Here is a 57,671-nt window from a genome sequence, read left to right as displayed (position 1 = left end):
AGGCATGGACAAGTTTCGAGTCGGCGGCAGCATTGCCGGCTTCGTGGCGACCGAGGCGCAGAAGACGGTCTTCGTTGGGCTCTACCGCGTCGAAAGCGTCGACAGATGCCCACCGGGCAGCACCGACGCCCTGCTCAAACACGACACCTCCGGCCACTTCCGGTATCAACTCGCTCTTCGGGAGGAGCTGAGCCAGTACATCGACCGACTCGTCATTGAATGGGGTGCTGGAACGCGCAGCTGGGTCCAGCTGGCGACAAATCAGCCCAAGGCGATCCTTGAGATCGCGGATCAGTTCGAGCCCCGCTTCCCTGGCTTCCGCGACTTCGTCCGACCGCTCGAAGACATCCCGATGCTGCCGAACGGTTGGCAGCAAGTTCTGCGCAGCGTCAAGGGGATCTACCTCTTGGTCGATCTCGAGTCAGGCGATCAGTACGTCGGGTCGGCCAAAGGCGCGGAGAGCCTGTTCGGGCGCTGGATGGAGTACGCGATCAATGGCCACGGCGGCAACCTCGGCCTCCGAAGGGCCGCCTCCCGCGGTGCCCGGCGGTACCAAGTGTCAGTCCTCGAAGTCGTCGACGAAAACACACCAGATGCCACGATCGAGCAGATCGAGTCCCACTGGAAGAACAAGTTGCTGTCCCGAAAGTTCGGCCTCAACGCGAACTAGTTAGCCAAGCCACGCTCGAAGCGCAGCCTTGGAGCGATGCCTTTGCGACGTGGGACTCGCGGCATGTGAGTGTGCTGGCTACATGCTCGGTGGTTGGGCCTGTCCGCTGCGACGATAGGTCGCCCGTCCACTGAGAGCATCTCAGAGACTTGACATTGAGGTGTCGGGTCCAGCGCCCGGCAAGCCAGAGTGACGACGTGAAATCGTTAAATGAAGGACGGATGGTGCCCTAGCCTCCCTCGTAGGCCGAGGCGACCTTGGCTGTTTCCTCAGAGCAGAGGAGTTGGCCGTTTGGAAGGCAATGTCGGCAGTTGGGCAGACCCACTCACCACCGTCTCGCTGCTCGCCGCCGCCTGGCTATATATCTGGCGGGCCGCCATCCTTCCTGCGATGCACGCGGGGCCACGCTATGAACGCCTACGGATCCAAGGACTCCTGAGGGCGCTGACGCTCTCGCGCGCCAAGGAAATCCTTGGTTGCGAACCTGCCCATGTCGCGCAGATGGAGTCAGAAGACTCCGGCCATAGTGGCATGCAGGTGTACCACTTCAATCTTCGTCGGACGCATGTCCGGGTCTTCGTAAAATCCGACTCGACCGTATACGGCTTCACAGTGCTGTTGCGACGGCCTTCGCTGATGGGCGCGGTCGACCTAGGCGGCGTCAAGGCTCGGCTCGGATTGACGCCGATCGCTTCAGCCTGGTGTAGAGATGTCGAGCCCTCCTTCGCGAATAGTCCCTACACGCGCTCGCACTCCTACGCGGAGTCATCCTTTGGGTGGGGGTACACCACCTACAGGACCTGGGCAGCTGGCTGCGTTCATTACGGGAGCTGTGGTCCTGGACCACTCCTTTACACGTTCTGGAATTGGAGGAAGCCCAAGAATGATGGCCATACGACACTGGTGCGCCTGGCGGGCTCTCTCGGCTCTCCATGGCGCCCCCTGGACCTGAGAAGCCTGCATCCCGAAGTCGAGGACGATAGGCGGAGCGTCGCCGTGAACTTGCTGGCGGTGGCCTTACAAGGGAAACTGCTCTCGCAGATGGTGGAAATGCACGACCAACACATGTCCCTTTTGGATGGAGAACCACCGATTGGACGGATGGCGTGGAACAAGGTCCGCGCTTGGCGCCAACGCCGACGGCACTGACTGTGCGGACAGGCCTATGAGCTGCCGACCCAATAGTCCTCGCCTCGCTCGGGGTGCTCACGGGGAACCGATAGGGCTCCCGCTCAATACGCACACGGAGGCTCCGACTGCGACATGCGCGCCTTCGCAAGTCAAATTAGTCAGCGCCCTCAAAGTGCACAACCGCGGATGCCGCAACTCGAAGTCGAAAAGATTAAGAGAGTCATTGGGCCCAAGTAGATCAACAGTTTGAAGATTTTTGAGCAATCCGGAAAGTTCTGCTTTTGACGAAACTCATGGGATAATTAAAAGTATTCCAAGAGAATCGAGGTGATATATGCAATGCATTTCGAAAGAGTTGTATCCCTACTAATGCTGCTCGTTGCGGCAGCAACGCTCCTGTTTACAATCTTGATGTTCCTAGGACTCTAAATGGGTGACGAAGCGTGAGGACCCCGTAGCCCGTGTGGTTGCGGGGTTTCCTCATGCCTCGACTGATTTGGGTCTCTACCACCTTGTGAGCTTGGCGAGGCTTCCGATCATCAAGCCGCTGACCAGCGGGATAGCCTTTGCGACAGGCGCTCAATCCATCGTCATTGCGACCGGTAACCGACCGATGATTGCCGCCAGGACCCTGTAGCAGCGTCGGACGGTCCGGAAGCGCGTCGCCCGATGGCGCCGAAGCTGAAGTCTGGGCCTGGCCTAGGGTTGAGACAGCGAGCAGGGCGGACACTCGCTGGCGGTCCAGCCGTCTACAAGGGCGCTGGCCGCCCTCCTTTCAACTGGTCCACACGATTTCCACATCAGCCCGTCGCCCCCACTCGATGAGCAACGACTGCCATGTCGTGCTCCAGTCGACAGGGTTCAGTTGGCCGTCACGTCGCAGCATGCTGAGTTCTGGCAATCCGAACTGCTGTCCAAGCTGATGGAGAACATCGGCCGCAATTTCCAGAAGGGTTCGGTCTCTACGCAATAGATCCTCGATGGTCACGGAGGCCTCCACCGGATGCATCGCTTCGCGCGAAACAGCCGCCGCCGGCGTCATAAAGCCACCTCCTACAGAAGCACTTAGAATCAGCTCGTTTGCCTGAAAGGCAGGTATCACTTGAACCCGCAGTAACGCGGGGCCTCCTACGTGCGCGTTCTCCTGCGCATGAAGGGCGAGTATCCGTAGACCCGACAGCAACACCGCCGCCAGTGTCTGATCTAGCAAGCTCGACGTCGTTCCGGCGACATCGAGCGATCCCTCACTGTCTGTAACCTCCGCTGCGTACAGTGCCGCTCCATCCGTATGGCACTCCAGCCACACGAAGTTGGCCTTCGGAGAGGACCATCCGCCATCCGCGGTAAACCGTTTGGCGGCGACCCGGTGGCGGTGCAGGGAATCGTTCACGCCGAGGTGCGGGATGGCGGACGTCCAGTGTTGGAATTCGGCGAACCCAAGGCGCGTGATGTCCATCGCGCCAGCCTGTTCGGGTACTAGACACATGACCAGCCACGAGGGCTCCTCAGCCAGCCTGACCTTTGCCCCCGAGATTAACGCCTCCGCCCTATCGGCTTGACGGCTAGCGCTTCTGAAGCGCTCGCTATAGGCCGCTGCCACCTCGCTTTCGGACATATAGCGCGTAGTGCTGCCGTTGCGAACGGGATAACGAAGCCCTTGATTAACTAGAACCCCATGCGGCGCTGACGCGCTGCGTGGAACGGCTAGAAGGTAGAAGCCAGTTCCGCCTCCATCACTTACTGGGATAATGTCAAATCGCGGCACCGGCGCGACGTTACTAGCTACGATTAACCTCATCCTGGACGCCTCAGCGTCGCTGAGCTGGACCTGTGAGGTAGTGGTTGCCCGGCCTTGAATGTCTTCCCCAACGCCCAGAACGATGACCCCACCCGCAGAATTGGCGAGGGCGGCAACGTCCCCTGCCAAGGCGCGGCGGGCCTCATCGCTATTCGCGTACAGCGCAGCCTTGAAATCGAGGTCAAAAGCTTCAGGAACGGCGTTGGTCGCTAAGGCTTCCACATGAGCCTGGCTGATGCTTTCAATTGCTGCGCCAAAGATCGCCTCAAGTCGCCGTGAGAACTCCGCCACTGTTGCTAGCCCTTCCTACCCGAGGACACGGAACGCCTGCCAGGGACGAGGGGGTGAGCACGCCGCCTAGAACCGGGCACCTCGTCCACCCCAGCCTCGGTAGGTTCGCTCGGCTTCAAGCCCGGTTCGAGAATCGGGCTGCCGCCTTGCTGTGCGAACGTCGCAAGCGGACGGGTCAGCCCATTCGATGGCCCCATGGCTGTGGGCTTACCTTCGGACCTCGGCTCAGGTCTCGACGACGCAGTCATCGCTCTCTCACGGTCGACGAGTTGACGCTCTAGCCGCCCCCTGCTTCACGCGTTGCAGTTCGGCGTCGGCGGCAGCGCGGGCAGCGGGCCACGAGAACGTCATGGCTTCGTTGCCAAACGGCCATGACTCATCAAGGTAATCCAGAAAGATCTCCACTCTCTCGATCCGCTCCTCGATGGGCTGCACATCTCGGATTCTTGCCCGGAAAGCCGGATTGAGCACCGGGGTATCCACCACCACTGCATCGAGATAGGCAAAGTCCGAAATCAGCGTCTGATACATGTAGGCCCCCGCCGCAGTGGGCCGAACAACCGCCTGAGGGTCTTCGGGGTCAGAGACCTCTAGCAAATCCGCTTCGACCGCCCGTTGGAAGTGGATGTCAATGTCAGTCGGCGCGTAGCCAAGCGCCTGAATAGAGGAGTACAGGCGTGACTTGGACACGAACCCATTCTGTTCTCCCTTTCCAAGTTGCTGCACCGTTGCCAGCAAGACGGGCAGCAAGAAATGTTCTTGAGCACTTCGGGTCGAAATCCAGAGAAGATTGGGGACCGGGGACGTCTCTGGGTCATAGTACTTATGATCCTGAAAAAGGATTGCGCGCAGGAACTCATGAGGTGGCACAAAGTAGGTTGCACCGCTGGCCGCTAGGTCCAGAATGCGCGATGTTTGCACGTAACCACTGCCTACGAAAGTGGAGATGAAGTCCAGCGCCTTGCGAGCGTTCCCAGAACTTAAATTATCCACAACTGAGATGAGCTTCTGGTTCTCGGTAAACGCTTTCGTAAGGACCGAGATGTACACAAGAAGGGTGGTGGAGTCAATCGTCAACCCTACTGGGAACCCCGGTAGCCTGCCGTCTTCCTTCAGACGCTTCGCCGCGAACTGGAGACGCTTAGCGATAACGAGGTCGCTGCGCGGGGGCGACACAGTGAAAACTCGCGGTTGGTACGCCGCCAAAGCCCCACTTCGTCGCGATTGATGAAAGGTATCTGGACGCAGCGTCAGAAAGACTGTCGCTGGCCACTCCGCCGCGAGGGAATGAGCCACAACGAAGAGTCGATCCTGAAAACCTACATCATGCTGATCGACGTTATCTAGAGCAATTACGAAACTCAAACCTCGTGAGGCCCGCAGGAACTCAAGGGTTCGCCGCACGTGCTCGAGTGGCTTCCGCAGATGAGACTCCAACATGTCGATCTCCCGCCGCCGATATTCGGCAGGATCGTCAACTTGCAGTGGGCCACTTACGCCCTTGCGGAAGCGATTGATCTCCGCATTGTAGATGGCTCGTACTATAGCGTCTTCCTCCAAGTCGATCGAGCGGGACCGCTCAAGTTCTCGGCGCACCGCTTCGACTATGTGAGAAGACACATCGACGTTGAGGCCTGAGTGCTTCAGAAAGTCTATATAGAAGACGACCGTATCAGACAGAATATCCTTCGCTTCCAACCGGAAGAGGTGCTTCAAGAAGATGCTCTTTCCGACACCCACGTCGCCAAGTAGGACGATCGGGCGGGTGGTTAGCGAGCCCGCAATCAAACTGCTCTCGAGTTCCTTTGAAGGGCCTTTCCTCCCGCGAGCATCAGTGACTTGCACTTGGTCCCGCAGGGACGCGTAGCGGGACTTGAGAATCTCCTTACTCACAGCTGCATACTGAGACAAAGCCCCGCTGGAGCAGTAACAATTGGCAAGGAAGTCCTCTGTCACGGTTTCATCATTGACCACATCTTGGATGAACAGGTCACCCAAGATGCTTAGGTCCGTCTCCATCGCAGACCCGATTCGATATCCGGGATACTGATGGATGGAGGCGGACAGGGGGGCGGGAGGTACGGCCAGGGTGCGCGCCGAAGCTAACTGTCGGAGTAGTGCCCCGCTTTCAACGCCCGGCAGGGAGAGCTGATCCCAGAGGCCAACAAACATCTGTCGCGCGTCAGCAAGACTCTTGTAGAGGACGGCGTCACCCTCACGAGGCGCGACTCCGTCTGAGCGACTACCTAGGAAGGCGACAATCTGTACACCATTGCACAACACGGCTATTGGTATGCCGGCGTGTTGGCAGTAGGCCAGGACCTGGTCCACCGCCTTCTGGTTCGTAGGTGAGTAGGCGGCGAACTGGCGCAGAGAGAGGGTTCCAGAGTCCGTCCCGGCGGGAACCTCAAAATGCAACCCAGTTCTCTTGGCCTCAAGTACAAGCCGCGATTGGGGGGCTCCAACGACATAGTCCAAGAACCCTCCCTCGTGGTACTCCTCGCAGTTGATCTGGTCGGCCGGCCAGCCAAGCACGTCCATAAGCAGCTTGTCGATGATTCTCAGCCGGGTCGTGGCCTCGTTTTCGTTGCCCTCGCTGGCGACCTCGACCTCTGCGCAGAGCTCATCAAGGCTCGCCGCGCCTTGGTCGTAGAGCGTCAAATTGGCCTCCGCTGCCGTTCGAGGGTCTCCTACCCCCGATGCCTACTTCCGCTGGGCCGGCCAGCCGGCCCCGCAAGCCAACGTAGACGAACCGAGCGCAACTAACGAGGCAACCCGCTCGGTCCCAGAGAGATCGGGCTCCGGAGGCGAACCTTTGGGCGCGAGCGGCTCACGGCCCTCGGCGAGAACGTCATCCCACCATCGGCATGTGGGCAAGAGTTCGGACTGCCACGGCATAGCCCTATGTGGGCGGAGTGGGGCGGCCGCAGGGGCCAAGTGACACCTACTCGTAGTGAGCAACGGACGAGGCTGAGGCCCCGGTTGAGGACGGGGGACCCCGTTGATCAGCAATCGCGCTTGATGCCACCACCCTCTATCTGCGCGTCAGACCATTGGGTGGCGTCGCGAGCCAGCGCTGGAGAGGAGTCACCGGCGCGTCGCAGCACCCTGTAGCGGTCACCGTGCCTTGCGGCGATCCCTGTGCACACCTGAACGAGTTATCCACAGGCCTCGGCAGGCAGTGACGGCGCGCCCTATCCGTGCCATCGTGATGGGACCACCCCAGCAATGAGGCGGTAGCACGTCGGAGGGGCCGATGGCATGGATCAAGGTTGGTGCTCGAAGCGCGGTCAGCGTGGCTGGCGTCGCGCTCATGTCCTTGGGAATGACGGCTTGCGAAAGTGGCACTGCTAGCCCGGCGCCGTCAACATTTGCTCCCACTAGCAGTACGGTTCCGAGCACGTCGTCGACGTCATCGCCGCCACCGTCGGAAACTGGGAACCCAACCGCTCAACGGCTCGCCTCTGAGGCGATCGTGCGTTATTGGGCCCTGCTCGATGAGTTGGCTGCGAACCCCGCTCGGTCCATCGACCAGCTCAGAGCAGTGGCGAGCGACCAAGCGTTCCAGCAACGGAGAGTCGCCTTACTCACCTACAGAGAGAAGGGGTGGCACCAAACGGGATCCGCAACGCTGCGGGAGTTTCGGGTTGATGGCCCAACGGACGGTTCGTACGTGGTCTCCGCCTGCGTGGATGTCAGCAGCATCGATTTCTTGGACGATCTCGGACGTTCGCAAGTAAATCCGAATCGCCTTGACGAGCAACGCTTCTCGTACTCGGTGAAGGCATCCTCAGGGACCTACATTGTGGTCCGGGACACTCTCAAGGGGTCGTCGTGCTGAGTGGTGGAGTGAGAGCCGCCTGCCTAGCTGCCCTCACGTTCGCAGGCTTGGCCATTGTCCCTGCTGCTGCGCAGGCAGCCCCCATTTCATGTCCCCCGGGATCTACCCCAGATCCGGGGAGTGGGGAGTGCTTGATCGTCATCGAAGGGCCTGGACAGCCGAGCGGCCCGGGACATGAGACTGGAGCATCGCCGTCTCCCAAGGGGCCCTCTTGCACCTACGCGTTGGCAGATCAGGTGAAGAAGGTGCCCTGTCAGAGCAGTGATGGTTGGTGGTCACAGTCGGAGCAGGCCTACTGCCGAGCCGCGTCGCCGCAGCCGCCAATGGACGACCCAGCCTGGGCTGGACACACGGATGGTCAGATCTTCGAGTGCACTCGCTCGCTCGATCCTCGCTTGGTGGGGGTCGTCTACCTCGTCTGGCTTGCGGAGCCGCCGAATGGAGCGCCACCGGATCCGAAGGTTCTGGTGACGAGAGCGGTACGCACGATGAATCTGCGTGCGGTATCGATCGGGATCGTCCCGGAGAGCAAGCCGGGCTCCGTTGGGCTGGTCGGGCTGCCAGTCTGGATGTGGAACGCGAGCCAGGCCGCTGAGACCTGGGGTCCGGTGACGAAGACCGCCGCCGTCGGGGCGTATTCCGTGACGGCCACCGCGCAGGTGGACAAGGTCGTCTGGTCCATGGGGGACGGTCAGGTCGTGGTGTGCCGGACACCTGGGACCGCCTACCGGGACTCGTTCGGCGATGACGACAGCCCGACGTGCGGCTACCGCTACGACCGACAGGGCCGCTATACGGTGCGCGCCACCTCGTACTGGCACGTCGACTGGGCGGGTCTGGGGCAGAGCGGCACCATCCCCCTGCAGTTCTCCGACAGCACCACCATCACGATCGGTGAGGTGCAGGTTCTCAACCAGTAACACCCAGCTCGAAGGCAAAGGGGTCGCCATGACCACGACCGCCGACCCGCAGCGGGCCGACACTTCTCCTCTCACTGTGCGCGACGACGTTGTGCCGGTCCAGATCGCGAGCGGGTCGAAGGCTCGGCGACGGCCGCTCCTCGCGGCGGCGTCCTTCGCGCTCGTCTGCCTCGGCGGCCTCTTGGCGGCATGGGCATGGTCGGCGACCAGCTCGACGGTGAGCGTGCTCGCGGCGAGGACCAACGTGCAGCGGGGGGCGGTGATCTCCGAGGGAAACCTGATGACCGTCAGCATCAACGCAGACCCGGCGCTGCGACCGGTGCCGGCGAGCGACATCGCGGCGATCGTCGGGCAGCGTGCCACGGCGGACATCGCGGCGGGGACGTTGGTGTCACGCACTCAGGTGGCAGCGGCCGTGCTTCCGGCGGCCGGGATGTCGTTGGTGGGGATCGGGCTGCCGACGACGTCGATGCCGGGCGAGCCCCTCCAGCCGGGTGACGCGGTGCGGGTCGTCGCGACGCCCGGTGAGCAGGGTGATGTGTCAGACGGGCCGCCACCGGTGACGCCGGCCACGGTCGTGTCGGTGGACGCGGATGACGTGACGGGGATGCGCATCGTGACGGTCGCTGTCCCGCAGGCCGATGCCGCGACGCTGGCGGCACGTGCGTCGACCGGCAACGTCGCCGTGGTGCTCGACTCTCGGGAGCGTTGATGAGCGTCTTCGTCCTCTGCTCGGCTGCGGGGTCCCCGGGAGTGACCACGACGGCCCTCGGGCTGGCGATGACGTGGCCGCGGCCGGTGCTGCTGGTGGAGGCCGACCCCACGGGTGGTTCAGCTCTGCTGGCCGGGCACTTCCGGGGTCAGGTGCAGCCGACTGCGTCGCTGGTCGATCTCGCGCTCGAGCTGCACCCCTCCGGGCTGGACGACGCTATCCCCGCAGTCGCGATGAACCTGCCGGGATCGAAGGTGTCGATCGTGGCCGGGACGCGCGCGCACGGGCAGGCCCGCGCGCTCACCTCGCTGTGGGAGCCCTTGGCGACGTCCTTGAGGCGCATGGATGCGCTCGGTCAGGACGTCATCGTTGACGCGGGACGCTTAGGTTTGGCCGGTTCGCCCGAGCCTCTGCTCGCGGCCGCGGATGCGTGCCTGCTGATCCTGCGCACCGACCTGGTGGCCCTGGCCGCGGCGAGATCGTGGTGCTCGACCTTGGCCGGTCAGTTCGAGGCGCGAGGCGATGCGCGGGCACTGTCCTTGGTGGCAGTGGGGGAGGGGCGGCCCTACTCGGCCCGTGAGATCGCGAAGGTGCTGGAACGTCCTGTGACCACGTCGCTGGCGTGGGACGAGAAGGCCGCAGCTGTCTTCTCCCGTGGTGAGCCGCGTCCGCGTCGGTTCGAGACGTCCGGCTTTGTGAGATCTCTTCAACGAGCGGGCGAGAGCCTCCGCGCCAGTGTCGCCCGCGCAAAGGACGACCTGACAGGCCAAGCAGCGAGCGCAGGGGCGCTCACTAGGAGCCGAGCATGAGCGCGGAACCGCACGAGGCGACGGGCCAGGACCCGAGCGACCTGCCCCTGTTCGCCCCCACCGCGCAAGTTTTCCCTCACGCCGGGCGGGTCCGTGGCGCCTTCTCGCTCGCGCAGCGGGGAAGGCAGCCCGCGGCCACTGTCCCGGTCTCGCTGGTGGCCTCGCACCCCTCGCCGGCGCCCTTCACCGGGGAGCTTGACTGGGGCGTCGTCGCGGCGCTGCGCCAGCAGGCGTCAGACCGGTTGGCGGCGACCCTCGGTCAGAACCACACTCACCTCGACGGGAGCGCGCAACGCAAGAGCGGGCGGGCCATCATTGAGGACCTGCTCGAGGCGGAGACCGCCGAGCGGGTGACGGCCGGAACACCCGCCTGGTCCGGCACCGAGCGGGCGCTGATGGCCACGGCGGTCGAGAACGCGTTGTTCGGGTTGGGCCGGCTGCAGCCGCTGGTGGATGACGACACGGTGGAGAACATCCTCATCACCGGCTACGACCGGGTGACGCTCGAGCTGACCGACGGGCGGCTCGTGGCCGGTCCGCCGGTGGCGGACAGCGACGCCGAGCTGATCGACTTCCTGGTCTTCCTCGCCTCGCGCAGCGAGGCGAACGCACGGCCGTTCTCCGAGGCGCAGCCGCGGCTGCACCTGCGCCTGGATGGCGGGGCCCGCCTGGCGGCGGCGGCCTGGGTCACCCCTCGCCCCTCGGTCGTCATCCGGCGGCACCGGCTGCGCCGCGTTACGTTGTCCGATCTCGTGAGGCTCGGAGCGATGTCACCGGTGACGGCTTCGTTCCTCTCGGCTGCCGTGAAGTCGCGCCGCTCGATCGTCGTCGCCGGAGCACAGGGCGCCGGCAAGACCACCTTGGTGCGAGCCCTGTGCGCGGAGATCCCATCGCACGAGGCCATCGGCACCTTCGAGACCGAGTACGAGCTGCACCTGCACGAGCTGCCGGACGTGCACCCGATCGTCGTTGCGTGGGAGGCCCGACCCGGGTCGGGGGAGCGCGGCGCCGACGGCCGGGCCGCCGGCGAGTTCACCCTCGCCGAGGCCCTGTTCGACTCGTTCCGCTTCAACCTCTCCCGCCAGATCGTTGGCGAGGTCCGCGGCCACGAGATCCTCGCGATGCTCAAGGCGATGGAGTCCGGGGCCGGTTCCATCTCGACCACGCACGCCCGCTCCGCGGAGGGCGCGATCGCCAAGCTCGTCACGTGCGCGATGGAGGCCGGGCCGCACGTCACGCACGACTACGCCGTCCGCGCGATCGCGGCCGCGATCGACGTCGTTGTCTACGTGCACCTGGAGACCACCCCGAGCCCGGACGGCACATGGCAGCGCCGACGCTGGGTCTCGGAGATCGCCACCCTCACTCCCGGCGAGCAGGGCACCGGATACGCCATCCAGCACGCCTTCCGCACCCTGCCCGGACAGCGCGAGGCCACGCCCTACGTCCTCGACGACGACTACCGCGACCTGGCCTCCTACGGGTTCGACCTCGAGGGCTACTACCGCACCGGCACGGTGACGCCGTGACCCCCGTCGTGCCCGCCCTCGCCGGAGCCCTGGTCGTCGCCGGGCTGCTCGGCATGATCGCCGGCCTGCGACGTTCCACCCCGCTCCCACGTCCCACACGGCGACGGTGGCGCCACCGGGCCCCGCAGGTGAGTCGACGCACCCTGCTCCTCACCGGCACGGGTCTGACCGTCGGGATGATCGTGGCCGTGGTGACCGGGTGGTGGGTCGCGCTCCTCGTCGCCCCAGCGGCGCTCGCCGGCCTCCCGATCCTGCTGTCCGCCCCGACCGCCGGGACGTCCATCGCCCGCCTGGAGGCGATGGAGGAGTGGACCCGCTCCCTCGCCGGGGTCCTGACCTCCGGCGCCGGGCTGGAGCAGGCCCTCGTCGCAACCCTGCGCTCCGCGCCCGAACCGATCAGACCAGAGATCACCCGCCTCGCCTCCCGCCTGCGGGCGCGCTGGAGCACCGAGCACGCGATCCGGGCCCTGGCCGACGACCTCGACGACGCGACCGGGGACGTCATCGCCGCCAACCTGCTGCTGGCCGCCCGGCGCCGCGGCGCCGGCCTGGCGAGTGTCCTCGACGCGCTCGCGGAGTCCGTCGCCGCTGACGTCCGCGCCCGCCGCGAGGTCGAGGCCGACCGCGCCAAACCGCGGGCGACGGCCCGCTGGGTCACCCTCATCACCATCGGCGTCCTGACGGTCCTGGCCGTCACCGGCGAGTACGTCGCCCCCTACCGTTCCGGCCCCGGGCAGCTGCTGCTCGTCGCGCTCCTGGCGCTGTACGTGAGCACCCTGGTGTGGATGCGCCGGATGGCCACCGGCACCCCGCCGACCCGCTTCGTCGGGCGACCCGCCACCGCGGAGCAGCCATGACGAGCCCCACCACGCTCCAGCTGGTGATCGCGGCCGGCTGCCTGACCGGGCTCGGCGTGGCGGGACTGCTCTGGGCGCTGACACCGACCCACCCCGACCTGCGCGACGCCCTCGACCGGCTCTCACCCCACCAGCACCTGCGCACCCCGCCCGCCGCCGCGCACCCCGACGCCGCCGACCTGACCGACCGCCTGGGCCGGTGGGGGATGACCGCCCTGCCGAGCCGGGTGTGGGGGCCCGTCCCGACCCGGGACCTGGCGCTCCTGCGGCGACCCGTCTCCCGCTTCTACGGCGAGAAGGTGACCTTCGCGCTGCTCGCACTCGCGATCCCGCCGACCCTGACGGTCCTGTTCAACACCCTCGGCGCCGGCCTGCCCCTCTACCTCCCGGCCGCCGCCAGCCTCGTTCTGGCCGCCGTGATGTTCTGGCTGCCCAACTACAACGTCCACGACGACGCACGCCGCGCCCGCAGGGAGTTCACCCGCGCCCTGAGCGCCTACATCGACCTCGTGGCGCTCGAACGACTGGCCGGCGCCGGGCCCCGTCAGGCGATGGAGTCCGCCGCCGCCGTCGGCGACTCGTGGGTCTTCACCCGGCTCGCCGAGGAGCTCGCCCGCACCCGCTGGTCCGGGCTGACGCCGTGGGAGGCCCTGCACGCCCTCGCCACCGAGCTGGGCCTGCCCGAGCTCGACGACCTGGCCGACATCATGCGCCTGTCCGGGGAGGAGGGCTCGCAGGTCTACACCAACCTCCGCGCCCGAGCCGCCGGCCTGCGCACCGCCCTGCTGACCGCGGAGAAGGCCGCGGCCAACGAGGTCGCCGAACGCATGACCATCCCCATGAGCCTGCTCGGCGTCATCTTCCTCGCGATCCTCGTCGCCCCCGCCCTCCTGCGCGTGATGGGAGGACCCTCCTGACCCCGCCACCGCCAACCAGTCCGACCCTCCCGTCCACAAAGGAACCTCCCATGACACGACTCGCCGTCACCCTCCACCTCCTCGGCCTTCTCGCCGTCGACACCCTCCGCCCCCGAGACCGCCGCCGCGAGCGCGGCTCGGTCACCATCGAGCAGGTCCTCTGGGCCGTCGCCCTCATCGCGATCGTCGGGATCGTCGTCGTCGCCATCAAGGGCTACGTCACCTCCGAGGCCGCCAAGATCAAGTAGCCCCCGTGGCCATCCGCCGGCGCGAGCGCCCGCACCGTCTCGAGCGAGGGTCCACCTCGGTCCAGATGGTCGTGCTCATGCCCGCCCTGTTCGCCGTCATGTTCCTCGGGCTGCAGGCGGCCCTGGTGTACCACGCCCGCACGCTGGCGCTGGCCGCCGCTCAGGAGGGCGCCCGCGCCACGAGCGCGGAACGCGGCACCGTCACGGCGGGGGTCCGGGCGGCACGAGACTTCCTCGCGGACACGGCCGGTGACGCCATAAGCCACAGCACGGTGCACGGCCACCGGAGCACGACCACCTCGACCGTGACGGTGACGGGTCTCTCTCTCAGCGTCATCCCCGGCTGGCATCCGCGGGTCACGCAGTCCGCGTCCCTGCCGGTCGAGCGGATCACGTCATGACCACGAGGCCGAGGACGGCGAAGGACCGGGGGTCGGCCACGCTCGAGGCCGCCATCGGGGTCCCGGCGTTCATGCTGTTCGTCGGGCTCGTCATCGTCGGAGGGCGCCTGGCCATCGCGCACCAGGCGGTGCAGTCCGCCGCGTCCGACGCGGCGCGGGTCGCGTCCATCGCCCGCACCCAGACCAGCGCCGACCGGGCAGCGACCTCCGCCGCAGCCTCGTCCGTCGCCAGCCAGCACCTCGAGTGCGGCGCACCCCGCATCACCGCCGACACCACAGGGTTCCGCTCCCGCCCCGGCACACCCGCGACAGTCACGGTCACCGTGTCCTGCCGCGTCCCCCTGGCGGACCTGGCCGTCCCGGGCATCCCTGGCTCCCGCACGGTCACCGCGACGGCCCACTCGCCGATCGACACCTTCCGGGAGCGGCGATGACCCGGCGTGCACAGGCCGAGGACGGCTCGGTGAGCATCTGGTTGGCCATCCTGAGCGTCGCCATGGTCATCCTCGTCGGCCTGGCGGTCGACCTCGGCGGGCAGGTCCGCGCCCAGCAGCAGCTGCGCGCCGTCGCCGCACAGGCAGCCCGCGCCGGCGGGGAGCAGCTCGACACCGCCGCTGCCGTCCGCGGCGCCACGGCCAGGACCGACACGACCCGCGCGGCGCGAGCCGCCCGGACCGTCTTGTCCGCGGCGGGGGTCACCGGCACGGTCCGGGTCACCGACGGGACCACGATCCACGTCGAGGCCAGGGACACCTACCGCACCCTCTTCCTCGGCATCGTCGGCCTGGACGATCTGCCCGTGTCCGGCCGCGGCACCGCCCGCGTCACCCGGTCCGTGGAAGGAGTAGAGCGATGAGTGCTCACGGTCAGACCAGAGCGGCATCGCGGATGGTGGGTCTGCTCGCCGCACTCGGCATCCTCGCCGTCGTCGGCGGCCTCCCGGTGGCCCTGGTCGCCGTCGGTGCCGTCCCCACCGCCCTTCCGGTGACCGACCTCGACGGCCTCGCAACGTTCCTCTCCGCGCCGGACAGCGGGGCGCTCGCGTTGGCGGGGCTCGGGGTGGTGGCGTGGGCGGCGTGGGTCGTGGTCACCCTGAGCATCGCCCTCGAGGTCGCAGCCCGCGTCCGCGACACCCGGGTGCCCTCGCTGCCGGGGCTGGGCCTGCCACAGTCCGTGGCGCACAGCCTCGTCGGCGCTGTCGTCCTGCTGGTCACCACCACTCCGGGGACGGCCGCCGCCGCACCCGTCAGCGCCGTCGCTGCAGACGTGCTCGACACCGTGACGACCACCGCCGCCCCACAGGCACCGCCGTCGACAGGGTCCGCCGGTGCCCTCCAGCCCGAGGGAAGAACCCACTCGCACACGGTCGCCCGCGGCGAGTCCCTCTGGTCGATCGCCGAGACCGAGCTGGGGGACGGCGCGCGGTGGACCGAGATCGAGGCGCTCAACCCAGGACGCACCCACGGACCGGACCACACGCTGTGGACAGGCACCGTCCTGCACCTGCCCTCCGACAGAACAGTCGTCCGGGACTCCGCGAGCCACCGAGTGCGACCCGGCGAGAGCCTCTCGAGCATCGCGCAGGACCTGCTCGGCGACAGCGAGCGCTGGCCGGGCATCTACGACGCGTCGACCGCGACGATCCAGCCGGACGGCGAGCGACTGCAGGACCCGGACATCATCCGGCCCGGCTGGGTCCTGACCCTGCCCTCCACCGAGTCTCGGTCGCACGGGTCGCCACGCCAGACACAGGACGCGCCCCGGAACCCCCCGACCGCGCAACCCATGACGCCCGACGAGCAGCCGTCCGACACAGGTGTGGCCGAATCACCATCCGCGCGTGGATCCGAACTCGGGCCCACGACGTCCCCAGCCCCTAGCGCCACGTCGGGCCTCGCGCGGTCAGCGGCTCACGACCGCACGCTCGAGGTCGGCGAGGGGACGAGATCACCCTGGCTGCTGGCCGGCCTGAGCGGGGGAGGGCTGCTCGCCGGGTCCCTCTGGATCCTCCGCCGCCGGCGTCACGCTGCGCAGTCACGGCACCGCCGCCCGGGCCGGACGCTGACGCCTCCCCCGCCTGAGCTGGTCCCGGTCGAGAAGACGTTGACGACGCTCGGCCAGGCGCAGCAACTCGACGTCGAGGCGCTCGACCTGCTCCTGAGGCACCTCGCGAGCACCCAGGTCGACCGGGGGGCGACGATGCCGGCCCTGGCCGCCGTGGAGCTCGACAGTGGGGGGACGGTGCTGCACCTCGACGCCCCGTGCGAGCTCCCGCCACCCTGGCAGGACGCGCAAGGAGCCATCCGGTGGCGGTTCCCGGCCGGGCGTGTGCCCGCGGACGTCGGCGACCTGCGCCCGGACCAGCCCGCGCCCTACCCACTCCTGGTCACCGTCGGCACGAGCGACGCCGGCGCCCTCTGGTTGTACAACCTCGAGGACCTCACGATCGCCCTGACCGGCGACCCGCTCTACGCCGCCGACTACGCCCGCTACCTCGCCGCCGAGATCGCCTGCAACCCGTGGTCGGAGACCGTCCGGATGGACTGCGTGGGCATCGCGGCCGAGGTCGTGGCCCTCAACCCGGACCGGCTGCGGGCCCGACCTGCTGACGGCACCGACGCTCTGCAGGAGAGCATCGCGCACGCGGTGACGACCGCGGACCGCGCCCACAGGGAGGGGCTCGACGGCGCGACCGCCCGCGCCCGGGTGGCCGGCCCCGAGGCGTGGTCGGCGCGCCTCGCGCTCGTGGCCTGCGACGCAGCTCCGCCGAAGGACGCCACGGTCCTCTGGGAGCTGTTGGAGCAGAACACCGGTGCGACCGCGACCTCGCTGGTGCTGGTCGGCCCGTCGTGCGAGGCCCGGTCGCGCGTGAGCATCGAGCTGACCGACACGGGGCGGGTCCTGGTCCCCGGTGCCGGCCTCGACCTGGTCGCGGTGGGCCTCACTCCCGACGAGGCCCAGGGGTGCGCAGCGCTCCTTGCCGCCGGCAAGGGTCTGGACGACGCACCCGTCCCGACTGACGACACGGTCACCGACGGCTGGCGCTCGCTCACCGACACCGCCGGTGCCCTGCGTGCCGAGCTCGTGACCGGGCGGGAGGGCGCCGAGGCGAGCACCGTGCTCCCCGACCGCGACGCGGCCTACCTGGAGGTCGGCGCCGTCCAGCCCGAGGACCTGGACGCTCTGGCTCCCGGGGTGCCACCCGAGACCACGACCCGGGTGACCGAGGCCGACCCTGATCTCGAGGACGACCTGGCCGCGTGGTTCAGCGACGACTGCCCGCTGCCGCGGTTGACCCTGCTCGGCCCGGTCCGGGCACGCACGCGCGGGCGGGCCCTGACCGAGCGCAAGGCGTACATGACCTCGGTGCTGACCTTCCTGGCCACCCGGCCGCACGGCGCGACGCCGGAGGAGCTGGCGGACACCTTCTCGGTCTCGGCGACCAAGGCCCGGGTCTACGCCGGGATCGTGCGCGACTGGCTGGGGACCAACCCGCGCACCGGGGAGCCGCACCTGCCCGACGCGCGGCTGGCCGCTTCCGCTCAGGTCCGGGGGGTGCCGGTCTACGAGGTGCAGGACGTGCTCGTCGACGCCGACCTCTTCCGTCGCCTGCGCGCCCGAGGCCAGGCGCGAGGCGCCGACGGCATCACGGACCTCGTACGCGCCCTGCAGCTGGTGACCGGCGAGCCGTTCAGCCGGCTCCGCCCGGGAGCGTGGAGCTGGCTCTACGACGGCGACCGCCTCGACCAGCACCTGACGTGCGCGGTGGTCGACGTCGCGCACCTGGTGGTCACGCGCGCCCTGCAGGAGGGTGACCTCGAGGTGGCGGAGGAGGCGGCCCGCACGGCGCACCTGGCCGCCCCGGACGAGCACATCCCGCTGCTCGATCTGGCGGCAGCGGCGGACGCCCGCGGCGACGCCCGGACCCGGGCGGCGTTCCTGTCCGCGGTCGTCGACGCGGGCGAGGAGGAGGTCCCGACCGACCTACCCGAGCGGACAGATGAGGTGCTGCGCCGACGCGGCTGGACGGGGCGGGGCAGCGCCGCGAGCTGAGCTCAGTGCGGCCGCGCCCCTCAGCGGTCGGCGAGGGCTTGCGTCGCGGCCTGCGAGAGGCGACCACGGTCCTTCACGTCGGGGAAGCCGTTGGCGCGCAGCCATTCGCGGTCTGCGCTGGTGACGGTCGCGGCTCGCGTCGAGGAGCGCCGGCTGCCTCGCGGTGCGGGGGCCTTGCGGGCCGCGTCGAGGTAGGGCGCCAGGGCCTGGTCGAAGGACTTCCGGTTCTTCTTCGACAGGTCGATCTCGTAGGAGGTGCCGTTGTAGGCGAAGGAGACGGTCTGGATGTCACCGGTCTCCTTCCCGTCTAGGTCGTCGGAGAGGATCGTCACGGTGCGGCGAGCCATCAGAGTGTCTCCTTGCGCGGATGGGGGCGGCGGCGTCGAGGGGAGTGTGGCATCACCACCCGGAGAGCCAGGATCCGGTCCACCTGGCGATGGTCAGCGGCGGGGCCGCGGCGGGGCCAGGTGGTCCGAGCGCTGCCGGTCATGACGTGACCGCGGCGCCGACCGTGCCGGCGATCGCGGAGGCCAGCAGCAGGAGCACGCCGAGGAAGATCATCACCAGGCCGGCTGGGTAGCCCTTGAGCGCCTCGGCCAGCTGGGCGAGGGCCTTGACCAGCCCGGTCATCCCCTCGGCCGCCTTCGACCCGGTGACCGGTGCTTGCCGAACGGTCAGGTACGCACCGACGCCAATCAGGATGACCCCGGCGATGAGCAGGGTCGCGGTGATGAGCTGAAGCATGGCTCCTCCTTCGGGACGGCGCGTCGCCGTCAGCAGAACCGCAGACATGGACAGAACGCGTAGTGGGCGTGCTGTAGGACCGACCAGGCGTCCTGGACCAGCCCCATCTCCGGACGCCCGAATGGCCACCCCGTCACGGCGACGAGGTGCCCGAGCAGGGCTCCGTCGTCGAGGACCACGGCGGAGCCGGAGTCGCCCTCCTCGGCGGCGAAGCCGCCGCGCCCGGTGACCAGCCAGCACCGGGCCCACGAGGTGCCCGCGACCTCACGGCCACGCACGAGGTCGAGCACCGTGTCGGTGATGAACCCGGGACGGCTCGCGCCCCTGCCTCGCCGGATGGTGCACTGCCGCTCGGTGGGAACGTGGGGCGGACCGACCGTGCGGTCGACCGCCGCGACGTGCAAGACGCTGACGGAGGAGGCGGCCAGCGCGTAGTCGTACCCGGGCTCCGGCCCAACCGACTCCGTGCTGTACTCCACGCGCGCCGAGCCGATCTCGCGCAGCCGCATCAGTCCCGGACCGAAGATGCGCGCCTCCGCCTGCTGGCCCGGAGAGAGGCCGGGGAAGACGTGCCCGGCGGTGAGCACCAGCGGGCCGCGCTCGTCGCAGACGAGCCGTGGGCCGACCGTGCCCAGCGCCTGGCGTCCGGAGTTCTCGGGACCGATGCGGAACGCCGCGACCGGGCGGGGCGGTGGAAGGAAGATGAGCTCGACTCCCTCGCTAGGAGGAAGGAGCCCGTCGAGCTCACGCAGGGGGCTGCTCCAGCCAGCCGTGCGATGTACGGAACTGACGAGGTCCCACGGAAGACGGTGCGACGCACCGGATGCATCTCGCAGCAGCGTGCGGCGTAGCAGTTCGATCGACCGGTCGAGCGGTCGCCGGGCACCGGAGTACGCCTGCTCGACCTCGCCGGTCAAGCGGGGATCGACGCGGGCGTCGACAGCGACGACGAGGACGTCCCCGCGGGGGGTGCGCCGCCGCCCCAGACCCCACACCGCCCACGAGGCCCGGATGACCAGGGGCCACAACTCGAGGACCCGCGCATACAGCGGGTCTGTCGCGAACTCACGCTCGTCGAAGCGAGGGTCAACGCCTTCCGGCCACCACACGCGCGCAGCCTAGTGACGAAGCCGTCACTTGGCCACGGTCTCCGCGGCACGCCCCTAGGAGCCGCGGTTCCTGGGGGATTCGCGCAGTCGAGCAAGAGCACGGCACGACTTCAGGTACGGGCATCGGTGCAGGTCACGGTCTTGTACCCAGGAGCGCCGAAACGCTGGCGCCGTCCAGTGCGGCGTTCCCGGGTACGAGGTCGGGGACGCAGTCCCGCCACGGTGTCGCCGTCGATGACCGACGGAAGGAGCGAGCGATGAGCGTCGCCACCCAGCTGGGGCTGCAGAGCCTCGATGCCGACCTGCTGCAGGTCGCCAGCGAGCGATGGGGGGAGTGGGCTCGCGCGCATCCTCCGCTCGCGGCGGCGCCGCCCCTGGAGGGCTTCCACGGCTGGATGCGAGGCCTGGACTTCGTCCCCCGCAACGACGTCGTCTGCGCCTTGGGCCGGCTCGGCAGTCGTGCCGGGGCGGACGAGCTGCCGGCCGCGGCGGTGCTCGCGTGGGCGCTGCTGCCGGGAGCGGTCAACGTGGCGCGCAGCCTGCGGCACGTGTCGCCGACCATCGACGAACTGGTCGCGGCACAGCTGTGGATCGAGGTGCGGACACTGCCGCTCACGGCGACCCATAAGGTCGCCGCCAACCTCCTGGCCCGGGTCCGGCTGGCGGTCCGCCGCGACCTCGGCCTGACCACGCCGACGGACCGGACGTGGGCCAGCGCGAGCGTCCTGGATCCGTTCGACCCGGCGTGGAGCGCGCTGCCGGCACCCGGCCGCGAGCCGACCCCGGAGCGCGAGCTGCGGGCGGTGCTGGACGCGGCGACGGCGCACGGCGTGATTAGCGACGGCGACCGGATGCTGCTGCTGGGCCTGGCCGCGCAGAGCCGACCCGGTGACTGCACTCGCGGGCGGGCCGGGTTGGTGACCCGGCGGGCCGGACGCGTCCTCGCCGATCAGCTCCACCTCTCCGACCGGCAGGTGCGCCGGCGCGCGGGCCGGGCCTTGGACGCGCTGGCCGGGGCCGCCGCCCAGGTGAGGTCGTCATGACCGTCACCGCACCTGCTCGCCCGGTCAGCGTGGCCGAGCTGCAGCGCGCCTACCGGAGTCTGCTCTCCGGTCAGTTCCGTCCCGGGCGGGCCACGCGGGTCGAGTCCTGGCAGCCCGCCGGTGTGGTGCTCCCGGTGCTCGGAGCCTGCGCTGGGTGTGGATCGTCGACGACCGCGCTGGCCATCGCCACCGCGGCGGGGCGGGCCAGTCTCGTCGAGTGCGGTGACCCCGCACGGTCCCGCTTGACGTCGGCGGCCACGGCGGAGCACGGACGGGACGGCAGCTGGGTCAGGGGTGCGCGGGGCGAGGTCACGCTGCTGCGCCCGGCCGGCCCGGTGCATGGCGTCGACGGCGTCCCGACCCCTCCGGTGGGTCACCAGGGCGAGCTCTTCGTGCTGGACGTTGGCTGGGACGTGGGCGCCGTCCGCGAGGGACGCTCGTGGCTGACCCCGCTGCTCGACGCGCCGCGACCGCTGGTCGTCGTCGCTCCGGCCTCCGTCCCCGGCGCGCGCCGCCTCGACGCCGTCCTGCGGTCGGTGGCGCGCTCGAGAGCCTTCGTCGTCCTGCTCGGCGACAAGCGTCGTCCGCGCGAGGTGGCCGTGCTGTTGCGGCAGGTGCTGCAGGCGCACGGCGTCGGTCCGGAACGCGTGGTCACGCTGCCGTGGGACGCACGGCTGCTAGCCCGGGGGGTGGACTCCCGCCCCCTGCCGGCTCGTCTGGTCCGTTCCGGGGGCGAGGTCTTGCGCTCCCTCCGACTCGAGGTGACGCAGCCATGAGCACCTCCCGACTGGCTGGGGTCCTGCACACGCTCCCGGACCGGATCTGCCCCCAGGCGCCGCCCGGAGCCCAGCAGTACGCCGACCAGCTCATGGGGTACGTGCTGTGGGCGGTCGGCATGCTCTTCGTCCTCGGCGTGGTCGTCGGCATCGGCGGGGCAGTCGCGGGACGGGTCTTCGGGATGCCCCACGCGTCGAAGGCCAGCGTGGTGGGCATCGTCGTGGTCTTCGTCGCGGTGATCGGCTACCTCGTCCTGCCAGGGATCGTGCGGGCCATGACCGGGTCGGGGTGTGTCTGATGCCGGCGTCGACCCCCGCGTGGAGCCGCCGCCGCATCGGCACGGCCCTCGCCGCCGCGTGCGTGACGGCGCTCCTGCTCGTCGCCGGACTCGGTTACGCGCTGTGGGGGATCGTCACCGACGGCCGCGGCCCGGTGGCCGTCAGGAGCGGCGCGGTGGACGCCGGCGCCACCGGGGGCTCGTCGGTGCGGGACCGGATAGCGGCGACACCGCTGACGGCCCGCCCTCCCGTGGGCGGCCCACCTGTCAGCCAGGGCCTCGACGGCGCCGCGCTGGCGGTGCCGTCGCCGACCAGGCTCGGCCCGGCCGGCGTCCCGACTGGGTACCCGCGCACGCCTGCCGGCGCGGTCGGGCAGCTGGCGGCGATCGACGCGACGGTGCTGACGGCGATGACCGCCGAGACGGTGAGCCGGGTGCACGCCCGGTGGGCCCTGGCCGGGGCACCGGCGAGCACCGACTGGGTGATGTCCGTCAACGTCGAGGACTTCCTGGCCGCGACCGCGACGAGCTCCGCCGCGGAGCGGCCGGCCACGGTCACCGTCACCCCGCTCGCCGGGCAGGTCCGGGGCATCGACGGCCCGGACTGGACGGTGGCCTGCGTCCTGCTGCGCGTCGAGGCCACGCTCGCCACCACGGCCGCGGTCACCGACGGCCACTGCGAGCGGATGGCCTGGGCCGACGGGCGCTGGCAGATCGCCCCCGGCGCGCAGCCGCCCCGTATGCCGAGCGTCGTGCCCCGCACGAGGGCGGCGGCGCAGGCCGGATGGCGGGACTGGGTCACCACCGACGCGGGAGCCAGCGATGGCTCCGACTGACGGGTGGGGCGACCTGACCGGACCGTTCACCGCCCTGGGCAACGCCGCCGGGAAGGTCGTCGCGGACGCGTGGACCGTGGCGATGCTGGGGATCTGGAACGCCGGCCTGTGGCTGCTGCGCCTCGTCCTCGGCCTGCTGGACGAGTTCCTCACCCCCGACCTGTCCGAGTCCGGCCCGCTGGCCTCGACCTACCGGCTGACCGCCTGGGTGGCCCTCACGCTCGTCGTCGTCCTCATCGCGGTGCAGACCGGGGCGGCCGCGGTGCGGCGGGACGGACGCTCCCTCGCGCGGCTGCTCATGGGGACCGGCCAGTTCGTCATGGTGTGGGCCTGCTGGGTGACCTACGTGGTGGCGCTGCTGCTGGCGTGCTCGGGCCTGACGTCGGCGGTGATGCGGGCGAGCATGGGCGTGGACTCGTGGACGGCGTGGCAGCCGTGGGGACGCGTGCAGGTGGAGGACCTGAGCGACGCCACGCTCGCGACGGTGCTGGGGGTCCTCGGTGTCCTGGTGCTGCTCGCCGCGATCGGGCACCTCGTCGTCCTGCTCTCGCGCGGCGCCGCCCTGGTCATCCTCACCGTCACAGCACCGATCGCGGCGGCGGGGCTGGTCTCCGAGATCGGCCAGGCCTGGTTCTGGAAGACCGTCCGCTGGACCCACGCCGCCGCCCTGACCCCGCCCCTGATGGCCCTGGTCCTCGGCGCCGGCACCCAGCTCTCGACCCACGTCGTCACCGGTCAGACGCGCTCGCTCCAGGCAGCCGTCGGGTCGGCCGTGCCGGGGGTCCTGCTGCTGCTGATCTCGACGGTGGCGCCGCTGGCCCTGTTCAAGCTGCTCGCGTTCGTCGACCCGGGCACCAGCTCCGGCGCGGCGCTACGCGCCGGCGTCACGAGCGCCGGCGGACTGGGTGGCTTCCTTCCTGGTGGGACGCGCGCCGGGGACGACCAGAGCGCGGCGTGGTCCGGGTCGGCTGCGGCCGACGACGGGAGCGGCCGCTCGCTGGGGGAGGGCGCGGGGGAGGCCGCGACGACGACCCGTTTCACGCAGTCGGCCACCGGGTTCGTCGGCACGGTCGGTGGCGTCATCGGCGCCACGGCCGGATCGGCCGTCGGCGCCGCCGCGGGGCTCGGCGCCACGGCTGCCGCAATCGGTGCCGACGCGACCAACCAGATGGGGGTGGGCCACAACACCTACGTCCCGGACACCGGGCCCCGCGGCGGAGCCCGCGAGAGCCGGCCGCCCGTGCACGCCTTCCCCGACACCCGCGGCCCGAGGCCCGACGCCGCCCCCGAGACGACGTCACCCCTGGCAGGAGGGCCCGCGGGTCCCGGCGCCGCCGGCGGGATGGGCGAGGCGGGGGCGGCCGCCGGGGCCGTCCCGGTCATTCCCGCCTGAGGCGCGAGAGAGGACAGACCGCCCATGGATGCCACTACCTACCGTGACTACTCCCGGGCCCGCCTCGGGTTCTTCTTCGGCCTGACCGGGTGGCAGCTGGCCGCCGTGACGCTCGGGCTTCTCCCTCCGCTGTGGGAGATCTCGCTCGGGCGGTGGGCTCCGGCGGGGGCGCTGCTGGCGGCCTGGGCCCCGATGGCCCTTCTCGTCGTCACCCCGGTGCGGGGCCGCTCGAGCGCCGGGTGGCTGCTGGCCGCGGCCGCGCACGCCGTCGGGACGGTCACCGGCTGGAGCCGGTTCACCGCCGAGGCCGCGCGGGGAGCAGCCGGCCCCGCCGCCACACCGGACCTGCCGGGCGTCCTGGCCGGGACGCGCGTGCACGAGGCTCCGCCGGCGGGGCCCTCGGGTCGGCGCGTGGCCCTGATCCAGCACCACGCCACCCGAACGTGGGCGGTGACGGCCGCGGTCGTCCATCCGGGGATCGGGCTGAGCGAGCCGGCGCAGCGCGACCTGTACGGCGTCGGGTTGACGGCGCTGCTGGACGCCGCCCGCGCCACCGAGCTGGTCGACGAGATCCAGCTCATGGTGCGCACGGTCCCCGAGGACGGCGCGGAGCGCGACGGCTGGACCGCCCGTCACCGCTCCCCGGCGGCGCCGCCTGCGGCGCGGCGGGTCAACGACGAGCTGCAGGCGGCCCTGAGGGCGGCTGCTGTCCGGACCGAGACCTTCGTGACGGTCCTGGTCCCCGAGGGCCGTCTGGGCAAGGCCGCCCGGGAGGCGGGGGGCGGCCTGGAAGGGCGCGCGCAGGTCCTGCTCGGCGTGCTGGCCGAGGTCGAGACCCATCTGCGCGGCGGTCTCGGGATGACGGACGTGGCCTGGCTGACCTCTCCCGAGCTGGCCGGGGTCTGCCGGACCGGGTTCGCCCCCGGCGACCGCGCGGGGATCATCGACGCCCTGCGGCTGGAGGGCTCCGGCGAGAGCGCGCAGGTGCCGTGGGCGCTGGCCGGACCGTCAGGAGCCGACAGCGCGGTGCGTCACTACAGCCACGACGCGTGGAACTCGATCACCGCCACCCTGCTGCTGCCGGTCCGCGGCGCCCTGATGGGGTCGTTGGCGCCCGTCCTGGTTCCCGGGGCGGGGGAACGCCGCTCCATCCTCGTGGCCTACCCGATCACTACCGCCCGGGCCGCGAACCGGCAGACCGCCTCCAGCGAGTGGAGCGCGGACATGGCCGACGGGCTGCGCTCACGAGCCCGGATGCGTCAGTCCGCCCGGTCGGCCCACGACACGGCCCGGGTGAGGAACCTGGACGGCAAGCTCGCCCGCGGCCACGCCCTGGTGCGCGCGTACGCCCTGGTCTGCGTGACGGCACCGAAGTCCGCACGGATCACCGAGCACGGACGCCGCCTGGACGCCTCGATCCGGGCCGCGGGCTTCGCGCCGCTGCGGATGGACCTCTCGCAGGACGCGGCGTTCGCCGCGGCCACGATCCCGCTCGGGGTCTCCCTCACCCGGGGGAGGGCCTGACATGGCCGACTTCCCCCACCGCTACGGCGACGGACGACGGGCGCTCGAGCACTGGGCGACGGCGTGCCGAGCCAGCGCCGTCGTCCTGCGCCGAGAAGGGCTCCCGGACGACGCCCGCGCCCTCGACGAGGCCGCGCACGGGGCGACACGCCCCGGCGCCACGACCTTGACTGAACAGCCTCGCCGCGAGAGCCCGTCGGGGTGGGCACGATGAGCCGCCTGCGCCACAGCCCGGGCCGGGACGTCTCCCGGTTGCTGTCGGACTTCGGCCACGAGCTCCCGCCGGTCGACGAGCCGGCCCCCAAGACCCGTCCCGGCCGCCTGTTCGAGCCGTCTCCCCTGCGCGGACCCCGCCGCGCCAATGGCGGCTGGGCCGGCTCGCCCCACCCGCCCCTGTCGGCGTGGCGGATGACCTCCGACCAGGCTCCCGCCCTGTGGCCGTTTGTCGCGGCCCCGGGACTGCCGCCCACGGGGGCCCAGATCGGGATCGACGTCCTGGCAGGAGGCGCCTTCTACGCCGACCCGCTCGGCTGGGTCCTGCGCGACGACGTCGGCGTGACCAACCCCAACGTCATCTGCTTCGGCAAGCCCGGCCGGGGCAAGTCGGCGACGACCAAGGCGTTCTTGCTGCGGATGCTCGACTTCGGCTACAAGGCGCTGATCCTCGGAGACCCGAAGGACGAGTACGAGCCGCTGGCGCGCGCCCTCGGTGTCAACCCCATCGCGGTCGGCCCGGGTCTGCCGGCCAGGATCAACCCGCTGGACTTCGGACCGCTCGCGACCGGGTGGGAGCGGCTCTCCCGCGACGAGGCCGACGCCCGCGCCGGCCTCGTCTTCGGCCGCTGGCTCACCCTGCTGCGGGGGCTGGTCGGCTCGCAGCGGATCGGTGCACACCCCGTCCCGTTCGGGCCGGTCGAGGAGCAGGTCGTCAAGACGGCCCTGCGCGAGCTGACCGGTCACGCCCGCGCCGCGAGCCGCCTGCGCGAGACCACGATCCCCGCCCTCTGGCACCTGCTGGCCAACCCCAGCGAAAGCCTCGTGACCGACTGCCGGTACGACAGCGCCCGCCAGCTGCTGGATGAGACGAGGCTGCTGCGTGACGCCCTCGGCCAGCTGGTCGACGGAGCCCTGGCGGGACTGTTCGACGCCCCCACGACCATTCGCCTGGACTGGGACGCACCGCTGGCCTCGCTCTCCCTGTCGCGGCTGCTGCCCTTGGGTGACGAGGCCGTCGGGATCGCCCTGACCTGCCTGTCATCGTGGGGGCGGGGCCTGCGCGAGCTGGCACGCCCCGGTGAGCTGCGAATCACCGTCCGGGACGAGGTGTGGAAGCAGATGCGGCTCGGCCCGGACGCGGTGAAGTCCTTCGACGCCGACCTGCGCCTCTCCCGCAGCAGCGGTGACATCCAGTGGGCCAACGCGCACAAGCCGGCCGACCTGCTCTCGGTCGGAGCGGCCGGCTCGCAGGCCGTGACGATCGCCAAGGACCTGCTCCATCTCGCCGACACGACCATCCTGCACGGGCAGGACGCCGGTGTAGCCGACGAGCTGGAGACCCTGCTCGGGCTGCCACCGATGGCCCGCGACGTCGTCACCCGGTGGGCCATGCAGGGCAAGGGGCGGGCCCTGTGGCGGGTGGGGGAGCGGCACTGCAAGGTGCAGACCGTCCTGCACCCGCTCGAGGCCCAGCTGACCTTCACCAACGACGCCATCACCGGCGCCGCATGAGAGCGGAGCCGACATGAGTGCACCCCGCCCCGCGACCGCCGTGATGCTCGCCGTCGCCCTCGTCACCGTCCCCATCACCGCGGTCCCCCTGGGCGCCACCCTGCTGCTCAGTGCGGTCGCTATCCCCGCCGCCGCGGCCTCGCCCGACTGCTCGACGGCCGGCTCGACGTCCGGTGCGTGGCGGGCACCGTTCTCCCAGCGCTACGTGCGCACGAGCCCGTTCGGGATGCGCCTGCACCCGATCGAGCACGTGTGGCGACTGCACTCCGGGGTGGACCTGGCCAGCGTGCCCAGCGCCGGTCCCGTCGTGGCCGCCCAGGCCGGCACGGTGACGGCTGCGGTCTGGCGGCCGGGTGTCGGACTGAGCGTCGACCTCGCCCACGGCGACGGCGTCATGAGCCGTTACGGGCATCTCGCGAGCATCGCACCGGGCCTCCGGCCAGGAGTGCGCGTGAGCGCTGGTCAACAGCTGGGGCTCGAGGGGTCGACGGGCACCTCGACCGGACTCCACCTGCACTTCGAGATCCAGGAGCGAGGAGTGCCCGTCGACCCCGTGCCCTTCATGGCCGCGCACGGTGCGCCGCTGGACGGGACGGTCACCGCGGCTCCCGCTACGTCGAAACGTCCGGAAACCACCGGAATCCGGGGCCTGCCTCCAGCGACCGGTGTCCGGCTGCAGTCCGTCACCGTCCCAGCGGCACCGATTCCCGCGCGGGTGAGGGCCCTGTACGTCGCCGCGGGGAAGCGCTACGGCCTGCCGTGGACGCTGCTCGCGGGCATCGGGATGGAGGAGACCCGACACGGAGCCGTGACCGCCACCTCCAGCGCCGGGGCCCGCGGCCTCATGCAGTTCATGCCCGCCACCTGGGCGCTGTACGGCGTCGACGGCGACGGCGACGGGCGCGCCGACATCACCAACGACGCGGACAGCGTCCACGCCGCCGCGAACTACCTCGCACATGAGGGCGCCAGGCAGGGCCCGGCCGGGATCCGCCGGGCCCTCTACGCGTACAACCACGCCAACTGGTACGTCGCCGACGTCCTGGTCTACGCCCACACCTACGCCGCCTCACCCGAGCCAACAGAGTCCTGTCCCGCCGCGGAACCCAAGACGCAAGGAGCCGTCGGATGACCGATGCCAAGAGAACTGAGCCCAGCGTCATCGCCTTGGTCAACCGGGACCTCGGCGCAGCGGTGCGGCACGCGAGCGCTCACACCCTCTCCCCGTTCATCGCGGCACACCGCCTCGAGTTCGAGCTCGGACCGGTGCGCCATCGCGTCGAGCTCCTTGCCCTGAAGCGACCGGACCTGCTGGCCCGTCTGGCCGCGCACTGGGAGTGCCCGCCGGACCCACGTCATGTGGACGAGGAGCTGACCGACCACGCACACCACCTGCTCATCCGCCGCCACGCCCACGCGACCGGACATCTCGAGGCGCTGACCGAGCCTGTGCACCGGGTTCCGCAGGCTGCGCCGCATCGCCTGGCGACCAGCCAGGAGCGCGCCCGCAAGGCCATCGACCCGTCGACGGCGGGCGACACCGACCGACGCCGCAGCGCGCGGTGACGGAGGAAGCATGCAGAGCAGCCGTCGCAGCACCCCGTACCCGTGGACCTGGGAGCTCCCGGTCGCCGCCCTCACCGCGGTCCTCCTCCTGCTCGTCCTCGCCGTGCACGCCGGGAGGACCCTGGCCAACGGCACCACGCTCGGCGAGTGGGCGTTCACCCCACGCGAGGACCTGTTCACGAGCCTGCCGGCGCTGCTCGCCGGTGATGCCCGCGTGGGCCTGCCCCCAGGCCCCGCTGCCTCCCGGGGTGCCTTGTACGCCTGGATCGTGCTCTGTGAGAGCGCGACCTGCGCCGGCCTGCTGTGGTGCGCGTTGTCTCTGCTGTGCCGGTGGGGCCCCGGGCGGGTCCGGGGGATGGCCAGCCGGGCTGAGACGGAGCAGCTGCTCGGCCTGCGGCATCTGCGGGCCACGGCGCCGTTGGTGCGCCCTGACCTCCACTCGCGCAGGGGGAGGCGATGAGCAGGTTCGACCCGGAGCAGGTGGGGTGGCGGCTGGGTCGTTCTCATCAGCCGCGCGGCGGCGAGCTGTGGGTGCCGTGGGATCGCACCACCGGGGTGATCGGGCCGCAAGGCTCAGGCAAGACCCTCGACCTGCTGACCCCCGCCCTGCTCGGTGCGCCTGGCGCCGCGCTGGTGACGTTGACCAAGCCGGATGACCTGCTCCTGACCATCACCCCGCGTTCGGACCACGGCCGCTCGTGCGCCGTTCTCGACCCGTTCGGTCTCGTCCCCGGCGCTCCTGAGCTGGTGTGGGACCCGGTGGCCGGGTGCGTCGACCCAGTGATCGCCGAGCGTCGCGCGAAGGCGTTCACGGCCGGCACCGTCGGGTCCGCGGGGGAGCGTGGCCACGGCGACGACGCGGCGCGCTTCTATGCGGCGGAGGCGGCCAAGGTCATTCAGGCCTACCTGCACGCGGCCGCCCTGACCGGACGCACCCTCGACGACGTGCTGCGCTGGGTGGCCAACCCGGCGGCCGCGACCGAACCGCTGGAGATCCTGGGGGGCCACCCCGACGCCGCGCCGTTCTGGCGCGGGCTGCTCCACGGCGCACTGCGTGGCGACGAACGCACCGCCGGCAACACGACGACCACGGTGCAGCAGGCGCTGACCCTGTTCTTCCAGGAAGGGGCCCGCCGCCGTTGCACCCCCGGCCCGGGCAGGCCCGCCACGGACATCGCGGACCTCATCTCCCGCCGCGGCACGATCTACCTTCTGGGTCGCGACAGCCCCTACGACTCCGCGTCGCCGTTGATGACGGCGGTCGCCGAGCATGTCCTCGACACCGCCCTCGAGCTCGCCCACACCTCACCGTGGGGTCGGCTGTGTCCGCCGATGCTGGCCTGTCTCGACGAACTGCCCTCGACGACACCGCTGCCCACCTTGCAGACCCGCATGGCCAACGAGCGCGCCCTCGGCGTCTCGTTCATCTGGGCATCCCAGACGCGAGCCCAGCTGACGCAGGTGTTCGGGGAGCACGCCGCACGGTCCGTCCTCGGGCTGACCAACGTGCTCGTCCTGTTCGGCGGCTCCAAGGATGCCGGCTTCAACCAGGAGGCATCGGATCTGTTGGGACGGGTGCGGGTGGCCCGCACCACGTGGAGCTCAGCTGGTGCCTCGCGGTCGGTCAGCGCGGAGGACATCCCCATCCTCACCGGCCCGGAGATCCGGCAGCTGCCGCCGAGTCAGGCCCTGGTCATCGCCGAGCAGGGCAGGCCACTGATCGCCCGGCTGCGTCGTTGTACCGACGGGGCCCGCGGAGACTCGCTACTGACCATGCGGCGACAGGCGCGGGCGGCGATGGCCGGCGCTGGCGCCGCGTCGCTGCCGCTGTCGGCGCGGACGGCGGCGTCCGTCGCGCGAGCCCGGACGCTGGGGCTGGGTGCCCCGGGCGAACCGCAGGGGAGCGACCGTGGATGACGCTGGCCGCGAAGGGCGCTTCGAGGTTGTCCAGGGCTTCCCCCGGCCCGGGCGTCTCGTGGAGCATGCGTACTGGGAGCTGCACATCGCGGCGTCCGGCACCCCGGAGCAGGTCCGGGCCCTGGGTGACCTACGCCGGCTTCCACGACCCTGGGACCCGTCCACGTGCTCGCATCCCGACCTTCGTCTCGAGGTGTGGCTGTGGCTCGACGCCGTCGTCACATGGATCAACCACGAGTACACGTGGGACCCCTCGGGGCTGATCCCGGAGTGCTGGGTCGAGCACCCGCACCTCGTCCACGATCTCGCGGTGCTGGCCGATCAGCGCCGCCGGGCCGGGATGGCCAACACCTCGGACGCTCTGGAGGACTGGCACCGTTACGCCCTGCCGGCGTTCAGTGATCGCCTGCGTGAGCGTGTGAAGTCCCACTGCGACAGTGGGCACCAGCCGTGGCCGTCCGCTGGACGGCATGTCCGCCACAGCAGCGACGTCCACCGCCGCCGTCGCGTGGCGGCGTTCCGCAGGGACGCGGCACCCGCTCAGTCATCGGTGTGGGCGCCGGGTGACCGGCTGCGTCTCGTGGACGGCGACCTGGTCGACCTCGAGACGGGTGAGGTGACCGGTCCTGAGTGAGCCCGTGCGCAGATCGGCGGAGCACACGGGCCGCAGGGGCGATCCACAGCCCGGGCACAGGCAGGACAGGAACGGTGGCGGCATGGACGTGAACGGAGGCAGGTCGAGAGTGCCCGAACGATCGTGGTGGAGGACGGCGTGGCGTCGTCCCGGGGTCTGGGGCGGCGCGTTGCTCGCGCTGGTCTCGGTCGGGCTGTTCGCGCAGCTCGTGGACGGCGTGCTGGAGAGGGGTGACCTGAGCGGCATCGACCCGGTGGTCGAGCAGCGTGTCCCAGCCCTGCGGGACAGCGTCCTCAACGTGGTCGCGGACGTGCTGGCGCTCCTCGGGAGCGAGGTGTGCCTCGGGATCTTCGCGGCTGTGCTGGTCTTCTGGGTCTGGACACAGTGGAAGGACCGCTTGCTCGCTGCCGTGCTGACGGCGTCGATGGCCGTGACGGCTGGCCTGATCGTGGGTGTCAAGGACCTCGTCGGCCGGGTCCGTCCGGCGGCGTGGGCGGTGTACGGTCCGCCGGACCCGTCACCGGCGTTCCCGTCCGGGCACACGCTCGGCACGACCGTCTTCCTCGGCCTCGTGGCCGGCCTGGTCGTCCTGCGCTGGTCCTCGTGGTGGGTGCGGGCTACGGCGCTGGGCGGGTGGGTGCTCGGCAGCGTGGTGGTGGGCGCGAGCCGGATCTACTTGGGCTACCACTGGGCGACCGACGTCGTGGCCGGTCTGGTCCTGGGGATGGGGGTACTCGCCCTCACCGTCGTCGCGGTGGACCTCCTGCGTCACCGCCGGCCCTCGTGGACGCCGGCCGCTCGGGGCGTCGACGATCTGGCCTGACCTCGACCGGTGCCTCAGGCGCCCTGTGACGCGCCCGGCGGGTGGATCTGCGCCCTCGTGTCCGTGGGGAACTGGGTCGACCCGAGGTCGAAGGGTGCCACCGTGCCGGTGGAGCTGTTCGGTGGCGATCGCCAGACCGAGTCCGCTGCCTCCGACCTTGGCACCGAGCCGGGCACGAAGAGCCAGGACCGCGTCGGTGTCGTCGATGCCCGGACCGGAGTCATCGATCGTGACGACGGGCTGGTTCAGCTCCCGCCGCGTCGCGACGACGAGGCTCCGGCGCGGGCGTGGTCCAGGCGTTGTGGGGGTGGTTGCGCAGGACGGAGGCGGTGCTGCTGGCGTGGACGCTCGCGTGGTCGTCGGACCCCGGGTCGAGCGACATCTCCATGTCACGCAGCCCCAGAGCCGTGCGTTGCTGGCGGATTTCCGTTCAAGGATCTGCAGCAGTCTCACCAATCCGATCAGTTGTTGGCCTCGAACTGCTCTCGCGGAGATCAAGGTTCGTTTCGTCACGGCCTCGTGGCGTGGCCTTGCGCTCCAAACCTGAACGGAGACGATCCATGCGAAAGTCACTGACCGCCGCCGCTGCTCTCGCGCTGGGCGCGCTGCCGTTGGCGCTGTCGGCGCCCGCCGCGAACGCCGCGGACGGCACCTTCACCGCCAACCTCACCCAGCTCAACGACTCCGGGGTGACGAGCACCGCCACCGCCACGCTGAAGGGCAACACGCTGGACATCAAGCTGCAGAGCCAGGGCCTCCTCGAGGGCGCGCCGCACGCGCAGCACATCCACATCGGAGGGATGGGCGTCTGCCCCACCAACGACCAGGAGGGCAGCGGAGCCAACGGCGCCCTGCAGGTGAGCGACGCAGCCGACCAGTACGGCGGCATCGCGGTCTCGCTGACGACCGACGGCGACACCAGCCCGGACAGCGGCTTGGCCGTCAAGCGGTTCCCGACCGGCAACGCCAGCTACTCGCGGACCATCAAGCTCGACGACAAGACGGCCTCGGCGATCAGCGCCGGGAAGGCCGTCGTCGTCGTCCACGGTGTCGACCTCGACGGGTCCGGCAAGTACGACGGTGACGTCAAGTCCGACCTCGATGACTCATTGCCGGAAGAGGCGACCGACCCCGCCGCCTGTGGTGTGCTCCAGGCCAGCCAGATGAGCCAGATGCCCGCCGGTGGCGTCCAGACCGGTGGCGGCTCGACGGCCGGCACCGAGGACGCCGGGCTCATCGCGCTCGGCGGCACCCTCCTCGTCGGTGGGGCTGGCGCGGCGCTCATCGCCTCGCGTCGCCGCCGCACCGCGGAGGACCAGGCCTGACGTGAAGGACCCGCAGCGTGGCCACCGTCGCCTCTGGGCGACGGTGGCCACCGTCCTCCTCCTCGCGGGGTTTGGCCTGCTCGGGAAGACGGTCGCAGACCAGCGCTCCGCGCCCGAGCCGCCACTTACGGCCACGGCTCCCACGCCCGACGCGAGCCCCCCGGCGCCCCCGCCCACCTCGAGGTCGACGGGTCCCTCAGCGCCAGCCTCACCGAACCCCCCGGGGCTGTCGCGGTCCCGGGCCACGCACGTGCGCATCCCGTCGGTGAAGATCGACTCGGTCGTCAACGAGACCGGCCTCGCCGGTGACGGGACGATCCAGGTCCCCGTCCACGGGCCGCACTACGACGAGGCCGCCTGGTTCACCGGCTCTCCGGCACCGGGCCAGGTCGGCCCGAGCGTCGTGCTCGGTCACGTGGACTCCGTGTCGACCGGCCCGTCGGTGTTCTTCGAGCTCGGCGCGGTCAAGAAGGGCGACGACGTCGAAGTCTCCCGTGCCGACGGGAAGACGGTGGCCTTCGAGGTGTACCGCATCGACCGCTACCCGAAGGACGACTTCCCGACCGGGGCGGTCTATGGCAACACCGCCGGTCCTGAACTGCGCCTGATCACCTGCGGCGGCACCATCGACGACACCACCGGTCACTACACCGACAACGTCGTCGTCTACGCGAAGGCCGTCGGCGCCTGACGGGCGGGAGATCGTCGTACTGGTAGAGGACGATCGGCGCGCACGCGCTGAGGCCGACGGCGAAGGCCGCGAAGAACGACGCGCGAGACTCCCCAGCCACAGCACCCAACGGCAACGAGCAGGGTGGCGGTCGCCTCGACACGGATAGGTCGCGCGTCATCGCCCCGGTAGGAGCCGACGGGCGATGCGTGGGGTACTGAAGGTCGCTCGCCAGAGGTCCGGGGCGGTGACGGCCGGGAACTTGGTCGAGGAACGGTGGGGCGACGCGGCGCGCCTCGACGACGGTGTGATGGCCGTCATCCCCCACAGGAGCGGGTCGTTTTGGCGCCCACTTCTTTCACCGTTCACCCTGCGGCCCGGGCGCGGTCGTGACCCGGATCCTGGGTTGTCGATTTCGGGCGGCTATCGCCCGCGGGACGCTCGCGTCGTGACGCGAGGGCCAGAGGACTGCCCCTGCCGGGGCGCGGTGCTGCGGGCGGAAGCACGCCGTGGATCCGGTGTGCGGGTGCGCGACTCGCGCTCTGGCGTCCACGTTTGCCCGGACTGGAGGAGAGCGTTCCAGGTCTCGGTTTCGTCGACGAGCAGCTTCAGCTCAACTGCCCCCGGGTGCGGGCCAAGGTCAGCGACCTGTACTGCCCGCTGTGTCCAGAGGGCGGGGTCATCCGCGGCAATCGTTCGGAACGCGATGACCCGGTCCGCCGCGCTGTCGGTGTCGAGGCGTTGGCGGATGAGACGTTCCGCGATGGGGACGCTTCCTCTCAAGCAGTGAACGAGCGCTGGGGCCCCGTGATCGTGGACGAGGGAGGCGGGGTCCGATCCCGGCGGGAGCGTCGCCTCCCGGGGTGTCGCGCCGTGTGCGGCGAGCATCCAGAACGATCGTTCCGCGGCCGCGAGGCCGGGACCGTCGGCGTCGAAGGCAAGGATCGGCTGCGCCGGGTGTGCGGTGATGAGACGAGCCTGGGCGCAGGTCAGGCTGGTGCCCAGCGTGGAGACTCCAAGGTAGGGACCGTTGGCCGCTGCGGTGACGGCCAGCGCGTCCAGCGCGCCCTCCACCAGGACAGGGGTGGCCCCGGCGCTCAGCGCTCGAGCGGTCATCCCGAAGAGCACGTCGCTCTTGTGGAAGAGGACGGTCGTCGGGGTGTTGAGGTACTTGGGCCCCTGTGTGTGCGTGGCGTCCGGGTGCCGGCGCGCCACAAAGCCGAGCACCACGCCATCGTCCGTGATGGGCAGGACGACCCGGTCACGGAACCGGTCGATGAGCGTGCCGGTCCTCGCTCGGAGACTGAGGCCGACGGCGATGAGCTCCTCGTCCGTCACGCCCAGAGCTTGCAGGTGCTGGGTGAGGTGGGTCCACCCGGCGGGCGCGTAGCCCGCGTCGTCGGGCGTGGAGGGCCGACCGAGCCTTTCTCGCAGGTAGTCCCCGGCCCAGGCCCTCTCGAGGAGTCCGGCGTAGTAGTCGCGGGCCAGGGCGTTGAGCTCTGCGGCGCGAGCTGGGGTGAAGGGTGCGGCGTCCCACGCGGCGGCTCTGGCGACCATGTGCTCGATCTCTTTGTCGGTGAGGGGGAGCGGCGTCAGGGTGGTGCGCAGCAGCGCCGCGGCGTTGAGGCGGCTGTGGAGGTCGTCGAGGTTTGTCGGTGCTGGGATGCTCGGTGGTGACACGTCGAGGACCGGGTGCGTCGAGGGCCGCTCCGGCGGCGTGTCGAGGCAGTCGTCGGGTCTGGGTTGGTCTTCGGCAGGTGGCGGGTCGGCCATCAGACTGAGGCGCCACACGACGGACTGTGCGGGATCCTGATCGTCGGCGTGGCTGATCGTCGTCGTCAGAAGCCGTGCGAGATCGGTGTCTCTCACTCCGCGTGCTGTCGCCTCGTCAAGCAGGGTGACGAGGGCGGGCCACCACGGGCTGGAGCGGACACGATCCCCCGCCGTCGGGGTGAGGGTGTTCAGGAGTCGCTCCGCCTCCGGGACGGTGAACGACGTCTGTGCTTCGATATCGTGCGCGACGGCGGGGGTGAGGTGGCGGCTGATGCGCCACCAGAGGGCGGCGGCGGCGTGGTCGTCCGGCAGGGGCGCGTGAACGGCGGTGGACACCAACCTGGCGGCGTCGATTCCGGCGCGGTGCACGGCGGCGAGCCGTTGGGCGAGCATCGGACCGTACGCATCATCGGCGACCCCGGGTGCGAGGCGGCGCAGCAGCCCACCCCATTCGTCGAGGGCGGGAGAGCGGGTGCCGAGCCGGGTCTCGAGGGCGTTCTGCCACAGGGCGGCCGCCTTGACCGGCATGGGTGGCCCGGTGGGTCGCAGGTCGTGCTCGGGCACGCTCTGGGCCGCACGCCACAGCGTGAGTGCTCGCAGGAGATTGGGCTCGATGCGCGTCCCGGCCGGCCACCAGTCTGGAGGTGCTCCTGTGGCTGGTTCGTCCTGGACGAGTGCTGCCACGGCACGGACGAGGTCACCACGTGCACGCAGGTAGTCACCCCAGTCGCCGTCCGCTTGCAGGGCTGTGGGGATGGGGTGGAGCCAGGGGAGCGGCCCTGGACCACCTACCTGGAGCCGTGAGTCGTCCAGGCGCCAGGTGAGGACGGCGGCCCGGTCGGAGGCGCTGTCGAGATCTCGCTGGCGGATGGCCTCGGCGAGTGCGTCGGCCGGTGCGGCGCCGGCCACGGCCATGAGGGTGAGGTGGGAGCGCAGGCTGGGCCAGGCGGCCTCGTCGACGATTCCGGGGACGAGCCGATCGGCGTCGCGGTCGAGCTGCGCCAGAACGGACCGGCCGAGGTGGTGGCTGGCCGCGACGTGGAGGGCGTCGGTGTATCTCCTGACGGCTGCGTGCAGTTGTGTGCTGGGCGCGGCGGCGACACGGCGCAGGGTCGTCGCGGAGCGGGGGGCGTCGTCGCGGGCGAGGATCGACTCGAGGACCTCGGTGGCGGTGGGCGGGTGGATGGCGTCTGGTCGGATGGTGCCGTGGGGGTCTCCGTCCCCGGCGAGCTGGAGGTAGAGGTGGTTGGCGTCGGCGCCGCGGGTCAGCAGCGTGTAGAGCTGCTGGCGGCTCTCGGTGCCGGTGGCGAGGCCGTGGACGGTGTCCACGGAGAGGCCTTGGGCGGCGTGGGTGGTGGCGGCGTACCCGAGCTCGACACTGTCGTGGACGTAGGCCGGGGGCAGCGTGACCTGGTGGTGGGAACGGATGTGCCGGACGGTGATTGACCCGTCGTGTGCGATGGCCTCGATGGTCCAGCGGTCGCCGTTCTTGACCCAGTCGGTGCTGGAGAGGGCGAGGCGTCGGGCGTTGCGTCGGGTGATGACGACGTCCCCGACGTGACCGTGGGCGCCGTCGGCCAAGGGGATGCCGCAGGCGCGCGAGACACTGCCCAGGTGATGTGCCTGCGCGCGCTCGTTGAGCGCCGCGACGAGCTCGCGGGTGGGGGCGAGCAGGACGCTGTCTCGTCCCGCCGAGCCGTCGGTTGCCCAGGCGAGGAACGCCTCCTCGGAGATGGCGTCGGTGTCGCCTACGTGGACGCGGTGGTGGTCGAGGTAGAAGCCGAGCGCCTCGGGGCGTCCGTCGCGCAGGCTAAGCGAGGCGAGGCCTTCGGCGGGGTCGGTGAAGCGCATGAGCTGGGTCAGGTGCACAGCGCCGTGGACGTCGGCGATGTCGCGCAGGATGCCGCCGGCGCCGATGGCGGAAAGCTGGCGGGTGTCGCCGATCAGACGGACCTGCCCGCCGCGCTCGAGGACGTGGGTGATGGCGGCGTCGAGGGTGAGGGTGTCGGCCATCGCGGCCTCGTCGACGATGACCATGGTCGCGGGGCCGATGTTCTCGACCCAAGCGGGGCGGTCGGCCTCGTGGGTGAGTGACCACGCGAGCTTGGCGAGGGTGTCGGTGGCGGCTCCCGTGCTCTCGCGCAGGACCGACGCGGCGGCGGCGGAGGGGGCGAGTCCGAGCACGGTGCCGCCGCCCTCGATCCAGGCCGACGTGAGGGCTCGCATGGCGGTGGTCTTCCCGGCGCCGGCCGGGGCGAGGGCGAGCTGGATGCGAGCGCCGGAGGTGGCCATGCTCCGTACCAGGGCCGCCTGTCCTGGGTTGAGGGCCGTGCCGTTGGCGGCGTGCTCCAGCAGGGTCAGCGAGACCGCCTCCTCGGCGCAGACAGGACGGTCCGCGACCCCGGCTGCGGTGATGATCCGCTCTTCGGCGGCAAGGACGGCCGAGCTGGTGAAGAGGGCTGCGCCGGCCACCTCGTAGACGCTGCTGCCGTCGGTGCGGCGCAGGGCTTGAGGCTCCGAGATCCCGTCACTGTCGGGCGTGATGCGTACCGAGGCGGCGAGCGCGGTGTCGGTCACGAGCGCGACGACCCTCCGGACGAGGAGGGGATCGAGGTGGAGGGCGCGGACCTGCCGCTGGGCCTCGGCCCGCACGTGCCAGACCTGCCAGGTCGAGCGTCGCGACTGCAGCTCGTTGAGGACCGACCTCGCGGTCCGTTCGACCCAGACCCGGTCCGGCGGCGGGGCGCCGCGGTTAGGGCGCCGGCCCACCGCGGCCCGGACCATCGCGTCTACCCGGTGTTCCCCGAGGACGGCGTGAGCCTCGCGCCGCCACGCGGCGCGCTGCTCGCCGAGCGTGCGGGGCGGGTGCTTGTCCTCACGGGTCTCGAGGGTTGCCTGCTGGGCGAGGTGCAGCGCCTCGACGGTCGTCGGAGGCCGGCCGTGGTCGTGCTGGAAGGTCGTTGCGAGCTCCCCGCGGCGGGTGTCGATGAGCTGCCGCCGGCTGGACCACCGAGCCAGGAGGGCCGGGTCGATGCCGACGATCTCCCGCACCGGGCGAGCGTCTGCGCCGGGGCCGGGACGGGCGGCGAAGCGGACGCCGAGCCGGCGCCGCAGGTGGGCTTCGAGGGCGGTGTTGTAGGTTTCCGACGCGGAGACGTGCGCCTTGTAGAGGATCCGCCCGTCGATGGCCAGCCACGACCCGGACCCGCGGGCCTGCACCTTGTTGGCGACGGCGACATGGGTGTGCAGGTCGGGGTCGCCGGCGCGTGAGTCCCGGTGCGTGAAGGCGGCCGCGACCAGCCCGGTGGTCTCGACCTGCCGGACGCCGTCGGCCCCTTCCCGGGTGAAGACGGCCTGCTCCTCGAGGTAGTTCAGGGCGTCGCGGACGGCGTCGTGGTGCGCCTGTTCGACCTGCGCCGCGACCGCCGGTGGTGCGAGCGCCCACAGGGCGGAGACCGACTTGACGGGGGAGAAGGTGAGGTCGAACCCGGCCACCGCGCGTGTGCGCGGACGTGAGTAGCGAGCGACCGCCGCGGCGAGCTCCCTTGCACCGGAGGGCACCCGGCCGTGCTCGTGGGTGAACATCTCGGCCGCCACGGCGCTGCGGATGGCGGCCTTGGTGTCGGCGTGCACCGGGTAGTCACGCGGGTGTCCGAGTGTCGCCGCGTGATCCTCGATCCGGCGTGCGACCTCGACCAGGAAGTGCGGAGTGTCGTGGGCGTAGATCTTGTAGGGGGTCCCGAGCCGGGTGGCGGCGCGCAGGTCCCGACCGGTCAGGTCCGGGCCCTCCAGGCGGGTGGAACGCTCCGCCGCCAGGGGATGCAGCCCGGCCCCGAACAGGGCCCGCATCTGCTCCTCGGTGACCTCGTCCCCGACTTGCAGCCCGTCGATCCCGGCCAGCCCGGAGCCCACCCACCGGCCCGGGGTCTCGCCGCGCTCGGTGTAGTACGAGGCGAGCGAGGCCCGTGCGGTGGGAGCGCGGTCGTGCGCGGCGACCTGCCGGGTCAGGTACGTGTACCCAGTGCCCGCGGTGAGCTTGTGCAGGCTCATGGTCACACCGCCCAAAGGCACCTCGCCGGCGCCCGGTGGACGCCGCCCCGCCGGCGGGTACGACCCGGAATGCATGAGGTGTGCAGTGGATTAGTTCTGGCGTGCCTGCGTCGGCGCCGTGAGGGCGTCGGTCTCGCGCGTGGCGGAGGGATGGGGGCAGCTGTCAGGGAGGGGGATGCGCAGAAGTGCGCTGGCGGTGGTTCAGTGGTCGCGAGGGGCGTCGGCGGGACCGTAGGTGGTCGTCCGGCAATGCCTTGGCGCGACGGAAGGACGTGCTACCGGGGATGGCCCGGTCAGACCATCGCCCATGCCCGGTTGGGACGGCGTGCATTGCCCCTGACGGCCTCATGACCCTGCCGTTCTCGAGCCGCCGCCGGACACTCCTGCGAGGAGTGCGATCATCCGGACCATGGACACCCTGCGCTCGATCACCTTGTTCATCGCCGCCGCGGTTGCGGAGATCGGTGGGGCCTGGCTGGTCTGGCAGGGCGTGCGAGAGCACCGCGGATGGGTGTGGATCGGTGCGGGTGTCATCGCGCTGGGGCTCTACGGCTTCGTCGCCACGCTCCAGCCGGACGCTCACTTCGGCCGGATCCTCGCGGCCTACGGCGGCGTGTTCGTCGCGGGCTCGCTGCTGTGGGGCATGGCCGTCGACGGCTTCCGTCCGGACCGTTTCGATGTCGCGGGGGCGCTGTTGTGCCTGGCCGGGGTCGCGGTCATCATGTACGCGCCGCGGCAGGCCTGAGCCGGTGGGCTCAGGCCGAGCGGCCGACGCGTCGCCGGAGGGTCGGGAGCCCCTCGCCCCCGAGGTCGGCGAGGGCGTGCGGTCGACCAGCGACGGCCATGAGGAGTGCCTCGGCAGGCCCTACGACCTCGGGTCCCTCACCGGTCGACCAGTCCAGATCGGTGGCCACGAGCCGCAGTCCACGGCGATTGTCCTTCGAGGGCAGGGTCGGTGCGGTGAGGGAGAAGTCGAGGACGGCCGCCAGCTGGTTCCCGGGAATGGTGCGCGGTAGGTCGAGGGCGCGGCGGATGTCCTGGTGGTGGATGGTGCCGTCGGTCAGGGCGATGCCACCCCGGAAGCCGGTGGGGAGCCCATGTGGGCGCTGGGTGCGGGCCAGCAGGTCGACCAGTCCCTCGGTGCTCAGATCGCGGTACCGGTGGAGGGCGACGTCGTTGACCCGACCCGGTCGGAGGCCGCCGCGCAGGAACGTCCCGACCGTGCCGAGCGTCGAGAGCTCGTCGTAGCTGACAACGTGCGTCGCGACGTCGCGAACCCGCCAGAACGCGCAGAGCGACGGTGAGTCCCACTGGTTCTCGGTCAGGCTGCGCGCCAGCGACAGGAGGGCGAAACGCTCCTGTTCGGCCATCGCCATGAGGTCCGGCCGAGTCATGATGGCGCCTCCTCGGCGGTGAAGGCCTGGTACCGGGCGAGGTACAGCGGCCAGCCGTCGTCGACATCGACGCCGTCGCGCATCCCCTGCCACCCTTCGCCATGGTGTTCGAGATGCCGGTGGACGAGCACCACGGTCGTGCGGTCCGGGCCGTCGGGAGTGAAGGTGACCTCGACCTCACTGGTGCGGGTGAGGTTGGACGTGACCTGCCAGTCCGGGCCGATGTCCCAGCTGAACGCGAGGACAGCCGGGGGATTGAATGTCAGCACCCGCCCCCACCGGCAGCGACTCCCGTCGATGCCGCGGTCGTAGACGTCGCCGCCGACGTGCTGCTCGAGCACGGTCTGCTCGATCGGGACGGCGAGCATGTTGTGCTCGCGCGGCTTGATCCGGTCCATGTCCGTGAAGGCCCGGAAGGCCTCCTCCTGCGGCAGGTCGACGACGACCTCGTGGCGGACCGACCCGTCAAGTTCGATGCTCATCCGGCTCCCTTCTCCTGCGTCGCGGGCGGGGCCAACGTCCCCAAGGCGCCGGCCCAGAAATGGTCTAGCTCGCGGCGGTATCGCTCCAGCCGTGCCGCATCGATGCTGTAGACGCGCGTCCGCCCCGAGGGGGCGTCGTGGACGACGCCCGCGTCCCGCAGCACCTTGAGGTGCTGGCTCACTGCCGGTCTGCTGATCGGCATGGTCGACGCAATCTGTTTGACCGTGCACGAGCCGGCAGACAACCGCTCGATGATCGCGCGCCGGCTGGGGTCACCGAGCAGCGTCCACGCGTCCCACGCGTTAGTCTTCACGAACGCGTAAGTTAGCACTTACCTGACAAAGGCGCCAGTGGCTACAGGCGAGGTCCGTTGAGCATGGCTGCTAGGCCCTGCGTCCACCGAGCGAGTGACGGGTGCTTTGTGTGGTGGAGGTGTGGTGATGGGACGTCGGGATGATGAGCAGCGGGCGCGCCGGGCGGCGTTGGAGGGTCAGAGCTCGTGGCGTGCGGAGCGCGCGGCGAAGGACGCCCGGTGTAGTCGTTTGGGCGTCGAGGTGGCGGTCGCCCTGCGTGAGCGGGACGTCGCGGTTGCGGCGGCGGAGGCGCGCGCGGCGGCGGCGCTGGCCGGTCTGACGGAGAGCGAGGGGCTGTCGCTGACGGAGGCACTGCGGTGGTGTGGTGGTCTCCTGGGCGGAGCCGAGGCAGTGCGCCTGCGACGTGCCGCGCGCTTGGCTCTGGTGGTCGAGGTCGATGGCGACCCGACATCTGCGGAGACCCCAGCCCCGTCAGCCCAGGACTGACAGGCGTGGCACGGCGGGAGAGCGCCCGTCGTTGAGCGCTCGGCTTTCGGCGATGAGTCGTTCGTGAGCATCGCTGAGGCCGAGGGTGGCCAGCGCCTGGTCACCGGGGGTGGGTTGCGGCCGTGAGGGCGTGGAGCGTGCCCACGTCCACCCGTACGAGAGGCCGACGATGACGGCCGTGACGACAGCCATGACCGGATGCCCAGTGAGGGCGGAGTTCGTGACGGCGAGCCCGCCTGGGAGGGCGCGCAGGTGCCACATGCCGCAGATGAGTGGACCGCCTGGCAGCGCGCGAACGGTGGCAGCCGCACCGCCGGCGAGCAGGTCCCACGGCGCGCGCACGACAGCTCGCAGCAGCCGCGGCCGGGTATGACCGGAGAGGACTGTGGCGGCGCCGTGGATGAGTGTGGCGGCCGCTTCGGGTGGGCTGATGGTCCCGCGGGCCAGAGCGTTGAGGAGGCCTCCGGGCGCGATGACCGTCCGACGTCCTGACGTGTCTGCGGTCAGGTTCCGGTCACCACGTCGGACCAGGAGGGTGACGATGGGCGGTCCGTGCTGAGCGCGGCACATGAGTGTCAGGGCTGGAGCGAGCAGTGTTTGCTCGTCGGGGGTGGGCGTGCGGCCGCCGGCGAAGTAGGCGCTGAGCCGCTCGTGGCGGCCCGCCGCGACCGACAGTGCGAGCACCGCTAGAGGGATTACCGCAAAGGTTCCGATCCGCGCCAGGAGGGGCGGCAGCACGCACAGCCAGATCGCTGCGCCCGACATGAGCGGAACAGCCTCGAGCAGGGCGCGCCGGACGCGGGTGATGGTCATGGCTACCTCCAGCGGCTTGTGGGCCTCCAGCGGAGGAGAACCCAAGTGCTCTCCACGGTCCTCCTCGGCACCGTCAGCGTGTCTGCCCCCCTGCAAAGGCCGAGTGGCCTCGGTCTTTGACGGGCGCCGGCGTCCACCTGAGCTGCGTTCCACCCCTTGGGAGTCATGACTTCACGATCTGTGTCGACGGCGCCGCTTCGGCTGCTGGCCGGGGCGACCGTGGAGGCGGGGATCGAAACCCGATTGGTCATTCTTTTGGAGGCGTTGGGTGACGAGGCGACACGCGTCGAGGGACCGCAGGATGTCCGGCGGCACATCGTCAGTTGCCAGGCGCATCACCTGGCGGCCCACGTTGCCCTGCTCGTTGGCTGGCCCGCGGCGGATGACCGTCGTGCGACACCTCGGTTGGGTATCGCCGAGCTGACCCGCGACCTGCGTGAGGTCGTCGCGAGGCTGCCACGAGGTCGGCTGGACCGACGATGTGCTTCGTCAATGGACGATCTCCTCGCTCTCGCTCAGGCGGTGGGTCGGTGAGGGCCCAGGAGTCGCGCAGCGTCGGGGAGCTGCTCACCGCGTGCGACCGGGACGTATGCGAGCTGCTGACCGAGCCCGATCGGTTGTCAGCGGATGAGCTGGTGCGGGCATGGCCGGAGATGGTGCAGGCGGGGCAGGAGCTGATGGCCGCCACACGTCCGCCGACCGGCCGGGGGTGGGCGGACCCGGTCCGCGTGGACGAGGTGGCCGAGCGCCTTCGGCTGGTCAGTGACGCACTGCACGCGCAGCTCCTGAAACGAGGCTGGCCGGATTCGGGGGTGGGGGATCCGCGGCTCGTCGCGATCAGCGATGTCTTCGTCGAAGTGCACGACCGGGTGCAACGTGGATGGCGACAGCCGGCCCTCGGGCGCTCGGACGTCGCTGCCGACGCGGCGGCGGTGCGAGCACGCGTCCTGCACACCCTGTATGTGGGGACTCACGCGGCGCTGCTGGCCGTGCGGCGGGATGCCGCGGATGTTCGGGCTCGGCCGGGCGCGGCCACCCGCGTCCGATCGCGCCGGCTCGCGGCGCTTCGGTACGCCGATGGTCGGCTCGAGTCCGCGGAGCGCATGCTCGCAGGTCCCGTTTACCGGGTGTATCCAGCAGCTCTCGCGGGCCAGCGCGTAGAGAACCCGCGTCCCGGCCGGATCGAAGCGGCCCTGGGGCGCTGGGATCTCGAAGCCCACCGCGCGTTGGCGCGCTCGCCGCATCTGGGCACGTTGCTGGAGATCAGTGGGGTGCAGGCGGCCGCGACCACCATGACGCGTACCGTTCTCGCCGCCGTCGACGATGCAAGACGGCACGGCGCCACGTCGATGACATCGGAGATCGACGCAGGCTTGGCCGCCGCCGCGGCGGCGTGGCAGACCCTGCATGCAGATGTGCGCACCGCGACCGACGTCGCGGACCGAGCGATCGCGCCGGAACTGGCTGCCGCGGGCGCAGAGCTCATCGCCGCGTTCTCGGTCGTGCTCACGATCGGGACGGAGATGGCGAGCGCGGCGCAAATCCGCCAGGCGACGAGAGCGGATGTGGTTTCCGCGCTGACCGGTTCGGTCGCAGCGCAGGTCGACCTCGCCACGGCGGTCGTGGACACCGTGGTGGGTGAACCCTTCGAGCTGTCCGCACGCGCGGCGCGAGACCTCGCACGCCGAGTCGACAGGACCGCACCGCGCGGCTCGTTGAGCGCGGTCGTCGCGCCCGTCAGCGTGGCCGCCGACCGAAGGGTGGCGTTGCCCGTGGAACTTCGTGACGTGCTGCTTCACCGCGCCGTGCACGTGCAACGACTCGTGGGCTTCCTGAGTTCGATACCGCTGGCCAATGAATCAGTTGATGCCGCCCACGGTGAGCGGGTGGCGCTGGCCAACAGGGTGCCGTCGCCCCCAGCGACGCCACTGACGGTGGTCGGCCGCTCTCGCTAGGCGGCAGGGGGACGTTCACATCGCGAACGTGCCGTGCAGTCAGGGCAAGATTCCGGACGTGAAGGCGAACCAGCACGAGCGGCAGTGGACTGGGCGACGCCCGGCCCGTAAGGCTGAGTGGTCCATCTTGGGGATTGAGGTGCTCGGTCTTCGACGCAACTCTTCCTCCGCCCCGCCGGGTGATGAGGCCAACCCGATCCACCGATCCTGACTTCGTCCGGCGCATCCGCCCGGCACCGTCAGATCCGTCCTACCGGCCGTGAGCTGCGGTGCGGCCCGGCACCGCGCCACGGTCGTCGCCTGACGCGTCGACAACGCAGAGCGGTGCGCCGTATAGAGCAAATGGGGCACCTCCGACCGACAGTGCTCGGACCACTGAGACGACCTCACCACCGGCTGCGCCGTCCGCCCAGGTATGCCACGGGTAGGCGGCAAACGCCTGCGCCGAGGACTCGATGTCGTGCCGTCGTCGGACCGCACCCTTGGTGATGCGATCGCCAAGGGATTGGGGGACGTGCCCGGGGTACCTCCTTGACTTAGGGGAACCTAACCCACTTGACTTAGGTGTACCTAACAATCGGCCTCGGGGTGGGATTCGTCCTGACTGAGACCCTTTCAGAAAGTCCACTTAGTGCGCCGTTCGCCTGCCCTCATCGTTCCTCTCCTCGCGCTTGGCTTGGCTGCGTGTTCGAATTCGTCCGACGGATCCGAAGACGGCGCCAGCACCGGCGCCATCGCCGTCCAGGCCACCGACACCGCGTGCGAGGTATCAGCCGCACAGGCACCGGCCGGAACGGTGGAGTTCGCCGTCACCAACTCAGGAACGAAGGTCAACGAGTTCTACGTGTACGCCGAGGGGGACCGGGTCATGGGGGAGGCCGAGAACATCCGCCCGGGGGACACGCGCACCGTGCACATCGAGCTGGGCCGGTCCGGGACTTACCAGACCGCGTGCAAGCCGGGCATGGTCGGTGACGGGATTCGCGCCGACTTCAACGTCACTGGCGCCTCGGCGGCGCCCGGCACCGACGACGAGAACCTGAAGGCGGCCAGCGGTGAGTACCAGCGGTTCGTGGCGAGCCAGGCCGACGCTTTCCTCGAGGAGACCACGGCGTTCGTCGCCGCGGTCAAGGCCGGAGATGCCGAGAAGGCGAAGGCGCTCTACCCGACGGCTCGCTCGTACTGGGAGCGGATCGAGCCCGTGGCCGAGTCCTTCGGCGACCTGGACCCCAAGATCGACGGCCGTGAGGACGTCCTCGAAGAGGGCATGGCGTTCACCGGCTACCACCGCCTCGAGAAGGACCTGTGGAGCACTGGCTTGCAGAAGGACTCCGGCGAGGTCGCCGACCGCCTGCTGGCTGACGTCACCGAGCTGGTCGCCAAGGCCAAGACGGTTCAGCTCAACCCGTTGCAGCTCGCGAACGGGTCCAAGGCTCTGCTCGACGAGATCGCCACCGGCAAGATCACGGGCGAGGAGGAGCGCTACAGCCACACCGACCTGTGGGACTTCGAGGCCAACTTCGAGGGCAGCAAGGCGGCTATCCAGGCGTTGCGGCCGTTCCTGCAGCAGGCCGACCCTGCGCTCGTTGCGACGATCGACACCCGAGGCAAGGCGCTGGGCGACCTGTTGGAGACGTATCGCTCGGGCGACGGCTTCGTCTCCTATCCCGAGCTGGCTCCCTCCGACGTCAAGAAGCTCACCGAGGCGCTCGACGCGTTCTCCGAGCCGGTCGCCACGGTCGCCGGCGTCGTCGCCAAGGGGTGAGCATCGACGGGTCCACCCGCAGGTCGGTTCTTGCCGCGGGAGCCGGCGCCGCACTGGCCGGGGCGGCTGCCGGCGTCGAGTGGGCATCGCGGCCGAGCCCGGCCGGTGATGCCGCACAGACCAGCCTGGAGGCCCTCGCCGGGGTGGTGCCTTTCCGAGGCGAGCACCAGGCCGGCATCACAACCCCTGCACAGGACCGCCTGCATTTCGTCGCCCTCGACGTCGTCACCGACGACCCGGCGGAGCTGCGCGAGCTGTTGACGGCGTGGACTCGCGCCGCCGAGCGGATGACGGCCGGCGCGGAGGCGGCCCCGGGCGGCGTGGTCGGCGGCGGCCCGTACGGGGTGCCACAGGACACCGGGGAGGCCCTCGACCTCGCCCCGGCCAACCTCACCGTGACGATCGGCTACGGCCCGAGTCTCTTCGATGACCGCTTCGGCCTCGCCGATCGCCGTCCCGAGGCGCTGCGTGAGCTGCCGCCGTTCGCTGGTGACGACCTGGACCCGGCTCGGTGCGGGGGCGACCTCTGCCTGCAAGCGTGCGCCGACGACCCGCAGGTTGCGGTGCACGCGGTGCGCAACCTCGTGCGGATGGGCTTCGGTGTCGTCGCTGTCCGGTGGAGCCAGCTCGGGTTCGGCCGCACCTCCTCGACCTCGACCACGCAAGTCACGCCACGCAACCTCTTCGGCTTCAAGGACGGCACGGCGAACATCAAGGCCGAAGCACCCTCCGACCTCGAGGAGCACGTGTGGGTCGCCCCGGCACAGGCCCAAGGTGGTGCGGCGTGGCTCACCGGCGGTTCCTACCTGGTCGCCCGCCGGATCCGGATGCACATCGAGGTGTGGGACCGCAGCACCCTGCAGGACCAGCAGGACACCATCGGTCGGGACAAGAAGCTCGGAGCACCCCTCGGAGGCCGCAAGGAACTCGACGAGCCCGACTTCACCGCGAAGGCCGCCGACGGCCAGCAGCTCATCCCCGTCGACTCACACGTCGCGCTGGCCCACCCCTCACACCTCGGAGGCGTGCGGATCCTGCGCCGCGGCTACAACTTCACCGACGGGTCCGACGGACTCGGGCACCTCGACGCCGGCCTGTTCTTCATCGCGTTCATGCGGGACCCGCTGCGTCAGTTCGTCCCCATGCAGCACGCCCTCGCACGAGCCGACCGGCTCAACGAGTACATCGAACACACCGGGTCAGCCCTGTTCGCCTGCCCCCACGGACTCGAAGACGGGCAGGACTGGGGAGCGCAGCTCTTCGCCCCATCATCACCATGGACAGGAGCAGAAGCGTGACCTCCCACTACGTCATCGAGGCCGAGATGACCGCGCACGGCGAAGACGTCGCCGACTCGTGGATCGACGCGCTCGCGCCCTGGCGCGGTACGGTCCGAGTGGGACCCACTGGCAACCTCGTCGCCGTCATCACCCTCCCGGCCGACGACCTCCGGCAGGCCACCGCCACCGGGCTCGCCATCCTCGCTCAGGCCGTCGACGACGAGGTGCTCGCCGTCACCGTCCAGACGGAGGCGATGCGCGACGAGCGCGCCGGCTGGGCCCCGGTGCCCGAGCTCGTCTCCGTCGCCGAGGCGGCGGAGCGGCTCGGCATCAGCCGCCAGCGCGTCCTGCAGCTGATCGACGCCGGCCGGTTGCCGACGGTGCGCGTCGGGAAGGTGCACGCCGTGCTCGCGTCAGCGCTGACCAGCACCAGTGACTGACGTCGACCCCCTCGCGGCCACGCGGGGACGAACCGAACTCTGAGTGGGTGCGGGCTTGTGCTCGCTCAGGGTACGTGCAGCACTTCGGTGCTGCCTGTCTCCACGATGCGGTCGGCCAGGTCGCGAAGCTTGCAGTTGGTACGCATGCTGGCCTGGGCCAGGGCGTCGAACGCGGCTTCCTCGGTGACGTTGGTGCGTGCCATCACGATGCCGATGGCGGCGCCGATCCTGCGAGAAGAGCACAGGGCGTGCCTTAGCTGTTCGGCTTGCTGGGTGCTGACGAGGCCTTGGGCTTGGAGCTCAGCGATCTGCTCCTGCCCATCGGTGACCTGGCTCTCGAGTGCGTCCAGGCGGGCGCTGTTCCGGGCCACGGTGGCAAGGAGCTGGTCTATGGCGTCGGCGTCATGGCCGCGCCCTGGGGGCTGTCCGGTCATAACGCCATTGTGGACTTCCCCAAGTGGTGGGGCAACGCCCCGGCCGCTCGCGGCGGCGCCGCACGACGCCGCTTCCCCTGTGGGCAGTATGTGTGCTCTGTGAGGCGCAGAACGCCCTTGGGGGGCTAGCCGCGGTGCGCTTGACCTGCGATCCTGAAGTCAGCACGCAGGGCGAGAAAAAGCGCGACGGGATGGGCTGGTCGATCACCCCCTCTGGCCCCCATTGTCCGGGATCCGCGCCCGCCCTGCGTGCGCGGGCCGCCTTCGAGCAGGGAGGGCGGCCCGCTCATGTCGGCGGCGGGTTCCCCCACTCTGACCTGCACGGATACCTTTCCGAGCGGTCGCAGTGGGTGAATACTCTGACCTGCACAGAGGGACCCGACGAGGCTGGTCGGCCCTCGCGAGCGGCTCGTGAGCCGGTTGCCTCGATCCTCCCTCCGTGTGGGCGGTGTCCTTTCGCAGGGGGAAGGACACCGCCGCACAGGGTTGGACAACACCTAGCGCTCCGGCTCGTCGCGGCGCTACGGTCTTCCATCGCCTTTGGGTGGGCCCAGGTCGGGCGCGAGTGTCCTGTGACCCGCGCTGACCCTTCAGAGTCACCGACGTCGGTGCCGTCCGGGCGGTACCTCCGCCCTGTTCTGGAGGTTCTCGCCGGGCCCTGACATGCGCATCGTTCGGGGTCAGCGAGGGGGTCCGCCCCCGCTTGAGGGCGGGGGCGGATGACCCTCGGCTACTGGCCGTGCCGGTAGCCGAGGTGGAAGGTCAGAGACACGGGGCGCGCGCCGCACACGTGGCAGCGCGGCAGCGCCTCGCTGTCGAGCCACCGGTCGATCGTCGACGACAGCCACACCGGCCGCCCCTTCGCCGTGACCCAGTCCGGGTCAGGCAGGTGCCGCCACTTCCGCACGGCCGAGTCGCTCACCCCTGCTCGACGGGCGATCGACTCGCGCGTCTCGATCCCATCCGGCACCTGCGCCGGGCGGGGGAACGGACCATGGGGCGTCGTGAAGCGCTGCACTGTCGCCGGCAACACACCGAACTCCAAGGCGATCGCCCCCAGCGGACGCCGACGCTGGCGCGCCTCCACCCACGCCTCCACCGTCTCCCGGGCGGGGTAGGGGCCCCAGTCGCTGGTCGCGCGCGTGACGGTCTGGTGGTTGACGCGGTCCCGCTCCGCGATCTCCTTCACACGGACGCCACGGCGACGGTCCGCGATCCACCGTTGGCGCCGCTCCTCGAGCAGGAAGGTGGTCAGGTACGTCCGGCCAAGCTGCCGATCCGCGGGTGGGAACGGCCCGAAGCGTTTCGTCGCCTTCGTCACTTCCCACGGCGACACCCCGGCCCGCTGCGCGATGAGTCGGACCGACTCACCGGCGCGACGTCGCGCGAGCCAGTCAAGCTCCGGGTGACGGTCGTGGGTCATGCTTGCAGCCACATCCGCTCGATCTTCCCGCCCGGTAGAGGTGCCAGAAGCCGCCTCCATCTAAGGCAACGCTGTGCTTGATCGCTGGCCGGGCGGTGCCGACGGCTAAGACCATGTCGACCACCGTGAGGTCCTGCCGGGCCAAGCGGAGGATCGGGCCGCCCGGGGTGAGGGCTCCGATCTGTGAAGCGCGATACGGGGTGGCTCTGTCCTTCCTCAGCAGAACTCACGACCGATGGAACCCTCGGCGATCCAGTCCTCGTCCGCCACGTCCGAGGCGTCGTTCGGGGAGACGTCTGACAGCAGATGCAGCCTCGAGTCCTCCCCTTGAGCCTGCCGGCCGTCACCTCTCCCAGGCACCGGTCGACGACGTACGCAGGCGGCGACCCGGAGGATGTCCTCGACGCATCGGGGCTGAGGTCGAACTCCTCGGCGACGAGGTTCTTCGACTCGCCCGCGTGCCAGAGCTCGACGACCGCCGAAATTGCCACCGTGGATGCCTGAATCGTGGGGCGACCCCACGTGAAGCGCGGATCAATGATCACTGGGGCACTCGCCCGGCACTGCGAAAGCCGCAACTGCCGAGGCTCGCCCTCAGTCTCCCAGCGGAACAACTGAAAGTGCGAAGCGATGACTTGGCGGATGTCGCCCTGGCCATGCTGGTTCACCAGCGTGCCGTCCGCGGCCTGCAAGCAGTCATTCACCCCCTCGCTCGCGATCCTTGGAGTGGCAAGCGCGACGGGTCGACGAAGTCCGCTCGCGTCAGGGCCGCGATGCCGCGGATCTCATCCACGGGCCCCCATCCTCCCGCAAGGTGCGCAGGACGCACGCTTCGATCAGCCCTGCGAACGGCGCCCGCGGCCAACGGCGACGCTCCGAAGGCACGGAATGCAACGAGGGCTCGAACTGCCCGTCGGCGCGCCGTCACAGGTCAAGCGTGGACTCAGGCATCTGCAGCTGAGCGGTCGCATCCCGGACAGTAAGGAGCGGCGGCTTGTAGCTGTCCATCTGCACCTCCTCCCGCTCATTCTCGGAGCCCTTGTGCAGGACGGTACAGCCTGCATGGCGGGGCCATCTATGAGGTGAGCGCTGTGGGCTGCCGGAAGGAAGACGCGCCATCGTTTCGTCGCCGCTCCCACGGTTACCGCCTCACCGGCGGCGTCGTCCAACAGAGGGCGGCGTCGCCTCCCTACCGCGGCGGGATGTGCCAGGGGTCTGCGAACCAGCGGCGCGCGGGCACGATCAGGGCTCGTCCGTCTTCGTCGTGGTGAGGTGTACCCGCCTCAACCTCGGGCTCCCACCCATCGTCGCGGAGAGTGTCCGCCCAGGCTTCGACCGGACCCAGCGCTGGGCGCCAGATGAACGCGCGATGCACCCACGCGCCTTGGTCGTCTGTCATGACGCGAGGGTAGGTGCATGGTGCCCGTCGCCGGTGGACCGGTCCGTCAGCCGGTGTTCCAGGTTCTCCGCTGGCGTCTGCCATGGCCTGGTGCCATGATTCGGTGAGCACGCAGGGGTGACTGGTAACGCGCGGCGATGTTGGGGGTAGACACCCCCTCCGGCCTCCCAACTGATTCGCTCGGCGCGACCGGCCCCTGCGTGCGGCGGGGCGTGTCCTCCCAGCAGGACGAGCGAGTGCTCGTCGTCCGTGCGGATCTGCCCAAGGGCTAACGGGGCAGGTAGCCGCGGGGGTACCGTCTGAGACGTGCCCGGGGGTTCGAGTCCGGTGTTTCGTCCCCAATCCCCGGTGCGTCGGGATGCTCGACAGCTGCAGGACCCCCGGGCGCACCACAGTGGGTGGATGGGGTCTGGGGCGGATCACGCCCAGGGCGCCCGCATTACGGCGCGACCAGGCTGTCGAGCCAGCGCGGCCGAAACCTCCGCCCCTGTTTGGAGGGTTTGTGATCCCGTCCTGCGTACTGTGAAGGTGGGACAACGAAAGCCGCCCCCACCCTCGCCTCAACGACGGTGGGGGCGGACCTATGTGGGGGTCTGGGACGGAGACCATCGATCTTGGAGAAATTCGAAATCGTCGCCGCATGCAAGGAGCGCGGTCTCGCAGCGGGGTTGGGGGGCGGTGTCCCTTCCGGCTGCCCGATGCCTTCGCTCGTCGCAGTCCGCCCCCGCGAGAGGCGGGCAGCGGCTCAAGGGGAAGGCGGGCCCCTGCCTCGGGGAGAGGCTCACGTGCTAGCGCGTGATGGGTCAGGCGTGAGCGGCGAGGTGCCGGCGGTGCGGTCGGTGGTCAGGGCGCGCTCGAGGTGCGTGTGATCCAGCCTGGCTCGTCGGCCCAGTTCGATTGGTCGTCGAATGAGGCGGTGCCGGCGTCGGCGGATAGCCACAGCTCGTCGTGGTGGACGGGCCAATAGCGGGTGGATGCGTCGTACCCGGACTACGAGGTGCCCTGCAGGCCAAAGATGCCGTCAGGCGGGTGAATGCCTCGCAACTTCTGCCGGTGCGGAAATTGCCTCTCGTCGCAGTCCTTCTCCCTCAGCCGGCGTCGTAGCCGTTGGGCTTGACTCGCGAGCAGCGGGCTGCTCCGACTGCGCAGCTTGTCGTCGGCCATTCTCGGTTCGCGCCGGGTGGCGGCTGTGACGTGCTCGGCGCACCCGAAGTCCGCGCGTTTCTGGCGGCCGGCGTCAGGGAAGCTTTGGTCGCAGGGTGGAGCGCAGGGCGACGCCCGGGCCGGGCCGGGCGTCGCGGACGCCCACGAGGGACCCGACGTCGTCGGGCAGGTGACGCGTGAGCCGCAACTGCTCCTGGAGACGGTCCCACTCAGCGTCACCCCAGTCGGTCGCGGGGATGCGCACCTCCCCTTTGATCATCGCCCCGTGGAGGAGGTCGGGGTAGCGGCGTGCCGCGTCGAGCCATACGGCGGCTAGCCGTGCACGGTGGGTATCGCATTCCGCGCGGCGGGAGCGCAGTGCCCAGCTGGCGAAGGACAGGCGTCGTGCGTCGAGCGTGACGCGGGCCCACCCGGTGGCGCTCGCCGAGCCGTCCGTCGAGCGAATGTGTGCCGTCAACTGGAGGGGGAGTCGGCCGAGCCCGCCGGGTACGCGGACCTCCAGCTGGTCCCAAGTCATCCTCGCCGTGACCGTCAGGGGGTGACGCTCCCACGCCCATCGCCGGTAGCCGGTGGGGACCTCGAGCTGCAGGTCGGGGAGGGTGACGGTCGTGGTGGTCGGGGGATCTCCGAGGTTCGACCAGCCGATGCGTACGCCACCGATCCGCCATTCCACCCGGTCGACGCCGTCCAGTCCGGTCGTCTTCGCCGTGGCGCGGAGGACGTGGTCCTGGTGGACCCACTCGGCGTCATAGGTGCCGCTCTCGCTGCACGTCGGGCCGAGGTCGTCGACCAGGATGGGTCCGGCGGGTCCGCGGGTGGCTGGTCCGTCGGGGGAATCCGTCAGCTGCACCCGGCAGGTGGGCGGGAGGACGTCGACCTGGTGGGTCACCCGGACGTGTGCGGTGCACGAGTCGGCGTCGTACGCGAGGAGCCCGACCATGGCGTCGGTGCTCCCGGTCACGTGCAGGTCGGCGTCGAGTCGTGCCGGTACCGTGATGGCTCCCAGGAACCAGGCCCTGAGCGGGAGGTCGCCGCGCCCTGTGGTGTGGGCGGCAGGGATGGTCTGGATGCGGTGCACCACGACGGCCGGCGAGTCTAGGACGTCCCGGTCCGTGGGGTCGAGCCGCAGGCGTCCGTCCCAGGCCACGCCACCCCAGGCACGGCCGGATCGCAGCTCGAGGATGAGAAGGTCTTGGGTGTCCGGAAATCGCACGACTGCCGGGAAGGCGCCTGGGCCGCCGGGTCGGTCGGTGAGGATGAGCGACAGGCCCCCGCGCACGGGCATCGTCTCGACCGGCCAGCGCCGATCCGGTTGCTCGCCGGCCCGCAGGGTGGCGGCCACGAGCTCCGCGCAGGAGAGTCGTGGGCCTCCGCGCGAGTAGTAGGGAGTCGGCGTGCCGGTGGCGCTCGCGGCGGGTGGTCCACCGACCACCGCAGGGAGCGGGATGCAGACCTTCGGGTCGCGGTAGGCCATGCCCATGATGCAGGTCGGCGATCCGTACTCCGGCGAGATCACACCTCCGTCGGCTGGGGTGAACAGCCCCCAGGGGTGCTGCAAGCCGAAAAGGTGTCCGACCTCGTGGGCAATGGTGGTGTTTGGGGTAGCGACCTGGTCGACGTAGGCGGCCTGCAGGTCTCGGTCGCCGTGACGCACGGTCGTGGCGAAGGCCCTCGTCGCGGCTTTCGTCCCGACGACGAGGAGGAGGTCGGCACCTGCGAAGCTCGCTGTCTGGGTGGCGAGTGCCGTCACGAGGCCGGTCATGGATGAGCGGTCTCCGCCAGCTACCGCCCCCCAGTGTTGGTGCTCCGCCGGCAGCGTGACCGTGGCCGACCGGACGTCGACTGGACCGAGGATCCCGTGTGCGCACTCCTCCCAGAAGTCCATGACGCTGATGCGCTGCGAGGCAGGCGTGCCGGGAGGGCTGAGGTCGACGATGCGCTGCAGTTGCGCTGCGTCCCAGGCGGACTCGCCCGCCACAGATGCGCCGACGACCGCGAGGACTGTGGTCACGGAGGCCTCCCACTGGTGGGGTCGCTCCGAACGAGTGACGGAGCAATTTAGGAAACTTGCTTTCCTAAGAGTGGACGTGCTGCCGGCATCTGTCCAGTGCCGCTACTGACTCGCCCAAGCGCGGCAGCCTTGCCGGGGGGCTGCGGCTTCCGTGTTGCTCAGAGAGGGGTGGCCGCAAGACCCGGCGAGCTCGGCGAGATGGCCGACCTCTTCACTCGTCGCGGTCCGCGGGATTCTTGCCCAAAGCCCAGCGCGACGGGTAAAGGAAGGGTAAAGTCACGGTCAGCAGAAGGCAGGACAGAGGGTCGCAGGGGCCCGACGAAATCCGGTCTGCGACAGCCCACAGGGCTTGGCAGGGAAGCCACCCGAGAAGTCTTCGGGACCACAAGTGAATCCAGCAGTTCGGGTCAGTACTCACCCACTCCGTGCAGGGCGGAACCGGTGAGGAAGGACGAACCACCAAGGGCGCAGGGGCTCGCGGTGGACCGGACTCACGGCCAGGCGGCCTGGCCGGCTCCGCAGGGGGAGCTGACGCCACGGCCGCCGAACCGACACTACGGCGCCCCGTCCGACCACCAGGTCGGGCGGGGCGCCGCCGCGTTTCGTGTGATGCGGCGACATCGAGGGAAGTGCAGGCGCTCCGCTCGGTCCGGGCGAGTTTCGAGTGCCAGGGGGACTGCTGCGCCGATGGGTGCCAACCTGACCTGTCACTTGTCAGTGCGGCAGTCCCGCCTGAGCGACGCGGTTGCGAGGCCTACTGTTGGGGCAAGGTTAAGGCACGCACTGTTCCACGATTCGGTGTCTTTGCAGGTCAGACGCCACGATGGGATGCGCCCCCGGCAGGACTCGAACCTGTGGTCTGGTTCAGATTAAGATCCGATGCTGTCGGCGATGGAGACCACGAGGCCGCCGAGCATGAACGCGGTCAGGGTGGCGACGAGGGCGCCGGTGCTGAATGTGGGGATGAGGCGTCGTGCTCCGTGGGCGGGTGCGGCGTCGTGGTACTCGTGGGTGAGGGCGTGGCCCTTGCCGCGGTTGAGCAGGTAGGCGTTGACGGGGTAGGCGGCGACGAAGGCGACGGCGAGGGAGATCGCCATGCCGACCCAGAAGACGGTGTTGACCAGGCCGGCGTTCATGGCGCCGGGGATGAGGGCCATGACGACGTTGTCGGTGACCTCCATCGTGGCGATGGAGACGGTGTCGGCGGCCAGCACGACGCGCAGGGCGGTGCCGACGGCCAGCCCGGCCTTGAGCAGGGGGAGGGTGGAGAGGGTGTAGCCGAAGAAGAAGGCCAGGGCGACGGAGATGACGATGGTGCTCGCGTTCCCGAGCCCGGCGGCAGTGCCGATGATGAGGCCGGCGATCTCGCCGATGGCGCACCCAGCCAGGCAGTGCAGGGTGGCGCTGACGGCCATGCGGGCCACGCCGCCGGTGGCGTGGCTGCCGTGGTGGTCGTGGCCGGTGGGGGTGGGCGCCGGCTCTGCGTGGCTGGTCATGGGTCCTCCCGGGGATGAGTGGTGGGGGCGTCCCGGCGCGAGTGCGTCGGCATGCGTGGGGTCGGGCGTGGTCAGGAGCGCACGAGGCGGCGGATGGCGTCGGAGGCTTCCTTGAGCTTGGCGGCGCCTTGGTCCTCACCGGCGCGGGCGGCGTCCAGGACGCAGTGGGCGAGGTGGTCGTCCATGAGGCCGAGGGCGACGCCTTCGAGGGCCCGGTTGAGGGCGCTGATCTGGGTGAGGATGTCGATGCAGTACTGCTCCTGCTCGATCATCCGGGCGATGCCTCGGGCTTGGCCCTCGATGCGGCGCATCCGGTTGATGTAGCCGTCCTTCTCGCTGATGTAGCCGTGGTGGTGCTCGGGGCTGCTGGGCTCAGGCATGGGGGTCCTCGGGGGTGTCGGTGGGCTGGGTGGTGGCGCCGGTGAAGGTGCGCAGGCGCAGGCTGTTG

48 protein-coding genes (1 of these 48 running past the window's edge) are annotated in these 57,671 nt (G+C 70.3%); 33 read left to right on the top strand and 15 right to left on the bottom strand.

All coding sequences use genetic code 11. From position 1 onward, the window contains the following. Nucleotides 1-670 carry the 3' portion of a GIY-YIG nuclease family protein gene (locus J3473_RS18475; protein ID WP_207025282.1) on the top strand. The gene continues 152 nt to the left of window position 1, outside the view, so 670 of the gene's 822 nt are visible here — the last part of the coding sequence; its start codon lies off the left edge, out of view; its stop codon occupies nucleotides 668-670. A 1,906-nt stretch (nucleotides 671-2,576) separates the two neighbouring features. Here J3473_RS18475 and J3473_RS18470 read toward each other — a convergent pair. Both J3473_RS18470 and J3473_RS18465 read right to left on the bottom strand, forming a co-directional pair. Beyond that, on the bottom strand, nucleotides 2,577-3,890 hold the full coding sequence (locus J3473_RS18470; RefSeq protein WP_207025281.1) for a helix-turn-helix domain-containing protein: 1,314 nt from the start codon (nucleotides 3,888-3,890) through the stop codon (nucleotides 2,577-2,579). 255 nt (nucleotides 3,891-4,145) lie between these two features. Further along, a complete protein-coding gene (locus J3473_RS18465) occupies nucleotides 4,146-6,551 on the bottom strand; it encodes a hypothetical protein (RefSeq protein ID WP_207025280.1) in 2,406 nt (801 codons plus the stop codon). Between the two features lie 1,578 nt (nucleotides 6,552-8,129). Between J3473_RS18465 and J3473_RS18460 the strand changes: the two genes are divergently transcribed. Genes J3473_RS18460 through J3473_RS18410 form a run of 11 tightly spaced genes read left to right on the top strand, consistent with a single transcriptional unit; the run spans nucleotide 8,130 to nucleotide 18,177 of the window. Further along, on the top strand, nucleotides 8,130-8,651 hold the full coding sequence (locus J3473_RS18460; protein WP_207025279.1) for a hypothetical protein: 522 nt from the start codon (nucleotides 8,130-8,132) through the stop codon (nucleotides 8,649-8,651). Between the two features lie 28 nt (nucleotides 8,652-8,679). Continuing rightward, on the top strand, nucleotides 8,680-9,363 hold the full coding sequence (locus tag J3473_RS18455) for an SAF domain-containing protein (RefSeq protein ID WP_207025278.1): 684 nt from the start codon (nucleotides 8,680-8,682) through the stop codon (nucleotides 9,361-9,363). Further along, the gene (locus tag J3473_RS18450) at nucleotides 9,363-10,172 is read left to right on the top strand and encodes a hypothetical protein (RefSeq protein WP_207025277.1); all 810 of its coding nucleotides are present in this window, start codon (nucleotides 9,363-9,365) and stop codon (nucleotides 10,170-10,172) included. Before J3473_RS18455 ends, J3473_RS18450 begins: the two co-directional genes overlap by 1 nt. Beyond that, nucleotides 10,169-11,701 carry a CpaF family protein gene (locus J3473_RS18445; RefSeq protein ID WP_207025276.1) on the top strand — a complete coding sequence of 511 codons (1,533 nt, stop codon included), beginning with the start codon at nucleotides 10,169-10,171 and terminating at the stop codon, nucleotides 11,699-11,701. The genes J3473_RS18450 and J3473_RS18445 overlap by 4 nt, the downstream gene beginning before the upstream one ends. Further along, on the top strand, nucleotides 11,698-12,558 hold the full coding sequence (locus J3473_RS18440) for a type II secretion system F family protein (RefSeq protein ID WP_207025275.1): 861 nt from the start codon (nucleotides 11,698-11,700) through the stop codon (nucleotides 12,556-12,558). The genes J3473_RS18445 and J3473_RS18440 overlap by 4 nt, the downstream gene beginning before the upstream one ends. Beyond that, nucleotides 12,555-13,475, top strand: a complete 921-nt coding sequence (locus J3473_RS18435; protein ID WP_207025274.1) for a type II secretion system F family protein — start codon at nucleotides 12,555-12,557, stop codon at nucleotides 13,473-13,475. The genes J3473_RS18440 and J3473_RS18435 overlap by 4 nt, the downstream gene beginning before the upstream one ends. Nucleotides 13,476-13,525: 50 nt before the next feature. Beyond that, entirely contained in the window at nucleotides 13,526-13,723 is a 198-nt protein-coding gene (locus J3473_RS18430) for a hypothetical protein (protein WP_207025273.1), read from the top strand. 5 nt (nucleotides 13,724-13,728) lie between these two features. Then, entirely contained in the window at nucleotides 13,729-14,124 is a 396-nt protein-coding gene (locus tag J3473_RS18425; RefSeq protein ID WP_242525960.1) for a TadE family protein, read from the top strand. Beyond that, complete coding sequence (locus J3473_RS18420) at nucleotides 14,121-14,558, top strand: TadE family protein (RefSeq protein ID WP_207025272.1); 438 nt, start codon at nucleotides 14,121-14,123, stop codon at nucleotides 14,556-14,558. Before J3473_RS18425 ends, J3473_RS18420 begins: the two co-directional genes overlap by 4 nt. Nucleotides 14,559-14,587: 29 nt before the next feature. After that, nucleotides 14,588-14,980, top strand: a complete 393-nt coding sequence (locus J3473_RS18415) for a pilus assembly protein TadG-related protein (protein ID WP_207025271.1) — start codon at nucleotides 14,588-14,590, stop codon at nucleotides 14,978-14,980. Next, on the top strand, nucleotides 14,977-18,177 hold the full coding sequence (locus J3473_RS18410) for a LysM peptidoglycan-binding domain-containing protein (RefSeq protein ID WP_207025270.1): 3,201 nt from the start codon (nucleotides 14,977-14,979) through the stop codon (nucleotides 18,175-18,177). Before J3473_RS18415 ends, J3473_RS18410 begins: the two co-directional genes overlap by 4 nt. Nucleotides 18,178-18,197: 20 nt before the next feature. Here the strand turns inward: J3473_RS18410 and J3473_RS18405 are convergent, their stop codons facing one another. From J3473_RS18405 to J3473_RS18395, 3 genes are all read right to left on the bottom strand, one after another. Further along, the gene (locus J3473_RS18405) at nucleotides 18,198-18,524 is read right to left on the bottom strand and encodes an Lsr2 family protein (RefSeq protein ID WP_207025269.1); all 327 of its coding nucleotides are present in this window, start codon (nucleotides 18,522-18,524) and stop codon (nucleotides 18,198-18,200) included. 139 nt (nucleotides 18,525-18,663) lie between these two features. Next, nucleotides 18,664-18,921, bottom strand: a complete 258-nt coding sequence (locus J3473_RS18400) for a hypothetical protein (protein WP_207025268.1) — start codon at nucleotides 18,919-18,921, stop codon at nucleotides 18,664-18,666. 29 nt (nucleotides 18,922-18,950) lie between these two features. Then, on the bottom strand, nucleotides 18,951-19,838 hold the full coding sequence (locus J3473_RS18395) for a hypothetical protein (RefSeq protein WP_207025267.1): 888 nt from the start codon (nucleotides 19,836-19,838) through the stop codon (nucleotides 18,951-18,953). Nucleotides 19,839-20,287: 449 nt separating this feature from the next. Here J3473_RS18395 and J3473_RS18390 point away from each other — a divergent pair, with 449 nt between their 5' ends. From J3473_RS18390 to J3473_RS18315, 16 genes are all read left to right on the top strand, one after another. Beyond that, a complete protein-coding gene (locus J3473_RS18390) occupies nucleotides 20,288-21,073 on the top strand; it encodes a hypothetical protein (protein WP_207025266.1) in 786 nt (261 codons plus the stop codon). Further along, nucleotides 21,070-21,849 carry a hypothetical protein gene (locus J3473_RS18385; RefSeq protein WP_207025265.1) on the top strand — a complete coding sequence of 260 codons (780 nt, stop codon included), beginning with the start codon at nucleotides 21,070-21,072 and terminating at the stop codon, nucleotides 21,847-21,849. Before J3473_RS18390 ends, J3473_RS18385 begins: the two co-directional genes overlap by 4 nt. Continuing rightward, on the top strand, nucleotides 21,846-22,148 hold the full coding sequence (locus tag J3473_RS18380; protein WP_207025264.1) for a hypothetical protein: 303 nt from the start codon (nucleotides 21,846-21,848) through the stop codon (nucleotides 22,146-22,148). Before J3473_RS18385 ends, J3473_RS18380 begins: the two co-directional genes overlap by 4 nt. Then, nucleotides 22,148-22,963, top strand: coding sequence for a hypothetical protein (locus J3473_RS18375; RefSeq protein WP_207025263.1), 816 nt, complete (start codon nucleotides 22,148-22,150; stop codon nucleotides 22,961-22,963). Before J3473_RS18380 ends, J3473_RS18375 begins: the two co-directional genes overlap by 1 nt. Then, a complete protein-coding gene (locus tag J3473_RS18370; protein ID WP_207025262.1) occupies nucleotides 22,950-24,356 on the top strand; it encodes a conjugal transfer protein TrbL family protein in 1,407 nt (468 codons plus the stop codon). Before J3473_RS18375 ends, J3473_RS18370 begins: the two co-directional genes overlap by 14 nt. Nucleotides 24,357-24,380: 24 nt before the next feature. Continuing rightward, entirely contained in the window at nucleotides 24,381-25,880 is a 1,500-nt protein-coding gene (locus J3473_RS19775; RefSeq protein WP_207025261.1) for an SCO6880 family protein, read from the top strand. A 1-nt stretch (nucleotide 25,881) separates the two neighbouring features. After that, nucleotides 25,882-26,094 (top strand): hypothetical protein, encoded by a 213-nt coding sequence (locus J3473_RS18360; protein ID WP_207025260.1) that lies wholly within the window; start codon nucleotides 25,882-25,884, stop codon nucleotides 26,092-26,094. Beyond that, a complete protein-coding gene (locus J3473_RS18355) occupies nucleotides 26,091-27,608 on the top strand; it encodes an ATP-binding protein (RefSeq protein WP_207025259.1) in 1,518 nt (505 codons plus the stop codon). The genes J3473_RS18360 and J3473_RS18355 overlap by 4 nt, the downstream gene beginning before the upstream one ends. 13 nt (nucleotides 27,609-27,621) lie before the next feature. Beyond that, nucleotides 27,622-28,740: a peptidoglycan DD-metalloendopeptidase family protein gene (locus J3473_RS18350; protein ID WP_207025258.1), complete on the top strand. Its 1,119-nt coding sequence runs from the start codon at nucleotides 27,622-27,624 to the stop codon at nucleotides 28,738-28,740. Continuing rightward, nucleotides 28,737-29,174 (top strand): hypothetical protein, encoded by a 438-nt coding sequence (locus tag J3473_RS18345; protein ID WP_207025257.1) that lies wholly within the window; start codon nucleotides 28,737-28,739, stop codon nucleotides 29,172-29,174. Before J3473_RS18350 ends, J3473_RS18345 begins: the two co-directional genes overlap by 4 nt. A gap of 10 nt (nucleotides 29,175-29,184) precedes the next feature. Next, a complete protein-coding gene (locus J3473_RS18340; protein WP_207025256.1) occupies nucleotides 29,185-29,634 on the top strand; it encodes a hypothetical protein in 450 nt (149 codons plus the stop codon). Further along, nucleotides 29,631-31,091, top strand: a complete 1,461-nt coding sequence (locus tag J3473_RS18335; protein ID WP_207025255.1) for a type IV secretory system conjugative DNA transfer family protein — start codon at nucleotides 29,631-29,633, stop codon at nucleotides 31,089-31,091. Before J3473_RS18340 ends, J3473_RS18335 begins: the two co-directional genes overlap by 4 nt. Further along, on the top strand, nucleotides 31,084-31,725 hold the full coding sequence (locus J3473_RS18330) for a hypothetical protein (RefSeq protein ID WP_207025254.1): 642 nt from the start codon (nucleotides 31,084-31,086) through the stop codon (nucleotides 31,723-31,725). The genes J3473_RS18335 and J3473_RS18330 overlap by 8 nt, the downstream gene beginning before the upstream one ends. Before the next feature lie 109 nt (nucleotides 31,726-31,834). Beyond that, nucleotides 31,835-32,548 (top strand): phosphatase PAP2 family protein, encoded by a 714-nt coding sequence (locus J3473_RS18325; RefSeq protein ID WP_207025253.1) that lies wholly within the window; start codon nucleotides 31,835-31,837, stop codon nucleotides 32,546-32,548. A gap of 560 nt (nucleotides 32,549-33,108) precedes the next feature. Beyond that, entirely contained in the window at nucleotides 33,109-33,873 is a 765-nt protein-coding gene (locus J3473_RS18320; protein WP_207025252.1) for a CHRD domain-containing protein, read from the top strand. Next, complete coding sequence (locus J3473_RS18315; RefSeq protein WP_306790198.1) at nucleotides 33,812-34,564, top strand: class F sortase; 753 nt, start codon at nucleotides 33,812-33,814, stop codon at nucleotides 34,562-34,564. Before J3473_RS18320 ends, J3473_RS18315 begins: the two co-directional genes overlap by 62 nt. Before the next feature lie 402 nt (nucleotides 34,565-34,966). On the opposite strand, the gene mobF is transcribed toward J3473_RS18315, so the two are convergent. Beyond that, nucleotides 34,967-40,366: a MobF family relaxase gene (gene mobF / locus J3473_RS18310; protein WP_207025250.1), complete on the bottom strand. Its 5,400-nt coding sequence runs from the start codon at nucleotides 40,364-40,366 to the stop codon at nucleotides 34,967-34,969. Nucleotides 40,367-40,775: 409 nt separating this feature from the next. Between mobF and J3473_RS18305 the strand changes: the two genes are divergently transcribed. Beyond that, on the top strand, nucleotides 40,776-41,111 hold the full coding sequence (locus tag J3473_RS18305; protein ID WP_207025249.1) for a YnfA family protein: 336 nt from the start codon (nucleotides 40,776-40,778) through the stop codon (nucleotides 41,109-41,111). A 10-nt stretch (nucleotides 41,112-41,121) separates the two neighbouring features. On the opposite strand, the gene J3473_RS18300 is transcribed toward J3473_RS18305, so the two are convergent. From J3473_RS18300 to J3473_RS18285, 4 genes are all read right to left on the bottom strand, one after another. Further along, nucleotides 41,122-41,760, bottom strand: a complete 639-nt coding sequence (locus J3473_RS18300; RefSeq protein ID WP_207025248.1) for a maleylpyruvate isomerase family mycothiol-dependent enzyme — start codon at nucleotides 41,758-41,760, stop codon at nucleotides 41,122-41,124. Beyond that, a complete protein-coding gene (locus J3473_RS18295; protein ID WP_207025247.1) occupies nucleotides 41,757-42,242 on the bottom strand; it encodes an SRPBCC family protein in 486 nt (161 codons plus the stop codon). The genes J3473_RS18300 and J3473_RS18295 overlap by 4 nt, the downstream gene beginning before the upstream one ends. Then, nucleotides 42,239-42,556 (bottom strand): helix-turn-helix transcriptional regulator, encoded by a 318-nt coding sequence (locus J3473_RS18290; RefSeq protein ID WP_242525958.1) that lies wholly within the window; start codon nucleotides 42,554-42,556, stop codon nucleotides 42,239-42,241. Before J3473_RS18290 ends, J3473_RS18295 begins: the two co-directional genes overlap by 4 nt. A 472-nt stretch (nucleotides 42,557-43,028) precedes the next feature. After that, nucleotides 43,029-43,856 carry a hypothetical protein gene (locus J3473_RS18285; RefSeq protein ID WP_207025246.1) on the bottom strand — a complete coding sequence of 276 codons (828 nt, stop codon included), beginning with the start codon at nucleotides 43,854-43,856 and terminating at the stop codon, nucleotides 43,029-43,031. A gap of 530 nt (nucleotides 43,857-44,386) precedes the next feature. On the opposite strand from J3473_RS18285, the gene J3473_RS18280 reads away from it, so the two are divergent. The 4 genes from J3473_RS18280 (at nucleotide 44,387) to J3473_RS18265 (ending at nucleotide 49,296) form a co-directional block, all read left to right on the top strand. Then, nucleotides 44,387-45,811, top strand: a complete 1,425-nt coding sequence (locus tag J3473_RS18280) for a hypothetical protein (protein WP_207025245.1) — start codon at nucleotides 44,387-44,389, stop codon at nucleotides 45,809-45,811. Between the two features lie 631 nt (nucleotides 45,812-46,442). Next, nucleotides 46,443-47,576, top strand: coding sequence for an iron uptake system protein EfeO (gene efeO / locus J3473_RS18275; RefSeq protein WP_207025244.1), 1,134 nt, complete (start codon nucleotides 46,443-46,445; stop codon nucleotides 47,574-47,576). Then, complete coding sequence (gene efeB, locus J3473_RS18270) at nucleotides 47,573-48,874, top strand: iron uptake transporter deferrochelatase/peroxidase subunit (protein ID WP_207025243.1); 1,302 nt, start codon at nucleotides 47,573-47,575, stop codon at nucleotides 48,872-48,874. Before efeO ends, efeB begins: the two co-directional genes overlap by 4 nt. Next, a complete protein-coding gene (locus J3473_RS18265; RefSeq protein WP_207025242.1) occupies nucleotides 48,871-49,296 on the top strand; it encodes a helix-turn-helix domain-containing protein in 426 nt (141 codons plus the stop codon). The genes efeB and J3473_RS18265 overlap by 4 nt, the downstream gene beginning before the upstream one ends. A gap of 65 nt (nucleotides 49,297-49,361) precedes the next feature. Here the strand turns inward: J3473_RS18265 and J3473_RS18260 are convergent, their stop codons facing one another. The 5 genes from J3473_RS18260 to J3473_RS18240 form a co-directional block, all read right to left on the bottom strand. Next, nucleotides 49,362-49,730 carry an ANTAR domain-containing protein gene (locus J3473_RS18260; protein WP_207025241.1) on the bottom strand — a complete coding sequence of 123 codons (369 nt, stop codon included), beginning with the start codon at nucleotides 49,728-49,730 and terminating at the stop codon, nucleotides 49,362-49,364. Between the two features lie 730 nt (nucleotides 49,731-50,460). Then, nucleotides 50,461-51,153, bottom strand: coding sequence for a hypothetical protein (locus J3473_RS18255; protein WP_207025240.1), 693 nt, complete (start codon nucleotides 51,151-51,153; stop codon nucleotides 50,461-50,463). Nucleotides 51,154-53,789: 2,636 nt separating this feature from the next. After that, nucleotides 53,790-55,727 carry a hypothetical protein gene (locus J3473_RS18250; RefSeq protein WP_207025239.1) on the bottom strand — a complete coding sequence of 646 codons (1,938 nt, stop codon included), beginning with the start codon at nucleotides 55,725-55,727 and terminating at the stop codon, nucleotides 53,790-53,792. 869 nt (nucleotides 55,728-56,596) lie between these two features. Continuing rightward, a complete protein-coding gene (locus tag J3473_RS18245; RefSeq protein ID WP_207025238.1) occupies nucleotides 56,597-57,223 on the bottom strand; it encodes a DUF4396 domain-containing protein in 627 nt (208 codons plus the stop codon). A 71-nt stretch (nucleotides 57,224-57,294) separates the two neighbouring features. After that, on the bottom strand, nucleotides 57,295-57,603 hold the full coding sequence (locus J3473_RS18240) for a metal-sensitive transcriptional regulator (protein WP_207025237.1): 309 nt from the start codon (nucleotides 57,601-57,603) through the stop codon (nucleotides 57,295-57,297). Between the last annotated feature and the right edge of the window lie 68 nt (nucleotides 57,604-57,671).

This window comes from Phycicoccus sp. DTK01, assembly GCF_017312765.1.
Classification (GTDB): Bacteria; Actinomycetota; Actinomycetes; order Actinomycetales; family Dermatophilaceae; genus Phycicoccus; species Phycicoccus jejuensis.
This window is presented reverse-complemented; position numbering and strand designations above follow the sequence as displayed.

Excerpts from the sequence above, each read along its gene's own strand:
- J3473_RS18455 (WP_207025278.1), top strand. The coding sequence starts at position 8,680 with ATGACCACGACCGCCGACCCGCAGCGGGCCGACACTTCTCCTCTCACT.
- J3473_RS18450 (WP_207025277.1), top strand. The coding sequence starts at position 9,363 with ATGAGCGTCTTCGTCCTCTGCTCGGCTGCGGGGTCCCCGGGAGTGACC.
- J3473_RS18445 (WP_207025276.1), top strand. The coding sequence starts at position 10,169 with ATGAGCGCGGAACCGCACGAGGCGACGGGCCAGGACCCGAGCGACCTG.
- J3473_RS18435 (WP_207025274.1), top strand. The coding sequence starts at position 12,555 with ATGACGAGCCCCACCACGCTCCAGCTGGTGATCGCGGCCGGCTGCCTG.
- J3473_RS18430 (WP_207025273.1), top strand. The coding sequence starts at position 13,526 with ATGACACGACTCGCCGTCACCCTCCACCTCCTCGGCCTTCTCGCCGTC.
- J3473_RS18420 (WP_207025272.1), top strand. The coding sequence starts at position 14,121 with ATGACCACGAGGCCGAGGACGGCGAAGGACCGGGGGTCGGCCACGCTC.
- J3473_RS18410 (WP_207025270.1), top strand. The coding sequence starts at position 14,977 with ATGAGTGCTCACGGTCAGACCAGAGCGGCATCGCGGATGGTGGGTCTG.
- J3473_RS18405 (WP_207025269.1), bottom strand. The coding sequence starts at position 18,524 with ATGGCTCGCCGCACCGTGACGATCCTCTCCGACGACCTAGACGGGAAG.
- J3473_RS18400 (WP_207025268.1), bottom strand. The coding sequence starts at position 18,921 with ATGCTTCAGCTCATCACCGCGACCCTGCTCATCGCCGGGGTCATCCTG.
- J3473_RS18390 (WP_207025266.1), top strand. The coding sequence starts at position 20,288 with ATGAGCGTCGCCACCCAGCTGGGGCTGCAGAGCCTCGATGCCGACCTG.
- J3473_RS18385 (WP_207025265.1), top strand. The coding sequence starts at position 21,070 with ATGACCGTCACCGCACCTGCTCGCCCGGTCAGCGTGGCCGAGCTGCAG.
- J3473_RS18380 (WP_207025264.1), top strand. The coding sequence starts at position 21,846 with ATGAGCACCTCCCGACTGGCTGGGGTCCTGCACACGCTCCCGGACCGG.
- J3473_RS18375 (WP_207025263.1), top strand. The coding sequence starts at position 22,148 with ATGCCGGCGTCGACCCCCGCGTGGAGCCGCCGCCGCATCGGCACGGCC.
- J3473_RS18370 (WP_207025262.1), top strand. The coding sequence starts at position 22,950 with ATGGCTCCGACTGACGGGTGGGGCGACCTGACCGGACCGTTCACCGCC.
- J3473_RS19775 (WP_207025261.1), top strand. The coding sequence starts at position 24,381 with ATGGATGCCACTACCTACCGTGACTACTCCCGGGCCCGCCTCGGGTTC.
- J3473_RS18360 (WP_207025260.1), top strand. The coding sequence starts at position 25,882 with ATGGCCGACTTCCCCCACCGCTACGGCGACGGACGACGGGCGCTCGAG.
- J3473_RS18355 (WP_207025259.1), top strand. The coding sequence starts at position 26,091 with ATGAGCCGCCTGCGCCACAGCCCGGGCCGGGACGTCTCCCGGTTGCTG.
- J3473_RS18350 (WP_207025258.1), top strand. The coding sequence starts at position 27,622 with ATGAGTGCACCCCGCCCCGCGACCGCCGTGATGCTCGCCGTCGCCCTC.
- J3473_RS18345 (WP_207025257.1), top strand. The coding sequence starts at position 28,737 with ATGACCGATGCCAAGAGAACTGAGCCCAGCGTCATCGCCTTGGTCAAC.
- J3473_RS18340 (WP_207025256.1), top strand. The coding sequence starts at position 29,185 with ATGCAGAGCAGCCGTCGCAGCACCCCGTACCCGTGGACCTGGGAGCTC.
- J3473_RS18335 (WP_207025255.1), top strand. The coding sequence starts at position 29,631 with ATGAGCAGGTTCGACCCGGAGCAGGTGGGGTGGCGGCTGGGTCGTTCT.
- J3473_RS18320 (WP_207025252.1), top strand. The coding sequence starts at position 33,109 with ATGCGAAAGTCACTGACCGCCGCCGCTGCTCTCGCGCTGGGCGCGCTG.
- mobF (WP_207025250.1), bottom strand. The coding sequence starts at position 40,366 with ATGAGCCTGCACAAGCTCACCGCGGGCACTGGGTACACGTACCTGACC.
- J3473_RS18305 (WP_207025249.1), top strand. The coding sequence starts at position 40,776 with ATGGACACCCTGCGCTCGATCACCTTGTTCATCGCCGCCGCGGTTGCG.
- J3473_RS18300 (WP_207025248.1), bottom strand. The coding sequence starts at position 41,760 with ATGACTCGGCCGGACCTCATGGCGATGGCCGAACAGGAGCGTTTCGCC.
- J3473_RS18295 (WP_207025247.1), bottom strand. The coding sequence starts at position 42,242 with ATGAGCATCGAACTTGACGGGTCGGTCCGCCACGAGGTCGTCGTCGAC.
- J3473_RS18285 (WP_207025246.1), bottom strand. The coding sequence starts at position 43,856 with ATGACCATCACCCGCGTCCGGCGCGCCCTGCTCGAGGCTGTTCCGCTC.
- J3473_RS18260 (WP_207025241.1), bottom strand. The coding sequence starts at position 49,730 with ATGACCGGACAGCCCCCAGGGCGCGGCCATGACGCCGACGCCATAGAC.
- J3473_RS18255 (WP_207025240.1), bottom strand. The coding sequence starts at position 51,153 with ATGACCCACGACCGTCACCCGGAGCTTGACTGGCTCGCGCGACGTCGC.
- J3473_RS18245 (WP_207025238.1), bottom strand. The coding sequence starts at position 57,223 with ATGACCAGCCACGCAGAGCCGGCGCCCACCCCCACCGGCCACGACCAC.
- J3473_RS18240 (WP_207025237.1), bottom strand. The coding sequence starts at position 57,603 with ATGCCTGAGCCCAGCAGCCCCGAGCACCACCACGGCTACATCAGCGAG.